The organism is Alkalihalobacillus sp. MEB130 (genome assembly GCF_032335535.1).
Taxonomy (GTDB): domain Bacteria; phylum Bacillota; class Bacilli; order Bacillales; family Bacillaceae_D; genus Halalkalibacter.
Genome location: NZ_JAOANA010000007.1, coordinates 1 through 57,671, shown reverse-complemented (window position 1 = coordinate 57,671; position 57,671 = coordinate 1). Strand labels below are relative to the sequence as shown.

Genomic DNA, 57,671 nt, shown 5'->3' with positions numbered 1-57,671 from the left:
TTTGCAGAATACGTAGCTGTGCCGGCGTCCGCTGTTCATGTTATTTCTGAAACGCTTGACCCTTTCACCGCTTCCTTAGCAGAACCGTTAGCATGCTGTTTGCGAGCTGCTAGAAGAGCTATGGCAATCCAACCATTTGCGAATGTCCTTATTTATGGAGCGGGAACGATTGGATTGTTAAGTGGATTTGTTTCTCAAATTTTAGGTGCGAATAAAGTCATAATGGTTGATATTAATGATGAACGTCTTAAAACTGTTCAAGGTTCAGGAATCGACTATGTCATAAATTCGAAAACAGAAGATGTTGAAGGGAAGCTTAAGAAGATTGTAGGGGAAAAAGGGATAGATATCATCATTGATGCAGCTGGATTTCTTCCAACACGAACCCAAGCGATGCAACTCGTAAATTCAGGTGGTGTCATCATGAACGTTGGGCTGGGTATTGATGAGACGCCGATTCCTGTCAATCAGCAAATTCGTAGCGAAACGACTCTACTAGGATCATTTTGTTACACAAAGCAAGATTTCTATGATGCTGTTCAACTGCTAGAAGAAGGAAAAATCTCTCATGAAGGATGGTCAGAGGTTCGGCCTCTTGAAGAAGGGCAGGAAGCATTTACTGACTTAGTAAATGGAGAGGTAATCAATAGCAAGATTTTTCTTTCATTAAAATAGGGGAGGTAGGAATATGAGTCGAACTGGTCAAAAGATTGTAGCTATTAGGGCGTATGTTGTTGAAGGGGGAGGAGCTGACTATCACGATCAAGGAAAGGAACACTGGATCGTGCAGCAAATCTCTACACCGATGAGTATTTACCCTGAATATAAAGAAACGCGCACAAGCTTTGGAATCAATGCACTGAAAACGATCGTTGTTGAAGTAGAATCAGAGAACGGAGAAGTAGGATTTGGAATTTCAACGGGTGGATACCCAGCTGCATGGTTGATTATGAATCATCTAGATCGATTTATTGTAGGGCAACCGGTAGAAAACGTTGAGAAAATGTGGGATCAAATGTACCGGGCTTCTATGTATTATGGCCGAAAAGGAATCGTCATGAATGCCATTTCCGCAGTTGACCTGGCTTTGTGGGATTTACTAGGAAGAGTACGTCAGGAACCTGTCTATGCAATGATAGGTGGAAAGGTACGTGAAGAACTTGTTTTCTATGCAACCGGACCTCGACCAGATTTAGCAAAAGAAATGGGATTCATTGGAGGGAAGCTTCCTTTAACATATGGCCCGGCAGATGGAGAAGAAGGTTTAAGAAAAAATATAGAGCAAGCCGCAGAAATGAGAAAGCGTGTCGGAGATGAATTTTGGCTCATGTGGGATTGCTGGATGTCACTCGACTTGCCTTATGCTCAGAAATTAATGCAAAAATCGGATGAGTTAGGCTTTAAATGGGTAGAAGAATGCTTTAACCCAGATGACTACTGGAGTTACCGAGATCTCAAGAAGCGCGCTGGTAACAACATTATGGTAACTGGCGGAGAGCATGAAGCCACGCGTTATGGATTCCGCTTATTGCTGGAAATGTGCGATCTCGATATTATTCAACCAGATGTTGGATGGTGTGGAGGTCTAACCGAATTGATTAAAATTGGAAATCTTGCAGAGAGCTACAACAAATTAGTCATTCCACACGGCAGTGGTGTTTATAGTTATCATTATGTAACGACTAAGAATAACAGTCCGTTTACAGAATACTTGGTCATGAGCCCTGAAGCAGACCATGTAGTCCCGCAATATTATCCATTAATTAAAGATGAACCAATACCAATCAATGGGAAACTGAAAGTTGGAGACGAACCAGGATTTGGTGTGGAGTTGAATAGAGAAGCAGGATTAGTGGAAGTTAAGAAGGGTACATCTCTCTAAGTGCGAGATAATAAGGAGAAGTAGCGTCGAAAAGAAGCTGCTTCTTCTTTGTGTTGCCGCGGTTAGGGAAGGGAAATTGGTGTAAGCCTAATAAAAAAGTACGCCTAAACAAAAAGAGAACCACGCTACCTAACAAGGATGTGGTTCTCATAATCAAGCTATTTTCTTTCCTTCTCACCTTTCAACTCCGCCACCAACACATACCGCTCAGGCGCAGCACCAACAAAGTTAAACGGATAACAAGTTGAAACCGTCAACGTTGCCCTCGGCCTCGGTACAATCACAGTCCGGTCATCCTCATCAACAATCCGAACCCTTCGCACTTTATACTCAAATACACCTTTGCCAGTCGTTACAATGAGCAGGTCATTTTCCCTAACTTCACCTAGCTTGCGAAAAACAGTATCGCGATGTCCGGCTAGAACAGAGTTGTCATTCTCCCCAGGAAGAACACTACCAGCAAAATGCCCAACGCCTTTTTCCAACTCATCCTCATCAGTTCCGTGATAAATCGGCAACGTTGCATCTAGCTTCGGGATATAGAGCTCACCCATTAATTCGCCGATTTGAGGCTCAAGAGGGAAGCTAGAGGGATCAGCATCTTCTTCAACCACTTCAACATCAGCAACAGCATCTTCGTCAACAATAGGCTCCGTATTCTCGCCCGACACTTCAACAACTTCTGTCTGAGCACTTCCTGTTTTAAACAGAAAGTACCCTTGTAAAAATTTGAACGCATTGGTCGTAGAAAACCAAAGTCCACCTACGACGAGAGCACCACACAAAATGAGCACAATGTTTCGCTTCATCGTAGAATTACGCACCTTTAACTTTAAAACGGCGATAAAGGAGAATACCTGCAAGTGCAACAACTAAGCCACCTGCTGTATTGGCAACGTAATCCGAGGCAGTCTTAGGAAGCTTTGCTCCTCTTTCTGTTTTCGTCACAGGTTTCTTCTTTTCGCTAGTTTTTTGTTCTTTCTTCTCAACTTGCTTCACAATTACTTCTTCAGTCTTTTTCAAATCTTTCCCTGTCTCAGTAATGATCTCAGAGCCAAACATATCAGCAGTAAAAACTAAATCAGCTAGCAATTCACCTTGCTTGTTATACAATTCAATCAAAAGGTCATAACCATCCGTGCTTGTCATTGTCATTAACGTAGCTAGAGAAACAGACTGTTTTTCATCACCTTTCACAAGGTAGAACTTCACATCCATTTCAAACAAATCAAGTAATTGCGTGAAAATATCAAGCAGCTCAGCAATTTGCTCAGGAGTCACATCAGAAGCCTCATCGAAATCTTCAAACGCCATCATTCGTTCAGATAGTTTATCTAATCGATCCAAAAACGCAGGGTTTTCTAAATCAAGAGTAAGAAAATGTTTAAATAATCTTTCTAACTCATCGTACGTTAAGCCTAATTGCTCAAACAAATCATCAATATCGGAAAAGACAATGTCTTCGTCATAATAATCCTCATCGTAATAATAAAGATAGTATTCAATCGCCCAATCTAAGTCTTCTACATGTTCATAGTATTCAAGGGAGTCACCATGTTCCTCTAATAGAGAAAGCAATTCATCCATTGTTAGCTCATACTTCTCAAGTAATTCTTCTAAGTTCTCATCTGTCAGAGGAGTTAAATTGTAAAAATAAAGATCAATATCTAGATCGTCCACAAACGTATACACATCTAAAATAGCTTGTCCTTCTTCCAACTCACCATTTTCGATCAATAAAGCAGTTGCCTCCTCAAGAGTAAGCCCATATTCATCGAGTAACGCCATAAGTGACTCTTCTGTAAGAACTTCCCCTAAAAAGTACGTCAAATCTTCCAAATCATAAAAGTCTTCAAGAGTGAGGTCATAAAAATCTAGATACTCTTCCAGCTCTTCTACAGACCAACCAATGCCGCTCACATATTCCTCAACCTCAGCTTCAGTAGGAGCAGCAAGCGCATTAAAAGGCAATGCTAAAAGACCTAAGACAACCACCAACGACATGAACAACCGTTTCACATAACATTCCTCCATAAGATAAATTGTAAATTTCTAGATAATTATAATCCCAGAAACTGAAAAATGGTATAAATATTTTATGGAAAGGGGTCAGACCCCTCTCTATTACTTCACAGCAATAAAGAGGGGTCTGACCCCATACCTATATAAAGAACATTTGAACCCATTTCATCCATCCATACAAAGAGAGCCATAAAGGAATACTTAATAGAGTTCCCCAGAACAAACCTATAAAAACACCACCATTATAGTTCATAATAACGCCTCGTCTCTATGTGATAGTATAAGGACTTTCTACTATTATACATGAAATGGTTCTTAATAAAGGTCCTAATCGTCCAACAAATTGCTTCAAAAATCTCTTCTTTCCAACTTGCCAGTATATCATTTTTGCAAATGCCATAGGTCTAAAGAATCAAATCTATTAAAATAAGCTAAATAGCATCTAGTCAGAATAGCTTAATAGAGGTAAAATTAACTAAAATATAGATTAATTATGGCGAATGAGGAGGTCTTATGTAGATGAAGGAATCATCAACACTTCGTAAAGTGGTTATTTCTTCTACATTTGCGACAGGTTTGTTTCTAGCAACCCCGCAAATGGCAGACGCGGCTCTCGGTGATCAGACATTGCGTCAAGGGATGGATCACCCGGATGTTAAAGAATTACAAGATGCACTTAAGAAAAAAGGTTTTTTTAGTTTTGACCGTTCTACAGGTTTTTACGGAACCATTACAGCAGATGCGGTACGTGACTTTCAAAGAAAACATAATTTGCAAGTAGATGGTATCGCCGGCCCACAAACATTAGGAAAGCTACTATCGGAGATGGGCGGACAAGCTCCTGTTCAAACGTCAACTCCTTCCACATCTAAGACTACATCCACCACGAGCAACTTAAGCAGCGTTTCTAGTTTAATTCGCTTCGGTTCTAACGGATCTCAAGTTGAACAACTTCAGCAAAAGTTGAAAGAACAAGGTTATTACAAGCATTCCATTACAGGTCAATTTGGTCGTGTAACAGAAGCGGCTGTTCGTGATTTCCAACGAGCAAATAACTTAGTAGTTGATGGAATTGTTGGACCAAAGACATTATCACAACTAATTAACGAACCATTACCAGCACAACAAACAACGTACCAAGAGCCAAAGGTAACTGAAGAGCGAAACCAACAAACAAGCAATGAAACGGTCACAAATGCTGCTCCTACCCAAACAACAACGACTTTACGAGTAGGTAGCAGTGGTTCGTCCGTAACTAACCTACAAGCACAACTTCGCTCAGTCGGTGTATTTAACCAAGAGCCAACAGGTTATTACGGAGAAATCACAGCAACAGCGGTTCGCAACTTTCAAAGAGTACATAACTTAACTGCTGATGGAATTGCAGGACCGAAAACGATTAGCAAACTTAACGAAGTGGCGACAAACAAACCAGCTCAAACGACAACTCAAGCGCCTACGACCACAAATACAACAAATACAACACAACAAGTATCAAGGTCAAATAGCAACCCAGCGGCACTGGTAACCAATTTAGTTGCAGAAGCAGCGAACCACATTGGTACTCCATACCTTTGGGGAGGTACGACAACAAGAGGATTTGACTGTAGTGGGTTTACTCAATTCGTATTCAATCAACAAGGGATCTCATTGCCAAGAACGGTTGCTCAACAGTGGAACGCAGGGAAATCCGTTTCACAACCATCGGTAGGAGATATGGTTTTCTTTGAAACATATCAAAAAGGTCCATCACATAACGGGATCTATATTGGGAACAATCAATTTGTACATAGTGGCTCTTCTACTGGAGTAACCATTACAAGTATGAATAATCCTTATTGGAAGCAGCGTTATTTAGGAGCGAAAAGAATGTATTAATAGAAAAGACTTGATTTCTGATGTGAACAGAAACCAAGTCTTTTTGTCATGTCATTAAGCAAACAACGACTTAACCTTCTTCGTTCCACGTACCATATACACGATGGATTTAATATGTAACGGATACCCTTGTGTGTTAGTAATCGCATCGTCTACGTCAATTAGAGCAGGGACCAATACTTTCTTACCTACTTTCACTTCTTCCCCTACTAAATCAATACGGAACTTAAATTGCTCTGTTAGTTTTTCGTAATGGCGTTTCTCTAAATAACTTAAATAAAAACGTACCTTTTTTTCTTTAGCATGAGTGGCAGCAAGTTTCAATAAGTCTAATAGAACCTTTTTAGAGGTGGATTCTTTGCTAATTCCCATTTTACGAACTTGGTAGGAATAAGCTAGATTTTCTAAAATAATAGGCTGGTCACTAATATCTATTAGGTCAATATCCTGCTCGGAACTTGAACACGGAACAAACTCAAGTGTTCCAACATCTCTTCCGTCTTTATCCTGGAGTATAAAAGCCTCAGAATCATCGTGGAGAGATGAGATAGGGAGTTGTCTTGACTTGGCTATTTTTTGCCATGTAGCCATAAATTTTTCTCTGTGTTTTTCAGTATTTGCAATTATGTACATGATCATTCACCTTTCAAATTAAACTCGTTTATATATTCCACAATTTTTCATTTAATTACATTATAAGACGAAAAACGTCTAATTTAGTAGAAAAAACTCAAACAACGGTAAAAAATGACAAGTTCTCATTGTTATTCGTGTGTCAAGATATGTTATAATGCACACTAGTTATTTGTAAATCTCTTGAGATATGCATCTATAAGAGAATACTAGTAAGATATTTTACTAATTTTGATGCAAATAATGCAGAATTTTATTACACTATATCCAATTAATTCTACATCTGTCATCTGATTACTTCTAGTTTCGACATAAATTGTTATGATAGACTGATAGTACAAATTAACAGCTAATAAAAGGAGCGATACTTTTTATGAGAGTAAGAAAAGCAATTATTCCAGCAGCTGGACTTGGTACAAGGTTCTTGCCTGCAACAAAGGCTCAACCAAAAGAAATGTTACCTATAGTAGACAAGCCAACTATTCAATACATTGTAGAAGAAGCAATTGCTTCTGGAATTGAAGACATTATTATTGTAAGTGGACGTGGAAAACGTGCAATTGAGGATCACTTTGATAAGTCTTATGAATTAGAAGAAACATTATTGAAAAAAGGTAAAATGAACCAATTAGATGAAATTCAAGCAATTTCAAATATGGCTAACATCCACTATATTCGACAAAAGGAACCTAGAGGATTGGGGCATGCTATAGCTTGTGCAAGTCGTTTTATTGGAGATGAGCCATTCGCCGTTTTACTAGGCGATGACATAGTAAAATCAGATACACCTGTGTTAAAACAATTAATTGAAGTGTATGATCGGTATAATTCCTCTGTAGTGGGGGTACAAGAAGTACCAGATGAAGATGTTTCTAAGTATGGAGTGATTCAACCAAAAGGTCAAGAACTTGAACCTGGTGTAATTAGTGTCGCTGATTTTGTGGAAAAGCCTGCTCTTGAGGTGGCGCCTTCAAATTATGCGATTATGGGGCGTTATGTACTTAGACCGGAAATCTTTGATATTTTAGAAAACCTTGAGCCTGGTGCTGGTGGGGAGATCCAGTTAACGGATGCTATTAAAAAGTTAAATGAGCAACAAGCTGTTCTTGCAAATGATTTCTCAGGTATTCGTTATGATGTTGGAGATAAATTTGGCTTTGTTCAAGCGACAGTTGATTTTGCGCTACAACGTGAAGACTTAAAAGATGATGTATATAAATACCTAGAATCAGTTTTGAAATCACAACTTTTAGTAAAGTAAGGGGACTATCTAATATGAAAATTGCTGTTGTTGGTACGGGGTATGTAGGTCTTGTAACAGGTGTCGCTTTGTCTGATATTGGCCATGATGTGACTTGTATTGATTTAGATTCTGCTAAAGTTGAAATGATGCGTGGTGGCATTTCTCCTATTTATGAGCCAGGATTAGAAGAACTAATGAGAAAAAACCACAGTGCTGGCAGACTACATTTTACTTCGAAGCATCAAGAAGGTTTTGATGGGGCAGATGCTATCTATATTGCTGTTGGTACTCCGCAAAAAGAAGACGGGACAGCTGATCTGCGTTTTATTGAAGCTGTTGCGAAAGATATTGCAGCTAATATTACAAAAGAAGCTGTTGTTGTTACAAAGAGTACTGTTCCAATTGGTACGAATGAACTTGTTAAAAAAATCATCACTGAAAATACCGATACACCAGTAGAGGTTGTCTCAAATCCGGAATTTTTACGTGAAGGTTCAGCCGTACATGACACATTTAACGGCGACCGTATTGTTATCGGTGCTGAATCAGAAAAAGCAGCATCATTAATAGAAGAAATTAATAAGCCATTTGGCATTCCTGTGTACAAGACAGATATCAGAAGTGCAGAAATGATTAAATATGCGTCTAATGCTTTTTTAGCAGTGAAGATTTCTTTCGTTAATGAAATTGCTAACCTTTGTGACAAACTTGGAGCGAACGTAGAAGACGTAGCTCAAGGAATGGGTCAAGATAAGCGTATCGGAAGCATGTTCTTAAATGCCGGAATTGGGTATGGTGGCTCTTGTTTCCCTAAAGATACAAGCGCGTTAGTACAGATTGCAGATCAAGTTGGAATGGACTTTGCCTTATTAAGGGAAGTAATGAATGTTAATACGAAACAGCAAGAGTTACTTGTGAATCTTGCAAAAGAACGCTTCGGCAGTTTGAAAGGTAAACGTGTAGCTATGCTTGGGCTTGCATTTAAACCTAACACAGATGATATGCGTGAAGCAGCTTCTATTGTTGTTGCTCGTGAACTTGTGTTGGCGGGGGCAACGGTTGTTGCTTACGATCCGATTGCAACGGACAATGCTAAACCTTTGCTACCTGAAGCAGTTGAGTATGTTGATTCACCTGAAGCTGCGTTGAGTGGTTCTGATTTTGCTCTTGTTCTTACAGAGTGGGATCAAGTTAAGAATGTGGAGTTATCGAGCTATGCACAACTCTTAAATGAGCCGATCGTATTTGATGGTCGTAATTGCTATAATTTAGAAGAAGCGAAAGAAGCCGGTTTGGAGTACTATTCAGTTGGAAGACCATCTGTTCAACAACAACCGAGTTTAGTTTAATAGTGATCCCTTCTCCCCTATTGGGGAGAGGGGTAATAAGAAAATGGAAAGTCGTATGTATACGACTTTTTGTATGTAAAGAACTTAAGTTTAAACGATAGAATGTGACATCAAAAAGGGTGATGTTTCTGGGAAGGGTTGAAAGCGTGATGTTAAGTGAAATCATTAAACGAACAAGCAAAAATAAGCTATCACGTAAGTTTGTTAAAAAAACAAAAAAACGGATAGATAAGGTGATGACTCATCAACAAAAGGTATTTATAAAGGGTTTGTTTTCACCAAAACAACAAGAAATGATTAAGAAGCTCTTTAACCCAGAAGTGAATCATCACCAAAAGAGAGTCGATCGTTTAAGACGGAAATTATTAAATTTGGGCTTTACTGAACGAGCATATGCTGATTTACAAGATATTTTAGAGAGAAGTTCTAACACATATTTGAAGAAGTTAGCAGCCTGGGAGTTACTAATGTGGCATGCTAATCAATACACTGAGGAAGATGCACGTGAGTGTTTGCGACTAATTGAATTAGCGGTACGTAATGAAAACGATCCTGTGTATCTTCGTCGGGCCGTGATTATGAAAGCGGAGAGTCATCAACAATTAGGAGAAGTAGAGGTAGCAAAGAATTTGGTGAGTGACGCGTTAAAGGAAGGTGCACACGCTGATCTCTATCTTGCACGAGCCAACTTAGAAACCACTCTAGAAGAGCGAATAAAGTGGATTAATAAAACACTTGAACTTTATGCTACTTCTGATGTTTCATACGAGCGGTCAACTACTTTACACCCATATGATGGACTTACGTCTCTCGTAAATATGAAAAAAAGTATTGAATTTTCTCAACCGAAAGTGACAGTAATTATGCCAGTTTACAACGCAGAAGATGTTATAACAACTTCGATAAAGTCGATATTGTCTCAGACATGGACTAACTTGGAAATCATTGTTGCTGATGACTGTAGTACAGATGCAACTGTAGATAAGGTTGAAGAATTTGTAAAGCTGGACTCTAGAGTGAAAATAGTAAAAGCAAGTTCCAACGGTGGTCCATATGTTGCTCGTAACTTGGCATTGCAAGTTGCAACAGGTGAGTTTGTAACATGTCAAGATGCGGATGACTGGTCACACCCGGAAAAGATCGAAAAGCAAGTGAAGCATTTAATGGAAAACCAAGCTGTTATCGGCAATACTTCTCAACAGACAAGGGCTACAAATGATTTGATCTTCTACAGAAGAGGCAATCCAGGGTTTTATATCTTTAATAATATGTCTTCTTTCATGTTTAGAAGGAAGCAAGTAATGGAGTCAATTGGTTATTGGGATTGTGTCCGTTTCGGAGCAGATTCCGAATTAATTAAGAGAATCAAAACACAATTTGGGGTAGAATCTGTTGTTGAATTAAAAACAGGCCCGCTGGCGTTTCAAAGACAGTCTGAGGGTTCTCTTACCGCAAGTAGTGCATTTGGTTACCATGGTTTTTTTATGGGAGCAAGAAAAGAATACTTTGAGGTATATAATCAATACCATGCTATTGCAAATTCACTTAAATACGACTTTCCACAAGAAAGTAGGCCATTTCCAGTGCCTGAACCAATGTGGCCCACTCGAGAAAAGGAAAAAGGGGCACGCAGAAAGTTTGATGTTATTATTATTTCAGACTTCAGACTCGATGGCGGATCTACCTTATCTAGTGTAGAAGAGATAAAAGCACAAAAACGAATGGGGCTAAGAACGGGCCTCGTACAAATGGCACGTTATGATTATAATCCAAGAAAAAAAGTCAATCCGAAAATTAGAGAGTTAATAGATGGCGAGCAAGTCCAGATGTTGGTTTATGGTGAGGAAGTCTCTTGTGACTTATTACTTGTTAGATACCCACCTTTATTGCAAGTTAAACAAATTTATTTACCTGATATAGAAGCAAAAGAATTGAAAGTAATTGTAAATCAAACTCCTTTAAGGGATTATGGCTCTGAAGTGGTTGTACGATTTGACATTGAACAGAGTCAAGAAAATCTAAAAGAATACTTTGGCAAGAGTGGAACTTGGTATCCAATTGGTCCGCTAGTTCGAGAAAAGCTAATTACTTATCATGCTGAAGAAATAAAGGCTATAAACCTTTCAGATGACGATTGGTCTAATATTATTGACGTAGGTGAATGGCGGCAATCTGATCGATCAAAGTTTAACGTAAAACCAAGAATAGGTAGACATTCAAGGGACCATGATGTTAAATGGCCAGATGACCCAGCTTTATTATCTACTATCTATCCTTCAAGTCCGAAATATGAAATTTATGTTCTAGGCGGAGCGAAAACACCGGAAAAGACTCTTGGTAAACTACCGAAAAACTGGAAGGTTTATGAGTTTGGTGAGGTAAGTCCAAGAGAGTTTCTTGCTAGTATTGATGTCTTCGTTTACTACACGCATCAGGATTGGGTTGAATCTTTTGGTAGAGTTATTATAGAGGCCATGGCAGTTGGGATTCCTGTTATCTTACCTCCGTCTTACAAGGATTTATTTAAAGAAGCTGCTATTTACGCAGACCCTTATGAAGTACAAGATACCATAGAGCAGTTAATTCAAGATCGTTATTATTATCAGAAACAAGTGGAGATAGCGTTGGCATATATTGATATAAACTTTGGATATAAAAAACATGCACTAAGGTTGGGTTTTAGTAAGTCTGATTAGAGCAAAGGGGTAAGGAAATGAAAGATATTAAGAACGGTAATAGAGCATCTTTAAGTGCTAACTCACATCTGGAGGTTGAAGAAAATACTTTGATCAAAGGTAAGATAGAAAGTTACTTTAGATCCGATTTAATTGAACTTAAAGAAAAATATGAACAGGAGTTGACCTTGAATAGAAAGTTTTCTGCTAATATGGCAGACTTGAAAGTTGAGATAGCGACTATACAAGGTAAGTTACTATTGGAACAGGAAAAGAATTTAAATTTTCAAACTGAAAACACATTTTTAAAAGAAGAAAATAGTAAGCTTGGAAACAAAGTAGATAGTTTTGAGAAAATGTTGGCTGATAAAGTTAGAACTATTGAAAAGTTAGATGAAAACAACAAAAGTAATTTTATAAGTCAAATTGATTTAAAAGAAAAGTTGGATGCTCAGTATAATCGAAATAAGGAGCTATCTGAAAGTTTTACAGATCTTCAAAAGTCTTACTCTCAAATTGAGGGAGAGCTCAATAGGGAGCGAGAGAAAAATTCAGATTTACTTCACGAGGAACTTCTGTTAAAAGAAGAACTTGTTTATGCTATTAAGCAGTTAAAGGTAGAAAATGAAAACAGCCAACAAGATTTAGAAAAACAAAATCAATTATTATCTGAATTGAAGTCAGTGTACTCTAAGCTCAGACAAGAAATTGAGAGAGTTGAGTCTTTAAAATCTGAACTAGATGAAGTAAAAAAAGTCCAAAGTGTAAAGGTTAATCAAAGTGAAAGAAAACTTAAGATCGATATGGAAAAGTTAAATGATAAAAAAGAAGTTAATTTGAAGCTACAAGCTAAGATAAAAAAAATGAACGTGGAAATAAAAGAGGTAAAAAGGAAAATCAGTGTTGCTAATAAGCAAAAAGTTAAGGCGAAGAAAATGTATGAGCGAATTAAGGGGAGTCGTACTTGGCGCTATACAGCTCCACTAAGAAGTATGTTGGATAAGATCAAATAAAAGATTTCGCAAGTTTTTTTCACATAATTGAAAGGTGATTCTAAAAGAATAACTTAAAGGAGTACTACGTATGGATAAAAAACAAAGCAAAAAAACGAGTAGCTTTGGAGTTGCCAAGCTTTTCGAAAAAGAAAAAGAAATAGAAAAAGAGATTAAAAATGTTCAGGCTGGTATAAAAAAAGAAGTAACAAGAGAGAAAGAGTTATTATCAACTCTAAAGGAATTAGAAGAAGAGCTAGCAAAAAGTAAAGCAGATTACAGAAAAGTAGAAAAGGAAACAAGACGATACAGAAATCAATTTAAGACAATAGAGGAAAGCCGAATTTGGAATTTATTATCCCCGGCAAGAAAGATTGGTTTAAAACTAAAAGGGGATAATAAGACAGAAATTAAATCGACAACTAATAAAGTAACTAATCAAGTATCAACTGAAGGATCAGCTATATCTCCTATCAAAGCTCCTGAAAAACAACCACTAAAAGACTGGCAAAAAAGAGCTAAAAGAAAAGTACAATGGGCTAGAAGAAGATTATTAAATTTAGGTTTTACGGAACGTGGGTATGAAGAACTTCATGGGATGGTTGAAGATTCATCAAAGCCGTATATCAGGAATTTAGCTGCTAGAGAACTAGCTTTGTGGCACGCTAATCAAAGATCAGAAGAAGATGCGAAAAAATGCCTAGAGTATCTCGAAATTGTTAAGCAAATTAAAGATGATCCAGACGTAGTTCGTCAGACTGCAATTATGGAAGCAGAATGTCACGACTTAGTAGGAAATATGAAGGCAGCGAGAGAAGCTATTACTGAAGCTTTAAAGTTAGTGCCACACCCTGATTTATATCTTGCTGCTGCTAATCTAGAATATAACGTATCATCTAGGGTCGATCTTATTAATAAGTCAATGGAATTATTTGATGCAGCACCTATATATTTGAACGATTCTAAGAACGGTTTTGAGTATGATAAACTAGATGCGAGAGCTAGTTCAATTAAATTAACTAGTGATGCTCCAAAAGTTACTGTAATTATGCCTGTATACAATGCAGAGGAATTTATTCGAACTGCAATTGAATCAGTATTAGTCCAGACTTGGACCAATTTAGAAATATTAATTGTCGATGATTGTGGGACTGATGGTACGGAGGAGATTATTCAAGAGTATATAGAAAAAGATCACAGAGTGAAGTATCACAAGATGGAAAATAACGGTGGACCATATGTTGCTAGAAACTGGGCTATGCAAAACGCTACAGGTGACTTCATTACTTGTAATGACTCAGATGATTGGTCTCATCCAGAAAAAATAGAAAAGCAAGTATTACATCTAATTGAAAACCCAGAAGTTATGGCTAATACTTCACAACAAGCTCGAGCTACTTCAGATCTGAAATTTTATAGACGTGGAAATTTTGGGGCGTTTATTATTCCAAATATGTCTTCTGTAATGTTTAGGAGAGAAAAGGTGCTAGCTGAGCTAGGGGTTCTTGATCCTGTGAGATTTGGAGCTGATTCAGAGTTTGTGAAAAGGATGAAAAAGATCTTTGGAGATAATAGAGTTGTTGATTTACCAACAGGGCCGATGTCATTTCAAAGACAAACGGAAGGTTCTTTAACAGGGAACTCGGCGTTTGGTTATCATGGGTTCTTTATGGGGGCAAGAAAAGAGTACAATGAAAGTCAGTTATATTTCTATTCAAAAGAAGAAAATTTAAAATATGATTCAAAACAAGAACGCCCCTTCGCTATTCCTGAGCCAATGTGGCCTACAAGGGAAAGTAAATCTCCAACTGGTAGAAGGCATTTTGATGTGATTATAGCATCTGAGTTTCGAATGACAGGTGGATCAAACATCTCAAATATGGAAGAGATAAAGGCACAAAAACGTATGGGGCTACGTACAGGTTTAATTCAGATGTCTAGATATGATTTGAATCCAAATAATAAAGTTCGACCAGAAATTCGAGATTTAATTGATGGGGATCAAGTACAAATGATCGTTTATGGGGAAAAGGTATCATGTGATTTATTGATACTAAGATACCCACCGATCCTCCAAGACAAGCAACGTTATATACCGGATGTAGAGGCAAAAAACATTCGTGTGGTCGTAAATCAACCTCCAATGAGCGATTATAGTGAAAATGGGGTAGTACGTTACGATTTAGAACGTAGTAGTAGACATTTGAGAGAGTATTTTGGTGAAGGTGGTATTTGGAGCCCGATTGGACCTTTAGTCAGAAACGCATTATATGATAACCATAATGACGAACTCTCGGCAATTACATTATCTAAAGATGATTGGACCAATATTATAGATGTGGATGAATGGAAGCGAGAATCCCGTCCAATTTATGAAGGTAGGCCTAAAATTGGAAGAGTTTCAAGAGATCATTATGTTAAGTGGCCGGCTGATCCTGAAGAATTAATATCGATTTACCCAACTAACAATGATTATGAAGTTCATGTTTTAGGAGGAGGAAAAACTCCAGAGAAGATATTGGGTGAGATTCCTTCAAATTGGAACGTTTTAAAATATGGTGAATTAGACCCGAAAGAGTTTTTAGCTGGTCTGGATGTTTTTGTTTACTTCACTCACCCAGATTGGGTTGAGGCATTTGGTCGAGTTATTATCGAAGCTATGGCAGTAGGAGTCCCTGTTATCCTTCCTCCTCAGTATAAGGAGTTATTTGGGAATGCAGCAATTTATGCTTCGCCAGATACTGTTCAAATCGAGGTAGATCGTTTAATGTCTGATGATAAATATTACAATCTGCAAGTTAAGTTAGCTCATGATTATGTAGAAAACCAATTTGGTTATACTAAACATGCAATTAGATTAAGTAGGTATTTAGAGAATGGAAAAATTGAGATACCCAATATGGAAGTCTTGATTTAAGAATAGATTATATATTCGTTTAGGATAGTATTTAGACTAAACGAAGAATATTACAAAATGGTTATTCGGTAGTTATTTAACTACCGGGTAACTTTTATAAATAACTAGTAGTACTAAGGGCTCGTTACTTTTGTTTGGTACTATTTGAAATTTGGGGGACTTCTAATGGAGAGTTCTAAAACTTCAAGTGAAAAAGAGAATGATAACCTTCAAAAGCTCGATGGTTATAAAGATGTATTGCTTGAAATAAAAAATATAATTAAATCATTTGAAGAAAAAAATGCTTCTATTGACGTGAAGAAAGAGTCTCAATTAAATGTACTTAGAGGAAAGATTAATAGTGCAATAGAAGATGATCGATTATTAAATTGTTTAGATGAGATAATAAAAGATAGAAAAAATAAGGATAAATTATATGTAAATGCATTAAAGCATGCATATGATAAAATTAATAAATCAAATAAGAATGCCGAAGAGAAAAGAAAGGTTTTCACTAAAATTCTTACAGGACTTAAGTTAGATGAAATAGGTGAACCTTTTACAAGAAATGCTCAACGAGTTAAGGTCTCATTTGAATCACAGGATTCCTTTAGAGCAAATATGGTTCGTTATACAAGGAAAAGACAACTTGGTAATTATAGCCCTGAATGGTTTCTAGATAAAAAGTCAAATGGGTTTGCATTTATTGATGAATTAGGTGTCGAAAGACCGTGGGCTTCTAATAAGGAATATAAACTTACTGAAATCCCAATGAAAAAGGGGATTGTTGTTAAGCCGACAAATGGATCAGGATCTAATGGCGTCTATTTAGTTATTGATTTAGATAATATACGAGATGTAAAAAGAAAAAAGGTACTAACTAGTTGGGATGCTTTTAAAGAGAGCATGAAAGAGGATATTTCTTCCGGTAAAGTCAAAAGGGATGTGTGGAATGTTGAAGAATTAATTTTTGAAGATGAAGATCAGACGGAACCTTCTAGAGACTTGAAGTTCTTTTGCTTCTATGGTCAACCGGCACTGATTTTAGAAGTTTGTAGATATCCAGAGACTAGGTATTGTTGGTGGGACATAAATGGAAATAATATACTAACAGGGAAATATGAAGACCGACTTTTTCAAGGACAGGGAATAAATGATGAGATGATTAATCTTGCTTCGTTTGTTAGTTCAGAAATACCATCTGCCTTTTTAAGGATTGATTTTTTGAAAACTCCAAACGGAATGAAATTTGGAGAGTTTACACTTAGACCCGGTCTATTTGAACAGTTTAATAAGAAGACTGACCGTTTACTAGGAACTCACTATTTAGATGCAGAAGGACGTCTAGTTGCAGACTTACTTTCGGGAAAAGAATTTAGAGCTTTCTCTAAAATTAAATCAACACTTACTTAATAAAACAGAGAGAAGTAAGGATACTGAAAATATGGAAATCAAACAAACCGATGTACACTTTATAATATCTCCATCACCTTGGGAGCAAGATCCATTACAATATCGTCGACATCGTTTGGCAAATTATCTAATAAAAGAATCTAATACAAAAGCGGTATATTGGATTGCGCCTAAACCGTCTTCAATTAAGAGTTTGTTCCTAGAGCCAGAAGTCAAAGTTTTAAATAATGGCATCATTCAAATTCTTGTTCGGGATTTCAAAAGTTTTATAAGGTATGTTGAACCTTTTCAGTCAAGAGTAAAGAAAAAGATTATAAAGACTGAGCGAAAATCAAGTAATCTTTATTTATGGTATACGTACCCTGCCTTTTCATCTCTTACGAACCTAAACATGTGGCAAAAAATTATTTATGATTGCAGTGACTATTGGAGAGAAGCCGAACAAGTTGATAATAATTGGATGAATACAGTTAAACGTGAAATGATTATCCAAAGTGAAAAACGGATAGTAAAGGCATCAGATATATGTTTTGCTTCCTCAAAACACTTGTCTGATCATCTTTACAAGTTAAAACATAAGAATATATTCCTTCTTGAAAATGGTGTTGATTTTGAACTTTTTCAGAAAAGGAAGAAGAAGCCGATAAACGCTAAGCCAATACTAGGGTTTGTTGGTGGTCTAAAACCGTGGAAAATTGATTTTTCTTTATTATTAGAAGTTGCAAGAAAGCAGCAGGATTGGGAAATCGTTTTAATTGGAAGTTCATATGGACAAGCAGGGAAGGCCTTTAAAGATTTACTAGCTCAAAGAAATGTAACTATTTATGATTCTGTTCCCTTTTCTGATATTCCGGAATACCTAAGTACTTTTGATGTTGGACTACTGCCATATTTAGATAATGAGTATAATCAGGGTGTATTTCCTCTGAAATTCTTTGAATACTTAGCGAGTGATTTACCTATTGTTGGCTGTGGAATACCTTCAACCAAACATTACGAGGAAGAAGGAATTTACGAACAAACAAAAAATAATTCTAATTATTTTATTGATGCCTGTTTGCAGGCATTAAAAAATCGGGATATTAATAAAGAAAAGAGATTAACATTAGCTAAGTCTTCTGATTGGAATGAAAAAATTGAACGAATGTTAAAAGAACTCAGAAGGTAAGAATTTAGGAGAAAATTATGGGATTAGAACGAAGCGGATTGGTAAGTGTCATAATGCCTGTATATAATCGGGAAGCAACAGTAAGAGATGCCGTTCAAAGTATACTTGAACAAACATATGAATACTTTGAATTAATAATTGTTGATGATGCATCAACAGATTGTAGCGCTTCTATTATTCAGGGAATTGAAGACCGTCGAATCCGCTTCTATTCTCATGAGACCAATAAAGGCGGATCAGCTGCTAGAAATACTGGAATCCTAATGGCGCAGGGAAAATGGATTGCTTTTCAAGATAGTGATGATATTTGGAAAAGAGATAAACTAGAAAAACAAATGAACTATGTTAGCGAAATGGATCAGGTCTCTCCGTCTATAATTTATACAAGCTTCATCCGCCATAAAGATGGAAAGCAAGAGCTTATCCCACAGGCGGATCATCGAAAGAAACAAGGTGATATTCATAAAGAGTTGATTGAAGAAAATTTTATATCAACTCAAACCGTACTATTACCGAAAGAGTGTTTTAATCATAATGAAATGTTTGCTGAAGATCTTCCTCGCTTTCAAGATTGGGAGCTTTGGCTTAGGCTTTCATTATCATATCGTTTTGTTTGGATCGAAGAGCCCCTTGTCGATGTTTTTTATACGGAAGAAAGTATATCTTCTAACCACAAGAAACTCGTCCTTGCTTATGAAAAAATTCTAGACAAACACCAACATCTTTTTGAGCAAGCGGGGTCATACTATTTAGCTAGTTATTTATGCTCCTATGGCCATAATCTTTGTTTGGCTGGTGATACTAAGCGCGGAAGAAAAGTCTTGTTTCAAGCATATCGCGAAAATAAAAAGTCACTAAAGTGTTTCCTGAGCATGATAAGCTGTATTTTTGGAACAAGGTTTTATAAGAAGTTGTACTCATACTATAATCGATGATGGGAGATTGTTATGAAAGGAATAGTCCTAGCAGGTGGAAGTGGGAGCAGATTGTATCCTTTAACACGTGCTGTTTCGAAGCAATTATTACCAGTCTATGATAAACCTATGATTTATTATCCACTCTCTATCCTTATGTTAGCAGGAATTCGAGAGATCATGATTATTTCTACACCACAAGATACTCCGAGGTTTGAGCAACTACTTGGCAATGGAGACGATCTTGGAATTTCTCTTACTTATACGGTGCAAACGGAACCACGAGGAATTGGAGAAGCATTTTTGCTTGCGGAGTCCTTTATTGGAGATGATCAAGTTGCATTGATTCTTGGTGATAATATTTTCTACGGACATGGATTTACTCGCTTACTTGAAAAGGTTGCAAGCAGGGAGACCGGTGCAACGATTTTTGGTTATCCTGTAAAACAACCACAGAGATATGGTGTCATTGGGTTTGATGATGAAAATCGAGTTACATCTATAGAAGAAAAGCCTTCTAAGCCATTATCCGATTATGCTGTTACAGGTCTGTATTTTTATGATAACGAAGTAGTTCAAATGGCAAAAACGATTACACCTTCTGCAAGAGGAGAGTTAGAAATAACTGATATTAATAATCTGTACCTTCAACGAAAAGAGCTACGAGTAGAATTGTTAGGTCGGGGATTTACATGGCTTGATACTGGTACTCATGAATCGTTGTTAGAAGCATCATTATTTATTGAGACGGTTGAAAAGAGACAGAACTTAAAGATTGCATGTTTAGAAGAAGTAGCATATCGGAAAGGCTATATTGACAAGGAACAACTTAAGAAGTTAGCCAATAATCTTCTTACTAATGAATATGGAACATATCTGCTATCAATGATAGAGCGTCGGTTTTAAAGGGGATAGAAAGTAAGATGATCATTGAATTTGTCGGGATGTCCGGAGTGGGAAAGAGTACGCTTATCTCCAAGTTGAAGCCAATGTTGTTACAAAAAAGTAAACGAAAAGTAAGTAGTAATCAGACGCTATCTCTACTCATTTTCTCTATGAAGTTGCTTCTGTTTCTAATAAAAGCCAATTTTATTCTTAATCCAATCAATGGAAAGGCACGTTTGAAAGTTACTGAACGATTATTGCTATCTTGTTTAAAGCATTACAAAAATCAACGAAAAAATGATTCCTATAAAATAGTTGATGAAGGGATCATCCACGCCATACTTTTTTCCATCGATAATAGAGTTGTGGGTAAAGAGGTCGACTATATGAGGTTAATAAGAGCAACTCGCTTTCTGCTAGAACTTGAAGAGGTTGTTGTTGTTTTTGTTGACGCTCATGAGAAGGATATTGTAAAAAATCGTCAGAAGCGTAATAGATCTTATAACGAGAAAACAATAAGCTTATCGTTGGTAGAGGAAGAACGTAATAGAAATGCACGTAAATTGGCTATATTGACAGAGAGCAAAGATCAACTTAGTTATACGTACATAAATTATTCTGGTGATCTAAGTGAAGAGGATACTGTATTAGCTATTGTTAATACAGTTATGGAAAAGGAACTAGCAGAGGTGTAGAAAATAGAACAAGGCGGTACTTGGCATGAAGGTCATTGAAACGAATTTTTATGATGCTAAAATAATTGAGCCGATGGTGTTTCAAGATAATCGAGGCTTTTTTACTGAAAGCTATAATAAGCAGAAGTTAATAGAAAGTGATATAATATTGGATTTTGTTCAAGACAATCACTCTTTATCAAAAGAAGCTGGGGTGTTAAGGGGACTTCATTATCAGCTCAAGCCTCGAGCTCAATCCAAACTTGTTCGAGTTCTTTCAGGAGCTATTTACGATGTGATTGTAGACATTCGAAAGAGTTCACCTACCTATGGGAAGTGGCAAGGGTTTATTTTAAGTGCAGACAACAAGAGGCAATTACTTGTGCCAAAAGGCTTTGCGCATGGTTTTTGTACACTTGTTCCAGATACTCAAGTGTTTTACAAGGTAGATGAATATTATTCACCTGAACATGATTGTGGAATTATATGGAATGACCCTACATTACAAATTAATTGGCCGGTGTCTGAACCTATTCTTTCTGCTAAAGACACGCTGTTAAAACCTTTTTTAGATGCAGAAAATAACTTTGACTAATAGGCGAAAGAGGATTGGAAACTATGAGACTTTTAGTAACAGGTGGAGCTGGATTCATCGGTAGTAACTTTATCCGTTATATGTTAAATCGATACCCAGAAGATCAAATTACGAACATTGATTTGTTAACTTATGCTGGGAATTTAGAGAATCTAAAAGGAATAGAGGAACGTAACAATTATACGTTTGTCAAAGGTGATATTACAGACCGATCTCTCATCTCCTCCTTATTTGAAAAAGGTGTAGATGCGGTTATAAATTTTGCGGCAGAGTCTCATGTTGATCGTAGCATAGTAAGCCCTGATATATTTGTAAGAACGAACATACTAGGAACTCAAGTGTTACTCGATGTGGCGAAAGAGTTTGGGGTAGAGAAGTTTGTACAAGTCTCTACAGACGAAGTATATGGTTCTCTCGGAGAAACAGGTCTTTTCCATGAAACAACCTCCTTGGCCCCAAACAGTCCTTACAGTGCAAGTAAGGCAGGAGCGGATTTACTTGTAAGATCTTATTATGAGACATTTGATATGCCCGTTACTATTACGCGTTGCTCCAATAATTACGGACCATATCAATTTCCTGAGAAATTAATCCCGCTTATGATTATGAATGCGTTGCAAGATAAACCGCTTCCGGTATATGGAGATGGCTTAAATGTAAGAGATTGGCTACATGTAGAAGATCACTGTCAAGCCATTGACCTTGTCCTCAGAAAAGGGAAGACTGGAGAGGTTTATAATATTGGTGGGAATAATGAACGGACTAATATAGAGATTGTCTCAACCATTTTAGAACGGTTGGAGAAACCTACATCTCTTATTAAGTATGTAGAAGATCGTCTTGGTCACGATCGGAGATATGCCATTGATGCCTCGAAGATCAAGAATGAGCTCGGTTGGAAGCCAGAATACACATTTGAAAAAGGAATCGAACAAACTATTACTTGGTATCTGGATAACTTGGAGTGGGGACAACGAATAATTAATGGTGATTACCAAGAGTATTACGCTAATCAATACAACAATCGATTAGGTGATAGAAGATGAACATACTTGTAACAGGCGCCAATGGTCAATTGGGACAAGAGTTGTGTGAACAGTTAGAAGCTCAAGGTATATCTTACGTAGGATGCTCTAAGAGGAAATTAGATGTTACTTCTTACGAACAAGTGAAGAAGGCTTTTACTAATTATAATCCAGATGTAATTATTCACACGGCTGCTTACACCAATGTTGATCGAGCAGAACAAGAAGAAGAATTAGCTTATGAGGTTAACGCATTAGGAGCTAAAAATGTAGCTAATGTGGCAAAGGAGATTGGTGCGAAGCTTTGCTACATTAGTACAGATTATGTTTTTAATGGAGAGGGGTTCGTCCCATACGGAGAAACAGATGAGGTAAGTCCACTAGGTGTCTACGGTAAAACAAAGTTTGCAGGTGAGCAATTTGTAAGAGAGAATGGTGACCAGTATTTTATTGTTAGAACGTCATGGGTATTTGGCAAACATGGTCAAAATTTTGTGAAAACCATGCTGAGATTAGCTGAAGAAAGAGAAGAGTTAGGAGTTGTTCATGATCAAGTAGGGTCCCCTACATACACTCATGATTTAGCTCTTTTTCTAATTGAACTCATTCAGACAAATCATTTCGGGACGTATCATGCATCAAACAATGGAAGTTGTTCATGGTACGAGTTTGCCTGTACAATTTTTGACTCAGTACATAAAAATATTAAGGTCAACCCTCTCACAACGAAGGAATTCCCCAGACCTGCACCAAGACCACACTATTCGGTGTTAGGTCATGAAGCTATTAAAGATAAAGGATTGAGAGACTTCCGTCATTGGAAGGAAGCGTTGCAAGACTTTCTAGTAGAGATAGGAGCTAAATAATGTCTAGTGTTTCAGTCCAAATTGTAACATTTAATAGCGCTGATGATATACAGTCTTGTTTAGAAGCGGTGAAGAACCAGGTCAACCCGGTTCAAAATATTGTAATTATTGATAATCACTCAAAGGATCAAACGGTTGCTAAAATAAAGGAATGGCAAAGTGCGAATAGAGACTTTCCGTTACAGCTTATTGAGAACAAACAGAATACAGGTTTTGCTCCAGCTCATAATCAAGCTATGCAATTAACAGAAACGTCCTTTGTTGTTGTGCTAAATCCAGATGTTATACTAGATCCCCACTACATAAAGACCATCATCACTTTACTTGAGTCAGATAGAGGCATAGGAAGTGCTACTGGAAAGTTATATCGAGATTCTTCTAAAAAGACCCTTGATAGTACAGGTATTTCGATTAAATTAAATCGGAGAGCTTACGACCGAGGGGCTAACGAGGATGATCTTGGTCAGTGGGATGGTTTAACGAATGTATTCGGAGTGTCTGGTGCAGCGGCTGTTTACAGACGTAAAATGATTGATGAAATCTCTATTGATGGAGAGTTTTACGACGAAGTGTTTTTTGCTTATAAGGAAGATGTGGATGTTGCCTGGAGGGCACGTTTGCTAGGATGGGAAGCGCGCTTTGTTCCCCAAGCTGTTGCGACACATAAACGGGGGTGGAAAGAAGAGAAAAAGCGTAGCGATGTCCCACTCTTCATTCGACATCACTCCTATATTAATCGTTACTATACGATTTTAAAGAACGACCAATGGTTTTTCCTTATTTTACATCTACCATTTATCATTTTTTATGAATTGGTAGCGTTTTTGTATGCTATTATGTCAGAGAGAGAATTATTAAAAGCATGGAAGGCTTTTTCTTATCAATATCAAGCGATGATGTTAAAAAGAAAGAAGATACAAGCTAAGAAAAAAGAATCTTCAAGAACACTATACCGCTTATTTAAGGGTATATGGTAGAGAAGGGTGTCATATGGACGTTAGTATTATTATAGTCAATTACAATACATGCAAATTAACGCTACAAGCAATAGATTCAGTCTATCAATCTATTACAAAATTTAAGTATGAGATCTTTGTAGTAGATAACGCTTCAACAGATTCAACCGTTGAAGAGCTAGTGCAAGGATATCCAAATGTGAAAGTAATTGCGAACCAAGAAAACGTTGGCTTCTCAAAGGCAAATAATCAAGCTATGAAAGAAGCAGCTGGTCGCTACGTTTTATTACTAAATTCAGATACGGTTGTTGAAAAAGATACATTAGATACAATGATTACATTCATGGATAAAGAAAAACAGGTTGGAGCTAGTGGCTGCAAAGTAGTACTGCCAGATGGGTCCTTAGATAAGGCTTGTCGTAGAGGTTTTCCTACTCCAGCTGCATCTTTTTATTATATGAGTGGTTTATCAAAGCTGTTTCCAAAAAGTGCATACTTCAATCAATATCATCAAGGTCATTTAGATGTAGATAAGGATTATTCAATAGATTGCTTAGTAGGAGCTTTTATGCTTGTTCGTAAAGAAGTAGTTGAACAAGTAGGGATGTTAGATGAAGAATTCTTTATGTATGGGGAAGATATTGATTGGTGCTATCGAATTAAAGAAGCTGGTTGGGATATTTATTATTATCCACATACATCAATTATTCATTATAAAGGGGCAAGTAGTAAAAAGAAGAAGCCAGTGAAGATTATTTATGAGTTCCACAGGGCTATGTACCTATTTCACAGAAAGCATTATCAAAAAAAGTATTTTTTTGCAATTAATTTTGTAATTTATCTAGGCATTTGGACTAAATTTTTAGTAGAATATATGAGGAACAACTTTCGATATTCTAACTAAGTGAGGATAAAAAAGATGATTAGAGGAAATGAACGTTTCTTAACACAAATCTATACATTGTGTGATATTTTAGCTATTCAACTAGCGTTTGTTGTTGCTTGGTGGCTAAAGTTTAACTCGGTCTTTGCTTCAGGTGTCCCACGTTTATCAACATCCACCTATTATTTGTGGGGTGTTATTTTTACGATTATCGCTATTATACTAGGGTATATCATGACATTGTACCAACCAAAGCGTAAGAAGAGATTTACTTATGAATTATTTAGAGTGAGTCAAGTTCAAGTATTCAGCATGTTTGTTTTATTAAGTTTGTTGTTTGTTTTTAATGCCGTTCATGTTTCTAGATCATTTCTATTTATCTTTTTACTTACTAGTATTGTGATTGTAGGGATCTACCGTTACTTTGTTAAAGTGGGATTAAGATATTTCAGGAAGAAGGGTTTCAATAAACAGTTTGTTCTCATTCTTGGTGCAGGCAGTGTGGGAAGATATTTTTCCGATAACTTACAACATCAGCCAGAAATGGGGTTAGAAGTGATTGGCTTCCTTGATGACAATATTTCTGAACATCAACCGGAGTTTAGTCATTATAAGCCAATTCGAGGGAAACTAGACGATTTAGAAGAAATTTTAAATAACAAGTTAATAGACGAAGTTGTTCTGGCGTTGCCACTAAGTGCACATGAAAAATATAAAGAGATTATTAATATATGCGATAAAGCAGGAGTAAGACTGTTAATTATTCCAGATTACTATGATGTGTTACCGGCCAAATTCACAGTTGACCAACTTGCTGATATCCCATTAATTAATGTTAGGGATGTGCCGTTAGACGAGCTTCGTAATCAAATAGCAAAAAGAGCATTTGATATTGTCTTTTCAATAATGGCTATCATTATTACTTCACCAATTCTAATAGGAATTGCTTTTACTATTAAGTTAACATCGAAGGGACCAATCATATTTAAACAAGAGCGTGTAGGGTTAAATAGAAGAACGTTTATTATGTACAAGTTCCGCAGTATGATTGATATGCCTCAAAATGTGTCGAATTCAAAGTGGACGACGGAGAATGACCCACGTAAGACTAAATTTGGTACATTTCTTAGAAAGACAAGTTTAGACGAACTGCCTCAATTTTTTAATGTACTAAAAGGGGACATGAGTGTAGTTGGTCCAAGACCTGAAAGAGTATATTTTGTTGAACAGTTTAAAGAGGAAATTCCAAAGTATATGGTTAAACATCACGTTCGTCCTGGTATCACAGGGTGGGCTCAGGTAAATGGTTTACGAGGAGATACGTCTATCTTCAAGCGAGTTCAATTAGACTTATTTTATATCGAAAACTGGACGTTCTTACTAGATATAAAAATTGTATGTAAAACGGTAATTAATGGCTTTATAAATAAAAATGCATATTAATCAATACGAAGAGGATGTAATCTGCAAATAGATAACATCCTTTTCGTATTTTAATATTTCTAAGTACTAATGTTCGATAAAAAAAGAGCGACTTCGTAACAAGCCACTCTTTAAATCTATAGTTCCATTTCTAAATGGGATCTAAGTATTGCACTTACACGAGTGATTTCGTCAGAAGGAACCTGGAGATAGTATATACCATTAATTGTTGTTCCATTTCCTTTAAGTTCTAATTGCTCAATCGAGTGTCTAGCATTTCGATAATTATTTTGAATTGACCACATATCATCAAGTGTTAAATCAGTACGAACAGATCTTCCGACGGTATTCAGCATGTCACCCGCTCTAGTAATAGAACTAATTTGAGCTGCTTCCTCTATGACAGCCTCTACTATTTGTCGTTGGCGATCATTTCGTCCGAAGTCTCCACGAGGATCGTCTTTTCTCATTCGGGAGTAGGCAAGAGCATCAGCACCGTCTAGATAAATTTCACCAACAGGAAAATAGTGACTGCTTCCGTAATCGAATTCTAGTTCGTTTTCAACGGAAATCCCACCAAGGGCATCAATTATTCCAACAAATCCTTTCATGTTAATACTAACGTAGTGATCAATTGGGATATTTAGTAGGTTTTCAATCGTATTTATGGTCATTTCTACACCACCATAAGAGAATGCGTGATTAACTTTATCTTGCACACCTCTACCAGCTATCTCGGTCCTTGTATCCCGAGGAATACTAACCATTTTGATGGTTTCATCATTTGGATTAATTGTCATGATTATAAGTGCATCAGAACGGCCTTTATGATTGTCACCACGTGCATCTACTCCTGCGATTAAAAAAGATAAAGGATCTTCTTTCTTAACTGTTACTTGTTCAATACGCTTACTAGATTGTTCTCTCTCTAATGGTTCATGAATTTCGAACGCAGTTTCGGTAACTGAGTTATATAAATAAAAACCAAAAGCAGTGGTTGATAAAAGTAAAACAATAAAGACTAAGCCAAGGCTAACTAGTATTTTCTTTTTCATAGAGACGCCTCTTTCTACTAAATAAAAAATATTTACAATCGTTGATTCTTACGCTATTATAATTAATTTAGTAGAAATCAGCAATACAATATCCGACACGCTATTTGTCGTTTTTTGGAATAGGATTTTTAAAGATATAATGATCTATAATTTTGGTATATTAAAAAGATGAGTTCTAAGGTTAGAAATAGGAGGGCTTCTAGTGAACAGAAGGAACTTTTTAGTTAATTTTTTGTTTTGGATCTTGTCATTTTTTGTGGGATATAAGGTGGCAAATATAGAAATTAAAAGTGAGGATGCGTCACTTTCAGATAATATGACCGTTCAAGATAAAGTAGACACATTAAATCAACAAATAAATGATACTACTAGGAAGCTTGACTATATAATTAACGTCAAACAACCTCCTTATAATGTTAGGGGAGATGCAGAAGATGATACAGAGGCAATACAACAGGCAATGTATGATGCCAAGGGGAAAGAACTGGTTATACCCGATGGAGAATATGCCATATCAAGTTCTTTAGAAATTCCAGATGACATTATTATTACAATGGGTTCAAATGCTAGGTTATTTACAGTTGGGAAATTAACAAATATTTTTAAGTGTGAAGGCAAAGTAACAGGATCTTATAAAGTAAAAAGAAACCTTTCCGTGGGAGAGCGAACCATTCCGGTTTCCAACGCTTCGGCTTTTTCAAAAGGTGATTTAATTATGGTAAGAGATGATTATAAGCCGGATGATATTCAGCCACAAAAAGGAGAATGTCATTATATCCACAGTGTAAATAAGAATAATAAAACTATAGAACTAACAGAATCTCTATGGGATAGTTATAGTACTGATTTTAATGCTTCAGTTGATATAATCAACCCTATAAAAAATATAAGAATAACTGGTGGAATAATTGAGGGGGCAGGAGTAGATGCTGGCCAAAACTCAGGTATGTTATTTAAATATGTTACTAACTTAGAAATTAGTCATACTACAGTAAGAAACTGGGCAAGACGAGGTATTATGATATCTACGGTAGTATATGGAAAAGTAGAAAAGTGTACATTTGAGAACATTTACGATACTGGTGATAGACCTGGAACTGGCTATAGTATAGAATTATCGAATGCTACTCAATGGTTTGATACAATGCACTGTTTTGCAAAAGATGTATCTAAACTGTGGGATGTCTCCGGGTTTAGCACGGACTATGGTCATACAAGGTTTTGCAAAGTTGCTTTTAATAAAATATATGGAGCTAATAGAGGTTGTATTAGTACTCATGCTGCCGGTGAGCATTTTAGTGTATTTGAAAATGATATTTATGGTTCAAGGTTATCCGAAAAGGGACAAGGACATGGTATGATGTTTCGAACCCCAAATATGAAAATTTATAATAACAGAATATGGGATTCAGTTAGGCATGGAATTGAATGTAGAAGTGAAGGGAAAGCTGGTAGTTACGAAATTTATAATAATACTATTCATTTTGCTCAGGAACATGCGATTAGAGTAGGAATGCAGGAATCCCCTGCTAAAAATGGAAAAAGCTATGTGCTTGATCAGGTAGTAATAGACGGTAATAATATTATTGATTCTGGTGGTTATGGAATTTATATTTATACCTTTACTGAGGCTTATGGAAAGCTGTCTAAATTGTCCATAACTAATAATATGATCAGTTATCTTGGTACTGCTGGGATTATTCTTGCAGGAGAAGCTTCTGGTATTAATCATGGGCTCATTTCGGGTAATACAGCTATTAATAATGGCAGTATTGAGGGGAAAGTAGGGATCTTAATTAGACCTGAAAGCGAAATGAGAGGGCTATTAATTTCCAATAATAGTTGCCATGGTGGAGAATATGGTATTCAAACAACAAGTCAAGAATTAACAATTGATTGCTTTGTTAATGGAAATTTAGTAGAAGGAACAAATGTAGGAGTAGATGGGTTTGCTAATGAGCAAATGGGACTAAATAAGCAAATTAATTAAGAAATTCAAGGCTTTTGTTTCTAATAATACCTACATATATTTACATATGATAAAAATGTATGTAACATATATATGGGTTAAATATTTGACGTATGTTTGAAATCTATTCCAACTTTTGAAGAAAATTATTATGGTTATCGTTTTAATAAACTTGTAAAATAGACAAAGTAAAATATATTTAAGGTGCTGCTAATTGTGAAATCATTATCAACAATTTTAGAACATAAAGACTTTATTTTAACTCTTGCAAAAAGAGACATCATAGCCAAATATAAACAATCTCTTTTAGGTATTCTTTGGATAATCTTGCAACCGTTAGGATTGATGGTTGTTTTAACAGTAGTTTTTTCTTTGTTTGTGAGATTACCAAGTGAAGGGTTGCCTTATGCCCCGTTTCTTTTTGTTGCTTTACTGCCTTATATGTATATTAATAGTACTGTGAATACGTCTACAAAATTAATCAATAGCTATGCGGGGTTAATTAGACAAAGGAACTTTTTTCGGCCATCCTTAGTTTTCATTAAATTTTTATCCGAGACAGTGAATTTTGGTTTTGCACTCATTGGATTGGTTATTGTACTCTTATTTTATAAGATTGTTCCTGGTTTTTATGCGTTGTACGCTATCCCTATCTTAGCAATACAAATGATTTTAATGTTGGGTATCATGTTTTTCTTATCTGCTACTAATGTTTATGTGCGTGATATTGGTATGATTGTGCCGTTAGGAGTTAGAATGTTACGCTATTTATCTCCTATTATGTATTCATATCATTCATTACCATTACAATATCAGCCTTACTTAGCGCTTAACCCACTCACAGGCATCTTTGATGGTTATAGACAAACCATTCTGCATAATCAACCGCCTGACATGACATTATTGCTTTATTCGCTTATTTTTAGTTTGTTTATATTCTTTGTTGGCTGGTTTACGTTTATGAAGCTGGAAAAGAACTTTGCTGACGTAGTATAGAAAGAGTGGTCTCGTATGAATGAATGTGTGATTCGATTAGAAAATATAGGTAAACTTTATCCGCAACAAGTAACGAAACTGCATTCCTTCAAGGATAGACTAATAAAAAAAAGTAATAATCTTGAAGGTCAGTGGTCTTTAAAAGATGTCTCATTTGATATTAATGCTGGTGAATCAGTTGCGATTTTAGGTGGGAATGGTTCAGGTAAAAGTACTTTATTAAAAGTAATCCTTGGTGTAACAGCACCAACGACCGGGTCAATTATGATAGATGGTAAGATTGGTGGCTTAATAGAGCTAGGAGCCGGGTTCCACAAAGAATTATCAGGCAGAGAAAATATCTATATGAACGGAGTCGTTTTAGGTCTAAAGGAAAAGGAAATTGATCTAATAATAGATGATATTATTGAATTTGCGGAGTTAGAAGATCATGTCGATAAGCCGATAAAACAATTCTCATCAGGTATGAAAGTTCGATTAGGTTTCTCAATCGCGATACATGTTGATGCTGACATCATTTTATTAGATGAAGTCTTAGCCGTAGGCGATAAACGGTTTAGAAAAAAAGCTATGAGTGCCATTAAAAGTTATATGAAAGGCAAAACGATTATCTTTGTTTCCCATAACGCCTCTCAAGTAAAGCAATTATGTGATAGAGCGATTGTCTTAGATCAAGGTCAAGTTGTTTATATGGGCGATACAGAATCCTCGTTAGATTATTATGAAAATGAAATTGTTAATGAGATTGTAAAATAAAAAGGAGGCCAATTGGCGCTCCTTTTTTAGTTGTATTATTATTGAGGATCATTGTTCTCATTATTAGTCGTATTTTCTGAAGGCTTCTCAGCAAATACGGCTGTAATGCTTCTGTTATTATTCATAGTTACTGTGAGACTCGTACTACGACCAGAAGCGTCCCCTTCCCAACGAACAAACTCCCACCCTTCTGCTGGTGTAGCTGTTAATGTTACACTTGTTCCTTCTCCAAAGGTAGATCCACTTCGGTTTGTACTAACTGTTCCTTCACCTACTTTCGCAGTAGACAAAGTTAGTTGTTTTGGTTCAGGTTCTGGTTTTGGTATTGGTTCTTCCTTAGAAAAGACTGCTCTAACCGATTTGTTGGAGTCCATAGAAACAGACGTATTTCGAGAGGTACCAGTTGCAGCCCCTTCCCAACGAACAAACTTCCAACCTGAATTAGGAACAGCGGTTAGGGCAACCCTTGTCCCATTTTGGAACTGGTTACCGGAACGATCTTTTTGGATTTGTCCCCCTTCACCAGCATTTAAGGATAACGTGTAAGTAGGTGTCGGTGGTGCTTGCTGTACTTCAGGTTCAGGTCTTGGTTGAGGCTCAGGTTCATTTTTAGTAAATACCGCTCTGATGGACTTATCACTATCCATTACGACATGAATTCGAGCATCCGTTGAAGAGATAGAACCTGTCCACTCTTTGAATGACCAGCCTTCACTAGGGCGAGCTGTTAACTGAACTGAATCCATATTTGAAAACGTAGAACTTAAAGAGCTTCTTATAATTTCCCCTTCACCAGTCTTAGCGAGCGATAAAGAATGGGCCTCTTCTTCTTCAAAGATTGCTTGAATGTTTAAACTGGTTTTAATTGTTAGGTTTACAGGGTTTTCGTTCCCTTCCAAATCTCCTTCCCACCTTACGAATCTCCATCCGGTCTGGGGTTTTGCTTCAATTGAAACTGAAGTATTTGGTGTGTAAGAATCCTGTTCAGGAGAAACGACAACTTCTCCTTGTCCAAGAGATTTATGGGAAATAACTTTATTATCCCCTTCAATTACAAGCTCAATTCTTTCAACAAAATCTTCATAATTTACAACTAAATGTGTTGTTCCTTCCTTTAAAGCTTTAAAAGTAGTTTCATAACCTATAGGTTCGATAAACTCACCGAGGTCTTCATCATCAAGTCTCCACCTTGGTGTGAATTCCATATGCTCCCCTTCTGCATCAAAACCAACAACAGAGACAGGTAAAGTTTGTCCAATTGCTAAGACTCCAAATTCCTCAGGGGTGACTGCTACACTCTGTAAAACTTGTTCTTTTACTTCTAGAGTTCTTGTAAAGGTATATTCGCCGAATTTCGCTATAATTTCTGTTTCTCCGAGTTCTTCACCGGTGAATATTACTTCATCAATTTCATTACTATCACTTAGGACTCCAATGTGCTCGTTAACCACTTGCCATTCGGCAGGAAGGCGGATAGATTCTTGATCATCGTTCTCCTTCCAAATCAATGACACTTTTCTGCTATGCCCTTGTTGAACAAGTCTTCTTGAGGAAATTCTAATAGTGTCATGAAGGGTTTCAAATTCATCAATTAATTCGGTTGAGTTTGTTTCATTAGCTCCTTGGTCTAAAATCTCTAATGCATTTAGTATCTGTAATTGATCGATATGAAACGCAGATAAGAAAGAATAGAAGCTTTCTTCTTTAGGGAGAAGCTCAATTCCTGTCAAAAGAGTCTCCTCCGCTTCATCAAATCTAGATAAGGCAACATAACTTTCAGCAAGTCCAAGCCGTGCATCAATATTTAACGGATCTAACTCGAGGACACTTTCAAAAGCTTTAATACTTTCTTCATAATCTGCGCTCTCAAAATGATTTTTAGCGATTTGAAGCTGCTTCGCTAAATTATCAGATTGAATAGCAGACACAGTAAAAATACCCATTAAGGAAACAGCAATGATACCAGAAACAACGAACAATATAAATTTCTTATCCATTTACCAAATAACACCTCTCTTTTATTGTAGATTCTAGCAATAATTATAATGAAAATAAGAAATGAAAGAAAGAAGATTTGTAGATTCTGTCGGAAAATATATGAAATTGTCATCTTTATTATATATTGCCAACAAAAATGTAAAAAAGCACTCTCATAAATTTGAGAATGCTTTTCCCATATTAGCTATTATTCAAGTCCTAAATGTCCTCGTAACTCACTACTTACACGATTCACTTCTTCATTAGGGATTTCTAAGTAATACACTCCATTAATTCTTGTTCCATTCCCTTTGATCTCCATTTGTTCAACATTATGACGTGCGTCACGATACTTTGATTGAATCTTCCACATGCCATCCAAATCTAAATCAGTACGAACAGACTTACCAACTTCACTTAAAATACTACCTACTCTAGTAATAGAGCTAATTTGTGCAGCTTCTTGTATAACAGCATCAACAATGTCTCGCTGTCTATCATTACGACCGAAATCACCACGCGGATCGTCATAACGCATTCTAGAATAAGCTAAAGCTTCTTCTCCATTTAAGAAAAGTTCGCCTTCAGGAAAATTAAATCTACTACCGTAACTAAAGGCAAAATCATTATTTACAGGAACCCCACCTAAAGCATCAACTAAACCAGTGAAGCCTTCCATGTTAATACTTACATAATGATCAATAGGAATATTTAAAAAGTTCTCAACCGTATTCATTGTCATCTCAACGCCACCAAAAGCATAGGCATGATTGATTTTATCAAGCTGACCTCGTCCTGCAATCTCAGTACGTGTATCTCGTGGGATGCTAAGCATCTTAATCGATTGATCTTCTGGATTTACGGTCATGACGATGATCGTATCAGAACGGCCAGAGTGATGATCTCCCCTAGAGTCTACCCCTGCAATTAGAAAAGAAATGGGCTCACTACTTTCCACATCCACTTCTTTTTCTCGTTTTTCAGTTACTCGCTCGATTGGCTCATGAATTTCTTGAACCGTATCAGTTACGGATTTATATAAATAGAATCCATATGCAGCAACAGCTAAAAAGACAACACCAAACATAATTCCAAGTGTAACGAGCAGTTTTTTCTTCATAATTTTATGCCTCTTTCACTTTTATTTGAAATTAATTGTTCATAAGATAGATTACCTATGCAATTATATTCAAATAGTAGACAAGGATCAATCTTTTCTGACAAAATTACGTCGGATTTAGTAGAATAGTGTTTGGAAGAGATGGGAATAGGTGGTGAAAAAAAGGAGGAATTTGTTTGTGTGTTAGTAAATACGACAATGGTTTCTTTTTTTCTGTCAAAAGTAGGGTTTACAAATTTGTGAAGATTTATGAATAACTCGCGTGAATAGGGTTTACCTCACCAAGTCGAATAAGAGACCTGGCGGGATAAACCTGCTGTCCCTTATAAACTACCAAGCAAGGAAGCTGCTACAGCAACCCCTACGCCCAATATCGACATGGATCCGATTATAACAGCTCGCTTCACTTTCTTTTTGCGATGAAGTTCTTCTGGTGTGTAAAACATTGTCATTCCTCCTCTAAAAAATGTTCATACAGAGGACAGGTTGGTAACTGGCTGGCATAATGGAAGAACCATTTTAGCCCCTCTAGCTTTGCGTCATCAGCTTTCGCTGATTTTGCCCTTTAACGTATGACCTATCTTTTATCGGAGACTTGAATTAAAGTTTTAACTTTTTTTTGAAAATCTTTTCGAAGAAGTTAAATAGTAAATAAATTACCAAATTTGTTCTATAGATTTTAATATGAAATCTATAGTTAAATAGAACTAAGTGATTAACAAAAAATTCAACAGCATCTGACAATCTATGATATAATGCTTTTTGTTGTATTGTTCGATGTTACTAAATTTAGGAGGTTTTCAAGAAGAATGGAAGAAACAATAAGTCTAAAAGATATCTTTCAAACGCTAAAACACCGTTTGAAATTAATTATTATCATCCCCATCTTTGCGGTATTGGTAAGTGCATTGGTGAGTTACTTTCTTTTAACTCCAATCTATCAAAGTTCGACACAGATCTTAGTGAACCAAACACAAAGCGACCAAGCATTTAGCCAGTCTGATATTCGTACAAATATTGAATTAATCAATACGTATAACGTTATTATTAAAAGTCCTATTATTTTAGAAAAAGTAATTGAAGAAGCAAACCTTTCAGAATCCGTGAGCTCGTTAAATAGCAAAGTAAGTGTAGGGGCTCAAAACAACTCACAAGTTGTGAATATAACCGTGGAACATGAACAGCCTTCTACAGCTGCGCATATTGCAAATACGATTGCTACTGTTTTTCAACGTGAGATTGTATCGATCATGAGTGTAGACAACGTAAGTATCCTTTCTCAAGCACAGGTTAGCGACTCTCCATCACCTATTAAACCTAACCCAATCTTAAATATGGCGATTGCCTTTGTAGTTGGGTTAATGGCTGCGGTTGGACTTGCATTTTTACTGGAGTACTTAGATACAACGATGAAGACAGAAAAAGATATTGAAGATATATTAGAACTTCCTATTTTAGGGGTAGTAGCCTCAATGGACAACGAAAAAGGCGGAAGAAAAGGTAAGAGAGGTGAAGAAAAAAGTGTCTCGTAAAGGAAAACAAACGCAAGCAAGACAGCGTCGAAACTTAATAACAGAATCATGGAAGAACTCTCCTATTTCAGAACAATATCGTACGATACGTACAAATATTGAATTCTCCTCTATCGATCGTGACATTCGTACCATTCTTGTTACTTCTGCTGGTCCTGGAGAAGGGAAATCAACAACAGCTGCCAACTTAGCCGTTGTCATGGCACAAAATGGAAACTCTGTTTTATTAGTAGATGCTGATTTACGTAAGCCAACTGCGCATTACACATTTGGTACATCTAATATGACAGGCTTAACAAATGTGTTAACGAAACAAGTAGGTTTGGAAGAAGCTGTTCAATCAACAAAAACGGAAAATCTATCACTCTTAACATGTGGTCCAATCCCACCTAATCCTGCTGAACTTCTAAACTCTAGAAGAATGGGACTTGTACTAGAACGTGCTCAAGAACTATTTGATACCATTATCCTTGATACGCCACCTGTTATGGCTGTAGCGGATGCGCAAATTCTTGCTAGTAAATGTGATGGAACGGTTCTCGTTGTATCTAGTGGGAAAACAGAGCGTGAAGAAGTGAAAAAAGCAAAAGAACAGTTATTAAATGCGAAAGCCAATATTCTTGGTGCTGTATTAAATAATAAAAAGATTGAATCAGGGAGTTACTATTATTATAGCAACAACTAATTGTTGATATAAAAGAGGAGTGTTTTAGATGATTGATATTCATTGTCATATATTACCTTGTGTGGATGATGGCCCTAAGACATTAGCTGAAAGTTTAGATTTAGCTAGACTTGCCGAAACAGAAGGAATAACAAAAATCATTGCAACACCTCATCATCAACATCCCTCTTTTATGAATAGTGGATATGAAGTAGTAAGAAAGGTAGAGGAGTTGAATGATGCCTTTAAGCAAGATGGGATAGGTGTCACAGTTATTCCATCTCAAGAAGTTCGCTTGCATGGTGAAATTATTCAGCACTTAGAATTAGGTGATGTGCTGCCGTTGACTCCGGAAGGTTCTTATATTTTGATAGAATTTCCGACAAATAGTATACCCCGGTATGCAACGAGGCTGTTTTATGAATTAAAGTTAAAAGGTTTGACACCTATTATTGCTCATCCAGAGCGAAATAAAGTCATTGTTGAAGATCCAGATATTCTCTATGACTTTGTTAAAGATGGCGTATTGACGCAAGTAACTGCTGCAAGTGTAACAGGTCACTTAGGGAAAAAGCTTATGAAGTTTACAGACCAATTGATAGAAGCTAACCTTACTCATTTTATAGCTTCAGATGCACATAATGGCACAGAAAGGCCATTTCGTTTGCGTGAGGCATACTCGGCAGTAGAAGGTCGATTTGGCATTGAAATGGTTTATCAATTACAAGAAAATGCCGAACTCCTTATTAATCAACAACATGTTCAAGTATGGCCACCGGAACCAATTAGGAGGAAGAAACGTTTTTTTGGTTTGCTATAGAACATTTATTGTTTTTTTAAAAGCCATTTTTTGGCTTTTTTTTATGACCTTTTTCACAACGCTTACATTATGTAATTGCGAAATGTGTCGAATGATAGGGTACGTTATATGTTGAATTATGTAGGAGAACGAACTAAAATAGTATGGGGTGAAAATTATAAATGTCTTGATTTTAAAGGTGTTTTTGTGATTTTCATAACCTGAATTTGGAACAGTTTATTCGACAAAAACTATGTTATGATACTTTAAGATGAGATTCTACTAAGAAATTTTTAAATGGGTCTTTAGTCTTGGTTAAGCAATTGAAACAGGGACAAGAGGAACACGATTTACTCTTGTTTCTTTTATTATGATTACTAAAAAAGTTTATATATATCTATTTAATCGAATGAAAACTAGGCAATGTCTCCTTGCCGTTATCGCTGGAGGCACTCGATTACGCTGTGGGTTCTATATATTGAACCTTAGACGCAATTGTCGTCATTGGTGTAATGTGAGGAGGGGTTAGATGCCTCTTATCTTTATTATGAAATTAGGTAGAGTCTTAAGTTATTAATCTTCTAAAAAGGCTAATAACTTAAGACTTTCTTGTGATACTTACTTAAAATTGTGTAGGGGGGTTTTTACATTGATTAAAAAAGTAAAAAAAGCAATTATTCCAGCTGCAGGGTTAGGAACTAGATTTTTACCTGCGACAAAAGCAATGCCAAAAGAGATGCTTCCGATCGTTGATAAACCGACCATTCAATATATTATCGAAGAAGCTGTTGAGTCCGGAATAGAAGATATTATTATTGTAACGGGTAAAGGGAAGCGTGCCATTGAAGATCACTTTGATCATGCGTTTGAATTAGAACAAAACTTAATTGAAAAAGAAAAATTTGCTCTTCTTGATAAAGTACAAGCTGCATCAAGAGTAGATATTCATTATATTCGTCAAAAAGAACCTAAAGGATTAGGACATGCTGTTTGGTGTGCGCGTAAGTTTATTGGTGATGAGCCGTTTGCCGTTTTACTTGGGGATGATATTGTACAAGCTGATACGCCTTGTACAAAGCAGTTAATTGATGTTTATAACGAGACTGGTTCATCGGTAATTGGGGTTCAGACAGTTCCTAACGATCAAACCCATCGATATGGAATTATTGATCCGACGACTCAAAATGGTAGAACATATCAGGTGAGTAATTTTGTTGAAAAGCCTGCTCAAGGGCTAGCACCGTCTAACTTAGCCATTATGGGGAGATACCTGCTAACACCTGAAATTTTTGGTCTTTTAGAAAGTCAGGAGACAGGTGCAGGTGGAGAAATTCAATTAACGGATGCGATTCAACGTTTGAATGAGCTACAGTCTGTTTATGCGTATGATTTTGAAGGGGAACGTTTTGATGTTGGGGAGAAGTTTGGTTTTGTTTTGACAACATTGAAATTTGCATTAAGAAATGAAGAGCTAAGAGGACCACTTCTTCAAGAAATGGAAGAGCTTTTAAAGCAAAATAACCTAGTAAAAAACTAAAGTCTATAAAAGGGGGAGTTTAATCTCCCTTTTATAATGCTGCTAAGGTATAAATAAAGCCTTAACCTATGATTCTTCATAGGCTATCAGAGGGATGATAGTTTAGGGTTTTACACGATACTTATGTTATTAGAAAGGGGAACTCACATGTCGTATCGAAAAAGAATAGCTGCGTTAATGATGGTTGACTCAGTTATTGTATTAACGGCCATATTTATTAGTAATTTTTTATTAATCCCATTAGAGAATCCTTTTACTTTAATGTTACTTGTTAGTGCAATTACATTGCTTATTAGCCACCATCTATTTGCAGCTAAGTACAAGCTGTATAAAAAAGTTTGGCAATATGCGAGTATGTCAGAGCTTACAGGAATCTTTAAAGCTGTGACAATCTCAGTAGTTGTAACAGGTGCTGTCCAACTCATCTTTTTCCAAGATATCGCTCTACGAACATTAGCAATTACGTGGATGATGCATATTCTTTTTATTGGCGGTTCGCGTTTTTCTTGGAGATTATACCGAGACCACTTTATTCAACCAGCAAAAGGGAAAAACAATACATTGATTATTGGCGCCGGCGCAGCAGGTACGATGGTTGCAAGACAGCTTCAGCAAAGTCAAGAATCTGATTTGACTCCCGTTGCGTTTATTGACGATGATATCAATAAGCAACATTTAGAAGTATTAAACCTACCAGTTGTCGGCGGGATCCAAGAAATTGTAACAACAGTAGAAAAATTAAAAGTTAGACATATCATTATAGCTATCCCTTCCCTTAGTAGAAAAGAATTAAACACGATTTTTGAAGAGTGTTCAAAAACAAAAGCAAAAACTCAAATTCTCCCTCGTATTGAAGACATTATGTCTGGAAAAGTATCAGTCAATCAGTTCCGTGATGTGGAAGTAGAGGACTTACTTGGACGCGAACCTGTTGAACTTGATGTTGCCGGTATTGAGAAGTATGTAAAAGGAAAGACCGTACTTGTTACGGGAGCAGGCGGATCAATTGGATCGGAGATTTGCCGTCAGCTTTCGATTTTTGAACCAAAAGAGCTCGTTTTATTAGGACATGGAGAAAACAGCATTTATTCGATTGAGATGGAATTACGGAGAACAGTACCTGAGTTAAATATCTCGACTGAAATTGCTGATGTACAGGACCGTGATAAAATGTTTTCGATCATGGCGAAGAGAAAGCCACATGTTGTTTATCATGCTGCAGCTCATAAGCATGTACCGTTGATGGAGCGTAATCCAGAGGAAGCAGTTAAGAACAATGTGATTGGAACGAGAAACGTAGCTGAAGCATCTAGTGAAGCTGGCGTAAATACATTTGTGATGGTTTCCACAGATAAGGCAGTTAACCCAACAAGTGTCATGGGAGCGACGAAGCGGATTGCTGAAATGGTTGTACAGCATATGGATATGATTAGTGATACTAGATTCGTAGCTGTTCGCTTTGGGAATGTGCTTGGAAGTCGTGGAAGTGTGATTCCATTATTTAAGCAGCAAATTCAAAATGGTGGACCGGTGACGGTGACACATCCAGATATGGTTCGTTACTTTATGACGATTCCTGAGGCTTCTCGATTAGTCCTTCAAGCTGGGGCGCTTGCTGAAGGTGGAGAAGTGTTTGTACTTGATATGGGAGAGCCGGTGAAGATTGTTGATTTGGCTCATAACCTAATTAAGTTGTCTGGTTATACGGAGGAAGAGATTCCGATTGTATTCTCTGGGATGAGGCCTGGGGAGAAGATGTTTGAGGAACTGCTTGGTGCGGATGAGGTGCATAGTGAGCAGGTTTATCCGAAGATTTATCGTGGGAAGACACCGGAGGTTAATATTAATGTGACGTATGAGTTGGTTGAGAGGTTTGAAGGGGTTAGCAAGGAACAGTTGAGGGAAGAGTTGTTGGATATTGCTAACTTCCGGGTTGGTGAGTTGAGGGTTTTGAGTGGTGTGAAGTAGATGTAAGCATCAAAGCCATTTTCAAATTTATGAGAATGGCTTTGATGCTTTTACAGATTAAACGGTGAATAACAACCATTTGCGACGCGGATATTCGAAGTGAATTGATGTTTAGTGGGTTAGTAGTTGGTTGGAATAAGAAATTCAAAATTCTATGAAGGCCTAATCTACTAAGGAAAGACTTAACCCAATAGAGGAAGGAAGACAAAAGATGGAGACAATAAAAGTGAACGAAAGAATTTTCCTTTCATCGCCACATATGAGTGATGAAGGTTATGAAATGGAATACGTAAAGGAAGCTTTTGATACAAATTGGATTGCCCCTCTTGGAGAAAACGTAAATGGGTTTGAAAGAGAACTAGCGGAAAAAGTTGGCTCTAAAGCTGCTGCAGCATTATCATCTGGAACGGCTGCGATACACTTAGCTTTAAAAGCTGCAGGTGTTGGTGAAGGAGACATCGTGTTTTGTTCGACTCTGACATTTTCAGCTACAGCTAATCCAATTATCTATCAAAATGCAATTCCTGTATTTATTGATAGTGATTATGAAACGTGGAATATGTGTCCCGATGCTTTGGAAGAAGCATTTCAAAAGTATCCTGAAGTAAAAGCAGTAGTTCTGGTACACTTATATGGTTTGTCTGCTGATATGGATAAAATCGTAGAACTATGTAAGAAGAATAATGTTGTATTAATAGAAGATGCTGCTGAAAGTTTAGGAACTTACTACAAAGGTAAGCATACTGGAACGTTTGGCGATTATGGCATCTTCTCTTTTAATGGAAACAAAATCATCACTACTTCCGGTGGTGGTATGCTTGTTTCTAATAATGAAGAGAGAATTGCTAAGGCTAGGTTTTGGGCTACTCAATCTAGGGATCAAGCAAGGCACTATCAGCATAGCGAATTAGGGTTTAATTATCGTATGAGTAATGTTGTTGCTGGGATTGGTAGAGGTCAGCTTAAGGTTTTAGATCAGAGAGTTGAGAAGAAGAGATATATTTATGAGTATTATAAGAGGGCACTTGGTGGGCTTGAAGGTGTTGAGTTTATGCCTAGTAATGAGTGGGATGAACCGAATTATTGGTTAAGTTCGATGGCATTGACTGGTAAAGTGAGACCGATCGATATATTTGAAGCGTTGGAAGATGAGAATATTGAATCAAGGCCGATATGGAAGCCAATGCATATGCAGCCGTTTTTTGAGAAGTATGATTTTGTAGGGACGAATGTATCGGAGATGTTGTTTGAGGATGGTGTATGCTTGCCGTCTGATACGAAGATGACGGATGTACAGTTGGCGAAAATTGTTGAAATTATAAAAGGATTGTGGTTAATAAAATGAGAGTTTTAAATTTATTTTTTAAACGTTTGATCGATTTTTTCGGAAGCTTGATCGGGGTAATTTTTTTTTTCCCAATTCTTGTCATTATCGCACTATCTATTAAGTTAACTTCAAAAGGCCCTGTGTTTTTTAAACAAGAACGATTGGGGATGAATGGTAAAGTTTTTAAGATTATTAAATTTAGAACAATGGTTGTTAATGCTGAAAAAATTGGTGATGGATTAACAGTAAAAAATAATAATGATAATCGGATAACTAAGGTAGGTAAGACCCTCCGTGCAACAAGTCTTGACGAGCTACCCCAATTATTTAATGTAATAGCAGGACAAATGAGCCTAGTAGGCCCACGTCCACCGGTAACGTACTATCCTTACGATGGATTTGAAAATTATCCTGATTGGGCCAAAAAACGTTTTACAGTGCGCCCTGGGGTAACAGGATTAACGCAAGTAACTGTTAGAAACTCAGTAAGTTGGGATGACCGTATTACTGTAGATAATAAATACATTGATGCATTTAATGTATGGTTCGATATTAAAATAATATTTCAAACAGTAATTAAACTTTTAAAGTCTGAAAATATTTATATGGAATCGGATAAAAAATCTACAAAAAGGTCTATATAAAGGCTGCAGTATTACAAGTGAAAGTGGTGAGAATGTGATTAAAGGAGAAAAAATATATCTTAGGCCGATTCTTAAGCAAGATATAATGTTTTTAAATGAGTGGAAAAATGATGAAGAAACCTATCAATATTTAGGTGGAGGGTTTATGCCAACATCTATAGATCAACACGAAAAGTGGATGGACTCATTGATAGATACTACAGGTAATAATAAGCGATTTATTATTTGTGATAATGAAAACCTACCAATTGGAATGGTAGGTTTATATAGTATTAATTGGATTCATCGTACCTGTGAAATAGGCCTTTACATTGGAAACAAAAGCACCCAGGGTAGAGGATACGGAAAAGAATCATGTAGATTAATCGAGCAGTTTGCGAAAGAGTATTTAAACTTAAGGAAAATAAAATTAAATGTTGTATTTGATAATAAATCAGCTACACATATGTGGCACTCCCTAGGTTATGAAAAAGTAGGAATATTTAAAGATGAACGATTTATTAAAGGTGAATATAAGGATTTAGTATTAATGGAAAAATTCATTTGATTATAACGATGTAGCTAATTAAATCAGTTGAATTTTATAACATTTGGGAGGATCTAACGAATGGGAAACGATTTAAATATACTAATATTAAGCTGCGGGACAAGAAATAAAATTGTACAGTACTTTAAAAAGGAACTAGGCAGCAATGGGCTTGTTATTGCTACTGATTGTAGCGATTTGGCACCGGCTTTATATGAAGCAGACAAACATTTTATTGTCCCAAGAATGGGAGATGAGGGATACCTAGATGTTATTCTTTCTATTTGCAAGGAGAATAATATTAAAGCCGTCTTATCATTGATAGATCCTGAACTTAGTCTTCTCGCAGAACACAAGCAAGCATTTCTAGATATTGGTACGATGCCTATTATCTCAGATTCGGATGTAGTTGATATGTGTTTTGACAAGTACAAAATGTTTGAGTTTTTGGTTCAGAATGGTTTCCAAACTGTTAAAAGTTATGTAGACAAAGAGCAGTTTTATATGGATGTGGAAGCCGGAATTATTAACTATCCAGTATTTGTAAAGCCTGTGCAAGGGAGCGCAAGTATCAATATAAGTAAGGTTACCTCCAAAGAAGAAATTGAACTATTATTTAGTAGATTTGATAATTTAATGATTCAAGAGTTTATGGACGGAACTGAATACGGAGCAGATGTTTATATCGACATGATTTCTGGTGAACCGGTATCGATATTTACAAAGGTGAAATTAAAAATGAGGGCCGGTGAAACTGATAAGTCTGTCTCGATTAAAGATAAACAGTTGTTCGAACTAATTAAGAAGTTCGTAAAGGTGATTGGATTTAAAGGTATTATTGATATAGATATTTTTAAAATTAAAGGTGAATATTATATCTCTGAAGTTAACCCACGTTTTGGTGGAGGTTACCCACATGCTTATGAAAGTGGGATAAACATGCCAGAAATGATTATTAATAATATAAACGGAAATATGAATGTAAATGTAATTGGCGAATATGAAGAAGGAATTAATATGATGAAGTTTAATGAAATAAAAGTCATGAGGAATAAAGTAATTGCCTTCAGATAATGCTGAAACTAGGGTGAAAAAATGAATATTTTATTTTTATCAATTGGTCGTTTAAATGATTTGGAATTCAGAGGAATATATACTGATTTGCTAAGACAGTTTAGAGATAAAGGGCATAAGGTGTATGCTGTTAGTCCAATAGAAAAAAGGTTGAAAAAACCGACAGAGTATGTAAATGAAAATGGAGTACAGTTTCTTAGAGTTAGAATTGGAAATATAACCAAAACTAATGTCATTGAAAAAGGTATTTCAACTATAATGATTGAAAATCTATTCTTAAAAGCAATTAAAAAATATATGAGAGATATAAAGTTTGATTTAGTAATCTATTCAACTCCACCGATAACATTTGGAAAAGTGATTAGCTATGTAAAAAAAAGGGATAATGCAAAATCATACCTTTTGTTAAAAGATATTTTCCCTCAAAATGCTGTTGATTTAAATATGTTTAGCAAAACTAGTCTGATATATAAATATTTCAGGCTTAAAGAAAAACAGCTGTATGCTCACTCAGACTTTATTGGATGTATGTCACAGGCAAATGTGGATTTTGTCTTGAATAATAATACTGAAGTTCCTATTGATACAGTTGAGGTTTGCCCGAATAGTATAGAGCCTTTAACGATAGAAAAGGATGAAACCAAGATTAGAAGAATCAGGCAAAAATACAATATACCTATTGACAAAACTGTATTTGTATATGGAGGAAATCTTGGAAAACCTCAAGGTATTGATTTCTTAATTGAGTGTTTAAAGGATAATAAAGATAATAATCAAGTTTATTTTGTTATTGCTGGGTCAGGTACAGAGTTTAATAAACTTAAAAGCTTTTTTAATAGTAAAAAGCTGACTAATGCACAGTTATTTGCTCAACTACCAAAAGATGAATATGAAGTTCTAGTAAATTCATGTGATGTAGGATTGATTTTTCTAGACAAACGCTTTACTATACCAAATTTCCCATCGAGACTCTTATCTTATATGCAGGCTTCAATGCCAGTGCTTGCAACTACAGATCCTAACACTGATATCGGGGAAGTAATTGAGGATGGCCATTTTGGGTATTGGTGTGAAAGTAGTGATGTAGAAGAGTTTAACAGAAAACTAAATAGGTTATGTGACCCAGAATTAAGAAGTACTATGGGAGAAAATGCAAGGAAGTATTTAGAGAATAATTATACAGCAAAGCACTCATATGAAATTATAATGAAACATTTTAAATAAACTGAAAGAGGTTATATTATATGTTTGAAAATAAAACACTATTAATTACAGGTGGTACAGGTTCTTTTGGGAATGCTGTAATGAATAGATTTTTAGATACCGATATAAAAGAAATACGAATATTCTCTCGTGACGAAAAGAAACAAGATGACATGAGAAAGTTATACAAAAATGATAAGCTCAAATTTTATTTAGGTGACGTAAGAGATTTAAGTAGTGTGAAAAACGCTATGTATGGCGTCGATTACGTTTTTCATGCAGCTGCTCTTAAACAAGTTCCATCTTGTGAATTTTTCCCATTAGAAGCTGTAAAAACAAATGTAATCGGGACGGAAAACGTTCTTACAGCTTCTATTGAAAGTGGTGTTAAGAAAGTGATTTGCTTGTCTACAGATAAAGCAGCTTATCCTATTAATGCTATGGGTATCTCAAAAGCAATGATGGAAAAAGTGTTTGTAGCTAAGGCAAAGACAGTTGATCCAGAAAAAACACTTATTTGTGGAACACGCTACGGAAATGTTATGGCATCTAGAGGTTCTGTAATTCCTCTATTTATCGAACAAATTAAAAATGGTCACCCAATTACCATTACAGACCCTAGTATGACTAGATTTCTAATGAGTCTTGAAGAAGCAGTCGAATTAGTAGTGTTTGCATTCCAAAATGCTCAAGCAGGAGATATTATGGTTCAAAAGTCTCCAGCTTCTACTATCGGTGATCTAGCAATAGCACTTAAAGAATTATTCAATGCAGATAATGAAATAAAAATTATTGGTACACGTCATGGAGAAAAGTTATATGAAACTCTACTTACTAGAGAAGAACACGTAGTTGCACAGGATTTAGGTGGATTTTACCGTGTTCCTGCTGATACAAGAGATCTGAACTATGACAAGTATTTTGTAGAAGGTGATCAGAAATTATCTATGGAAGAGGAATACAATTCTCATAATACAGATCGATTAATTATCGAACAAATTAAAGAAAAGTTATTAGAACTTGACTATGTTCAAAATGAGCTGAAAGGTTTGGTTTATTCATGAAGATTCTAGTTACAGGTGCAAAAGGTTTCATCGGTAAGAACCTAATAGCAGAATTAAGAAATCAAAACTACACTGACATCTTTGAATATTGTAAGGAAACAAATCCTGAGCAACTCGACCAATATTGTAGAGAAGCAGACTTTGTTTTTCACCTTGCAGGAGTTAACCGTCCAAAGGATCAATCCGAGTTCATGGATGGTAACTATGGATTGACATCAACTCTATTAGAAACGTTGAAAAAATACCAAAATACTTGTCCTGTCATGATTTCTTCATCTATCCAAGCTAATCTAGAAAATCCTTATGGTATTAGCAAAAAAGCTGGTGAAGACTTACTTTTTCAATACAGTAAAGAAACTCGAGCTAAAGTACTTGTCTATCGTTTTCCAAATGTATTCGGTAAATGGTGTAAACCAAATTACAACAGTGCTGTAGTGACATTCTGTCATAACATTGCTCGTGAATTGCCGATTACTGTGAACGATCCTAGTGTTGTAATGAACCTAGTTTATATAGATGATGTAGTTGAAGAATTGATAAGAGCATTAAACGGTAATGAAAACAAAGTTGGCGGTTTCTGTGAAGTACCAGTTGTTCACACTATTACTCTTGGTGAAATTGTTGATTTAATGAAATCATTCAAAAATAGCCGTGAAGAGCGATCTATTCCAGACATGTCTAATTCATTTACGAAAAAATTATATAGTACGTATTTGAGTTACTTACCAGAAGATAAATTCAGTTATGACCTTAAGATGAATGTCGACCAAAGAGGTTCTTTTACAGAGTTTATTAAGACAGCAGAAAGAGGGCAAGTTTCTGTTAATATATCTAAACCCGGTATAACGAAAGGAAACCATTGGCATCATACAAAGAATGAGAAGTTTCTTGTGGTAAGTGGAAAAGGAGTAATTCGGTTTAGAAAAATTGGCTCAGATAAAGTCATCGAATATTTTGTCAGTGGAGAAAGATTAGAAGTAGTTGATATACCTACTGGCTATACACATAATATTGAAAACCTAGGAGATAACGATATGGTTACAATTATGTGGGCAAATGAATTTTTTGATCCTGAAAAGCCAGATACCTATTTCTTGGAGGTTTAAATTAATGGAAAAGTTAAAAGTTATGACAGTAGTAGGTACGAGACCAGAAATTATTAGACTATCAGCTGTTATAAATAAATTAGAAGAATCGAATGCAATTGAACATACTCTTGTCCATACAGGGCAAAATTACGATTATGAATTAAATGAAGTATTTTTTAATGATTTTAATTTAAAAAAACCAGATTATTTTCTTAATGCAGCTACTGGAACAGCAGTAGAAACGATAGGGAATATCCTAGTTAAGATTGATCCTATTATGGAAGAGGTAAAACCTGATGCTTTTCTAGTACTCGGAGATACAAATAGTTGCCTATGTGCCATAGCTGCTAAGAGAAGACACATTCCAATTTTCCATATGGAAGCTGGAAATAGATGCTTTGATCAAAGAGTACCTGAAGAAACAAACAGAAAAATTGTTGATCATACAGCTGACATTAATTTAACGTATAGTGATATTGCTAGAGAATACCTTCTCAGAGAAGGATTCCCGTCAGATAGAATCATTAAGACTGGAAGCCCTATGTTTGAAGTTCTTAACTCAAGAAAAGTTGATATAGAGAAATCTGATGTACTAGAGAGATTGGAACTTACAGAAGGAGAATATTTTGTAGTATCAGCTCATAGAGAAGAGAATATTAATTCGGAAACTAATTTCCTAGACCTAGTTGATAGTTTAAACGCGATTGCAGAAACGTATAAATTGCCTGTCATAGTAAGTGCACACCCTAGAACTAGAAATATGATTAATTCAAAAGGAATTAAGTTTGACCCATTAGTAAAAACAATGAAGCCCTTAGGGTTTAATGATTACGTAAAGCTTCAAGTCAAAGCAAAAGCGGTACTTAGTGATAGTGGAACTATTAGTGAGGAATCGTCTATTCTTGGATTTAGAGGGCTTAATATCAGACAAGCTCATGAAAGACCAGAAGCGATGGAAGAAGCCTCAGTGATGATGGTGGGACTTAAGAAAGAAAGAATCCTTCAAGGATTAGAGGTTTTAGAAACACAAGAAAAAACTACGTTGAGGCTTGTTGGAGATTATAGTATGCCAAATGTGTCTGATAAGGTACTAAGAATAATTTTGTCTTACACCGATTACGTTAATAGGGTTGTTTGGGGGAAATAGCATGAAAAAGAAGGTATTAATCATGGCTGGCTATTATGTCCCAAGTATAAAAGGTGGTGGACCTATACAGTCTATTAAAAATTTGGTAGATAGTCTATCAGATAAAATTGATTTTTATATAGTTGCTGCTGATCGGGACCTAGGTGATAGTGAACCATTTAGCGATATAAAAATTGATGAGTGGGTAGAATTTGGTAAGGCGAAGGTTTTTTATACTAACCCATCAGAGTTAACGTGGCAGAAAACTTCGAAAATTATTAAAAATGTGGATTGTGATGCTATTTATTTAAATAGCTTTTTCTCATTTAAATATAGCATTGTTCCAATGTTGTTAAAAAAGGCAAAGATCATACCTAGAATTCCTGTTGTTATTGCTCCAAGAGGGGAATTTTCTCCTGGAGCACTTGAATTAAAAAGTAAAAAAAAGACATTATATTTAAGTATAGCTAAAGCGTTGAGGATATATAACGATGTAGTTTGGCACGGAACAGCTGAAATAGAAAGGACTCATATTAAACAGGCGTTTAGTAATGCTCCAAAGATTATTGTTGCAAATAATTTGACTCCAGACTATAGTATGCTTAACTATGAAAAGAAGGTTGAAAAGAAAACAGGTGAATTGGAGATTATATTTGTTTCTAGGATACATCCTAAAAAAAATCTAATAAAAGCTATTGAATTATTAAAAAAAACTGATGGAAAAATAAAATTTAATATATACGGACCTATAGAAGACAAAGCATATTGGGAAAAATGTGAAAAAGCAGTAGTAGAATTACCTCCAAATATTAAGGTTTTATATAAAGGAATATTAGGGCGCGATCAAATCAGGAACGCATTTATGGGAAATCACATTTTCCTTTTCCCTACTTTAGGTGAAAATTTTGGACACGTAATTTCTGAAGCACTAATAGGTGGTTGTCCAGTAATAATAAGTGATCAAACCCCATGGACTAATCTAGAAAAAAAGAGTATTGGTTGGGACATACCCCTTAAAAATGATGATAAGTTTATTGAAGCATTAAATTATTGTGTCGGTCTAGATCAAGATGAATATGAAACTCTTGCAAAGAGAGCTTTTACTTATGGAAAAGAAGGTTCTGAAAACTTGAATGATAAAAAAGATACGATGAAACTGTTTAACATAAAATTTTAGCTCGATTTACTAGGATATTCAATTAGAAGTATTTTTGTAATAAAAGATTTATAATGATTTAGTGGCCATTAAAAATCAATACTATTAGTTATAAAGATCGATTTTAAGGTAAGGTTTCCGATTTCAAATAATAAAGGTGAAACTTAATGAAGAATAGATATAATATTTTATCATTCAAAGAGAACTTTTCATGGTCTCTTTTATCTAGTTTTATTTTTGCATTTAGTCAGTGGCTAATCATATCAATATTGGCCAAGTTTGGTAGTGTAGAAATGGTGGGGCTTTACTCTTTAGGATTAGCAATTACAGCACCCATTTTTTTGTTCTTATTAATGAATTTAAGAGTTGTTGTAGCTACTGATGCATCAGAAGCAAGAGATTTTAGTAATTATTTAAAGTTTAGAGTAGTTACTACTTCTATAGCTTTCTTCATGGTCTTTTTAATTACTTTATTATTTAATTTTAGTTGGGAATACAAAATAATAATTAATTTAATTGCCCTCGTTAAATTAGTAGAATCACTAAGTGATGTGTGCTATGGGAAATTCCAACAAGTAGAGAATATTCGATTAATTGCTATCTCTAAACTTTGGAGAGCACTTTTCTCAATACTTGCTTTCTTCACCGGTCTACTTTTGTTTAATAGTTTAGTGTTTGCTTTGATCGGGCAATTATTGTTATGGATTATTGTATTAATATTCCATGATCTAAAGGTAATTATTGAAAACTCCGATATCAATGTATTTAAAGGAAGAATTTCTAAAAATGAGTTAAAGTCTCTTGCAATCGTTGCTCTTCCTCTCGGGATAACTGCTACTTTAGATTCATTGAATACAAACGTTCCAAGATATTTCATCTCATATTTTCAAGACGAAGAAGCACTAGGGATTTTTGCAGGTATAACATATATTATGATAGTCGGACAGACACTAGTTACTGCCCTTTCGCAGGTAACAATTCCTAGATTTGCTAAGTATTATATTAATGATAAAAAAAACTTCAAAAAACTTCTATATAAATTATTAATGGCTTCAACAATAATTGGATTTATTGGAGTAATATTTGCTCTCTTTTTAGGAGATTTTATTTTATTAGTTTTATATAGTAATGAGTTTGTTGGTTACTCAGATATATTTATACTATCTATGATTGCTGCTGTTTTTTGGTATTCGTCAGGCTTTTTAAATGCTGCTATAATGTCCACTAGAAAATTTAAAGTGCAGGTGCCAATTTTTATATGTACAGTTATAATGACTACTTTTGCATCTTTATTACTGATACCTCATCTAGGTTTAACTGGAGCAGCAATAGCATTAATAATTGGTCATTTTACTAGGTTTGTAATTGCAGCTATTACATTAAAAAGGATACTATAGCATTTAATAATATAAAGACGGTGAATTTTATGTATTTAATTTTGGCAATGGCTTTTTTAGTAGTATTTTTAAGCCCATTAGCTCTGGTGAAGAAAGGTAATGGAGATATTTTTAATCCATTAAAAATAAATGCAATGCTTCACATTTTAACAGTGGTACCCTATCTTTTAATATTTCAATTTAATCAAGAGATACTTGGTGAAGGTTTATTAACGCGTTTTGCAGATATTGATGTTCTTTTTTTAAAATACTTTATCTTACAGAGTCTTAGTTATTACTTTATTGTAGGGGGTATTTTTAACAAACAGTCAATACAATTCGCAAAAAAAATACCGAGCTTTAATTATGAGATATCTCCTAATAGGTATACACTAACTGTTATTATATCTTTTACTATAGGACTAGCTTCATACTTTTATCTTATGTCACAAATAGGTGGTATGTCTTTTTTCTTAGATAATATTCAAGCACGAGCATCACTAACGCAAGGGCTGGGTTATCACTCCCTTCTTATACAATTTATGACCTTTGGAGCTTTGTTATTATTGTATACATTTAGGTTTAAAGTTGGATTTTTTAAAGTCTTAATAGTATTTATACTACTAAGTCTAACGATTGTACTTGAATCAATGTTTGGAGGTAGAAAGGATAGTGTTTATCTAATCTTTTTTGCTGTTTTAATATATCATTATACTTATAAAAGGATTAAAGTGATAAACTGGAAACTTGTAATTCCAATTTCTATCGTTACATTATACTTTATTACAATGCCTTTACTTAGAGTTGATGGAGCAATTGAGTATTATTCTTCCAATCCAACAGAATTAATAAGTGATGCATTTGAAAGTCCAGTTGATCAAATTAATAGTTTTAGTTATGTACGACATTACTTGCTAGTAATTGATGAGTTTGATTACAATAATATTTGGCTCGGTAGAACCTATTTAGATATGCTTTATACCCCGATACCAAGAACATATTTTCAAGCTAAACCACCTATTGATGATGGAGTATATTTAAGATCAATAGTTGCAGGATATGATGTTTATCCTAATGCTCCATATGATCAGTTATTTCAATCTTCTTGGCCTCCTGAAAGCTTTGGAGCATTGTATATGAACTTTTGGATACCAGGCTTACTCATAGGAATGTATTTACTAGGATTTATTTATCGTACTTTATATGAATTTATGGTTAAGTCGAAATACGATTTTTTTTCCACAATGCTTTATGGATTCATGGTGATTAATTTCCAGTTAAGTAATTTGCGCATAGTGCAAGCAATAACATTTATAATGATACTATTATTGTTTAGTATTATTTTCCTGCAGATTAGGAAATCCACAAAAAAACTAGCTAGTATATAAGCCTACTTTCCATAGAACCCTCTTGTAAAAGAGGGTTTGTTGTTGATTTAAATAAGTAGTTTTTGATTATTAATATTAATTCAAGTAAAGGTGAATTTCTGATTATATGTTTTAATAATGAAAATAACAATTGCAGGTACAGGCTATGTTGGTCTTTCTAATGCGGTATTATTATTGGCTCAGCATAATGAAGTCATAGCTTAGGAAGCATGGGGGCGGTTCGAGACCGGTGAAAAACTACCGTTTATAGTTAGCCATTTTCTCCTTCAATTAAAAAATTAAGTTCAAAACTTAAAATCCAATAAGTTTTTAGTCATTTTAACTTTGAAGGGGGAAAACCTTACGGTTTTCTCCTTTCTCCTAAGATATCATCGCTGCTATTCTTTTTAAATTGACCGCTATTGCGGCCAATTTAGATTGTTTAGACACACCTAATAGACCATACTCCCTAGCTAGCACGAGATAGGCCATGAAATCTTTTGAGCTCCGCGTTCTTTCCTTCAATTGAAGCTCTTTTTTTATATACTTTTCTAGAAACTCCTCGGTTTTTTGATACTGAGAAATTTCATAAAACTCTGTTGAGTTTTTACCTACTGTAAGGATTCTTCTTGCCCTTTTTGGGTACACTCGTCCCTTAGTGGCATTCCTTACACTGCTTTAGTTCAAAATAATATTTATAACCTTCTCTTACACCATCCGTGCGATTAGTTTTATAATAGTTCTTGTCCACAGTGGTGTTTCCTTGAATACATTGCCACTCATCTGAATCTTTGTTATATGTATACTGACTCTCATCTATTCAATACAATAATGAACTAACTGGTATAAAGGCTTTTGCTTCTGTTTCTTTTATATCATCTAATATAGACTTCCTAAAATAAGCCTTATCACCATAAACTTCGTCAATCTTAATCCCGGTCTTCTTTGCTTCTGCAAGCATTTCCTTAGCATAGTTTCCATCCATATAAGAGCCACTAGCAGTTCTAACAGAAGTAATAATGCGTTCTTCAGTTGTCATGACAATTTCGGTTTTAAATCCAAAGAAATCTTGCGATTTACATTTGCGTCCAACTCTAGCATTCTCATCTCTAATGGAACGAATTCCTTTTTGATTTATAAACTTCGGATCCTTTAAAATTTGTTTAGCTTTTGCGACTGCTTTATTAGTTTTATCATCTTTATTGTTTGATGCGTCAATTTTTTTGTGTTAGATACATCAAATCGGAGAAACACATAGACGTTATGAGATTGGCCGCCTTTTTTTCGATTGGTGTTATAGGTAGTGAAAAGGCTGAGTGCATTTCCTATACGTAGCATACGTTCAAACGTTGATAGATTCCCCCTTTTATAGATGTTGTTGATTGAACGAGTACAGGGATTGTCGCATGCAGATGCCAGGAACTTTGGCCACTGTTTGGATGCTTGTCTACTTTTTATTCGAAGTGAGAGGAACGGACGAGAGAAACGAACGATGCAGTAGGACGCACGTTGAAGTTGTTTTTCGAGTGTTTTGTATTGGTTGAATGTAATGATTGATCTGATGTGGTGATAGAAAGACCAGCAGCATTCGTGGAGCTGGGGTGAATGGGTTGGGAAGGCATAAATATACTCGTTTGGATTGATTGGCATCGGGATTTTGCTCTGTTGCCAGAAGAATCTGTTGTCGTTGAAGAAGAATTAGAAGAGGTAGGTACGAAGAGTTCTATTGCTGAAACATCTTTCAGTTATAAGGATTAGGTAATAGATACAAATCGACTACCAAATACAGCCTACTGAAATGTTTAATATGATTGCTTAGGCTTGATGCTACTAGTTTTAGGGTTTGTTTTGCTACAATATATTAGACGTTATTACAGTTAATAAATCTATTGCGAGGAGTCCACTTTAGTAGTGGCTCTTTGTCTTTTTGACAAGGTAAGAGAAATTTAAGTGTGCTTTGTAAATGAAACCATTCGAAATTTGTCGAAGGATTAAAGGGGAATTACCATGTACTACATGGTAAAATTAGTAGGACAAAAGTAATGGTGATATCTTTAGAAAGTGAGAAAATGATGAAAGTAATGAAAGAGTTAGATACGTTAACCCAACAACGGTTAGTAGAAATCTTAGAGAATGCGTATAGAAGAGGGATGGAAGAAACAGATGCTAAGCAGTTAGTTGAGGAAATTGCAGCATCTTTAAAGCCCTATGTGAGTAAGGAAAATAAGTAAAGAAAGGCCTAAGCAAGCGATCTTGTAAGCAGGATCTGTTGCTTAGGCTTTTAGTTATAGCTAGATTAGATGAAGAGAGTTGAAGAAAGTCCGTTTTCCCAATGAGTTAGATGTGGCTGAGGTTAGGTGCCTGTGATCAAGCCCTATAAATGGATACTTAAAAAATTCGTTTAATATATAGTATTAATATCGATAGTTAGGTAACGCAAGAGAAGTTTGGATTCCATAAATATTTAAATGCGAAACTGAACGTTTTCTGATGCTCATAACAATAAATTTTACCATTAAATTTTTCACTCGATAAACAATACGCTCTAACTTTATCTGAAACAGGTTTAGTACAAACTGAACAGCTAGATTTTGGGCTAGTCTTTTCTTCATATGTTTTTAATGCATGCTTATGTTCTTCTCTAACTTTTGGGTCAGCAATATTGGCTTTTGAGAAGGCGTGATACATAAATAAAATGTCGCCTTCAGATAGAAGAGGATCCTCGTGATGAATCTTCAATACCGAGACCTTCCGATGGATGAACTCTGACAACTCGATGTCATAAACGATTAGTTCGTTGGAGGCAATTTTACGGTAATCTAGATCTACTTTAAATGTACAACGTTTTGTAAAAGAAACCATGGAGATAAATAGATCATGATACTTTTCATCAATAATAGAAGAGAGTGCTTGTATATGTCCGTAGTTTTGTACGAAAGGATTCATCATTTTAAACTTCCCATTAACCAACCATGTTTTTCGATCTTTTCCGCCATAAATGGTCCCTTGATAGTTTTTCGTTTCAATGACAAAGATACCGTATGGAGTTACGACTATATGGTCAATTTGTGAATATCCTGATCTTGCTTTTGGGTTTGGTACTAGGAGATCGCTTAAATAGCGACAATCCTTAGGTAATTGATCGAGTTGTAGGTCTATTTTATATTCCCCTAACTCACCTTTCCGAGTAGCCGCTTATTCATTGGTTCTTTTAGGTTTTTGAGAACTTGTCTTTTTATTAACTTTTCTAGGTTCTTCTTTTTCCTTTTTCTTTTTAAGGAAACTTAGAAATAATAACATGATCTTCTCCTTAGTAGTTTGTGTCTATTCTTATTGTACATTTTGTAGGTATTATTGACCATATTTAACTGATATGTAATATTATAGGAGGTAAATAAATTAGGAGAAAGGTTGGAAGGGATGAATCAAAAACAGAGAAAGGCTATCTCTAATGGAGTTGCTGTAATATATCTATTAACTGGCTTATTTTTTTATTGGGTTGTTTTTAGTAGTAATAATATTTACATATTTTTTGGGATAGTATTAGCTACACCAGTTGTGGAAGTGCTAGTAAGCTCAATTCTTCCAGGTGGAAAAAATAGCAGAAAGCCAAAAACGAACAAGGTATCGAATAGATTGAGGACTGATGAAGCTATTATCAAAAGTAGGTTAGAAGATTTATCTTGGCGTGAGTTTGAGAGATTATGTTTCCTCTACTATAAGGCTAAGGGATATAAACCGAGGGAAACTGGAGAGGGGGCAGACGGTGGTGTCGACCTTATTATCTACAATCGTTACCACAAAGCTGATGAAGCTATTCAAATTAAACATTACTTAGGTTCAGGTAACCAAATTACTGTAAAACAAATACGGGAACTTAATTCTGCAAAACGCAATCATAAATGTACATTATCAAGGTTTATTACATCGTCTGGTTACACAAGAGATGCGTTAAGGCAAGCTGATGACTATAAGATGGTCTGCCATGATTTGAATTGGGTAAAAAGCAAGATTGTAAAATGGCAGGAGCAGGAACGTAGAAAAGTAGGGTGAAGATGGGGCCGGTTTAATATGCTTCCGCAAGATTAGACAAAGCAGTAGTATGGATAATTTTATTTGAAGAGAGTGGATAGCAAGAATGGAACTTCTAGTTGACTTATGGGAAACAAGTTGGTTTTGGAAATCGGTCATTATATTATCAACCATAACAGTAATCGGCTTACTGGCGTTTCTCTTAACTCTGTCACCTTATTCTTACGTGAAAGATTTAATAGCAATGGAACATAAGGTGCTTTTATCAGGAAAATGGTTTATTTGGGTGAGAAAAGGTAAACAAGAGGAATTATATCAGAGAGCAAAGCGGAAAGTGAGTAGTAAGTATCCAACTGCTTATAACTGGTATATAGTTAGCTCGATTGCTTTGTTCTTATTTAATTTTAGTTTCGGCTGCTTGGTTCTGTTAGGGATTGGCGGTGCCGTTGATAAATATGTGTTTACACCTAATAGTCCAAGTAATGAAATAAATACGAAATACGACGACTACGAAGATGTTTATTACTATGAAAATGATTATGTTGAAGTTCATTACGACGATCACACCCCTGGAATTCACCACGTTCAACCTCATTGGGTAAATGGTTACGAAAGGTCCGATGGTACAATGGTAGATGGATATTGGAGAGGTGGAGAAGACGGTTATTATCGAAGTAACCCTGATGGAAACCCGGATAATAATATTGGGAGTTTTATTAATAGCTTTTTTGATTAGAGGGATTGGAATTAAAGTCGGCTAGGGGTTGGAAGCACGGGGATGATTTGAGGCTGTGAAAACGTCTCGAATCGTCCCCGTTGAATACAGCCAAGGGATTTTACCACCCTTGCCATCTTTTTTACCACTCTCCGCCAGGGAATTTACCACGCTACGCCAACATGTTTACCAAAAAAGCCCTACAGATTAACATTCTAGTAACCTGATA

The 57,671-nt window shown here is 35.7% G+C and carries 50 protein-coding genes, 2 pseudogenes and 1 riboswitch (1 of these 53 running past the window's edge); of the genes and pseudogenes, 42 read left to right on the top strand and 10 right to left on the bottom strand.

The window, feature by feature from the left end; translation table 11 throughout:
• Positions 1-675, top strand: partial view of an alcohol dehydrogenase catalytic domain-containing protein gene (locus N0O92_RS08890; protein WP_315614320.1) — the 3' portion only. It extends 348 nt beyond the left edge of the window; the window shows 675 of its 1,023 coding nt (coding positions 349-1,023); its start codon lies beyond the left edge, outside the window; its stop codon occupies positions 673-675.
• 13 nt (positions 676-688) lie between these two features.
• Positions 689-1,882, top strand: coding sequence for an L-rhamnonate dehydratase (rhmD, locus tag N0O92_RS08885; RefSeq protein ID WP_315614319.1), 1,194 nt, complete (start codon positions 689-691; stop codon positions 1,880-1,882).
• A 158-nt stretch (positions 1,883-2,040) separates the two neighbouring features.
• On the opposite strand, the gene N0O92_RS08880 is transcribed toward rhmD, so the two are convergent.
• Both N0O92_RS08880 and N0O92_RS08875 read right to left on the bottom strand, forming a co-directional pair.
• A complete protein-coding gene (locus tag N0O92_RS08880; protein WP_315614318.1) occupies positions 2,041-2,691 on the bottom strand; it encodes a class D sortase in 651 nt (216 codons plus the stop codon).
• Between the two features lie 7 nt (positions 2,692-2,698).
• Positions 2,699-3,901, bottom strand: coding sequence for a processed acidic surface protein (locus N0O92_RS08875; RefSeq protein WP_315614317.1), 1,203 nt, complete (start codon positions 3,899-3,901; stop codon positions 2,699-2,701).
• 522 nt (positions 3,902-4,423) lie between these two features.
• Here N0O92_RS08875 and N0O92_RS08870 point away from each other — a divergent pair.
• On the top strand, positions 4,424-5,782 hold the full coding sequence (locus tag N0O92_RS08870; RefSeq protein ID WP_315614316.1) for a C40 family peptidase: 1,359 nt from the start codon (positions 4,424-4,426) through the stop codon (positions 5,780-5,782).
• Between the two features lie 54 nt (positions 5,783-5,836).
• Here N0O92_RS08870 and N0O92_RS08865 read toward each other — a convergent pair whose 3' ends face one another.
• Entirely contained in the window at positions 5,837-6,415 is a 579-nt protein-coding gene (locus N0O92_RS08865) for a hypothetical protein (RefSeq protein WP_315614315.1), read from the bottom strand.
• 373 nt (positions 6,416-6,788) lie between these two features.
• Here N0O92_RS08865 and galU (N0O92_RS08860) point away from each other — a divergent pair, with 373 nt between their 5' ends.
• The 16 genes from galU (N0O92_RS08860) (at position 6,789) to N0O92_RS08785 (ending at position 26,392) form a co-directional block, all read left to right on the top strand.
• Entirely contained in the window at positions 6,789-7,676 is an 888-nt protein-coding gene (gene galU / locus N0O92_RS08860) for a UTP--glucose-1-phosphate uridylyltransferase GalU (RefSeq protein WP_315614314.1), read from the top strand.
• Between the two features lie 14 nt (positions 7,677-7,690).
• The gene (locus N0O92_RS08855) at positions 7,691-9,007 is read left to right on the top strand and encodes a UDP-glucose dehydrogenase family protein (protein WP_315614313.1); all 1,317 of its coding nucleotides are present in this window, start codon (positions 7,691-7,693) and stop codon (positions 9,005-9,007) included.
• Positions 9,008-9,156: 149 nt separating this feature from the next.
• Complete coding sequence (locus N0O92_RS08850) at positions 9,157-11,703, top strand: glycosyltransferase (RefSeq protein WP_315614459.1); 2,547 nt, start codon at positions 9,157-9,159, stop codon at positions 11,701-11,703.
• A 17-nt stretch (positions 11,704-11,720) separates the two neighbouring features.
• Positions 11,721-12,695: a hypothetical protein gene (locus tag N0O92_RS08845; RefSeq protein ID WP_315614312.1), complete on the top strand. Its 975-nt coding sequence runs from the start codon at positions 11,721-11,723 to the stop codon at positions 12,693-12,695.
• 70 nt (positions 12,696-12,765) lie between these two features.
• Positions 12,766-15,591 carry a glycosyltransferase gene (locus N0O92_RS08840; RefSeq protein WP_315614311.1) on the top strand — a complete coding sequence of 942 codons (2,826 nt, stop codon included), beginning with the start codon at positions 12,766-12,768 and terminating at the stop codon, positions 15,589-15,591.
• A 165-nt stretch (positions 15,592-15,756) separates the two neighbouring features.
• Complete coding sequence (locus N0O92_RS08835; RefSeq protein WP_315614310.1) at positions 15,757-16,983, top strand: ATP-grasp fold amidoligase family protein; 1,227 nt, start codon at positions 15,757-15,759, stop codon at positions 16,981-16,983.
• Positions 16,919-18,151 (top strand): glycosyltransferase, encoded by a 1,233-nt coding sequence (locus N0O92_RS08830; protein ID WP_315614309.1) that lies wholly within the window; start codon positions 16,919-16,921, stop codon positions 18,149-18,151. The genes N0O92_RS08835 and N0O92_RS08830 overlap by 65 nt, the downstream gene beginning before the upstream one ends.
• A 17-nt stretch (positions 18,152-18,168) precedes the next feature.
• Complete coding sequence (locus tag N0O92_RS08825) at positions 18,169-19,086, top strand: glycosyltransferase family 2 protein (RefSeq protein WP_315614308.1); 918 nt, start codon at positions 18,169-18,171, stop codon at positions 19,084-19,086.
• Between the two features lie 12 nt (positions 19,087-19,098).
• Positions 19,099-19,971: a glucose-1-phosphate thymidylyltransferase RfbA gene (gene rfbA, locus N0O92_RS08820; protein WP_315614307.1), complete on the top strand. Its 873-nt coding sequence runs from the start codon at positions 19,099-19,101 to the stop codon at positions 19,969-19,971.
• A 17-nt stretch (positions 19,972-19,988) separates the two neighbouring features.
• Entirely contained in the window at positions 19,989-20,645 is a 657-nt protein-coding gene (locus N0O92_RS08815) for a hypothetical protein (RefSeq protein WP_315614306.1), read from the top strand.
• Positions 20,646-20,670: 25 nt separating this feature from the next.
• Positions 20,671-21,219 carry a dTDP-4-dehydrorhamnose 3,5-epimerase gene (gene rfbC / locus N0O92_RS08810; RefSeq protein ID WP_315614305.1) on the top strand — a complete coding sequence of 183 codons (549 nt, stop codon included), beginning with the start codon at positions 20,671-20,673 and terminating at the stop codon, positions 21,217-21,219.
• Between the two features lie 23 nt (positions 21,220-21,242).
• Positions 21,243-22,265: a dTDP-glucose 4,6-dehydratase gene (rfbB, locus tag N0O92_RS08805; RefSeq protein WP_315614304.1), complete on the top strand. Its 1,023-nt coding sequence runs from the start codon at positions 21,243-21,245 to the stop codon at positions 22,263-22,265.
• A complete protein-coding gene (gene rfbD / locus N0O92_RS08800) occupies positions 22,262-23,110 on the top strand; it encodes a dTDP-4-dehydrorhamnose reductase (protein ID WP_315614303.1) in 849 nt (282 codons plus the stop codon). The genes rfbB and rfbD overlap by 4 nt, the downstream gene beginning before the upstream one ends.
• A complete protein-coding gene (locus N0O92_RS08795) occupies positions 23,110-24,087 on the top strand; it encodes a glycosyltransferase family 2 protein (protein WP_315614302.1) in 978 nt (325 codons plus the stop codon). Before rfbD ends, N0O92_RS08795 begins: the two co-directional genes overlap by 1 nt.
• 13 nt (positions 24,088-24,100) lie before the next feature.
• Positions 24,101-24,970: a glycosyltransferase family 2 protein gene (locus N0O92_RS08790; protein ID WP_315614301.1), complete on the top strand. Its 870-nt coding sequence runs from the start codon at positions 24,101-24,103 to the stop codon at positions 24,968-24,970.
• Between the two features lie 15 nt (positions 24,971-24,985).
• Entirely contained in the window at positions 24,986-26,392 is a 1,407-nt protein-coding gene (locus N0O92_RS08785; RefSeq protein WP_315614300.1) for an undecaprenyl-phosphate glucose phosphotransferase, read from the top strand.
• A gap of 116 nt (positions 26,393-26,508) precedes the next feature.
• On the opposite strand, the gene N0O92_RS08780 is transcribed toward N0O92_RS08785, so the two are convergent.
• Positions 26,509-27,426, bottom strand: coding sequence for an LCP family glycopolymer transferase (locus N0O92_RS08780; protein WP_315614299.1), 918 nt, complete (start codon positions 27,424-27,426; stop codon positions 26,509-26,511).
• 202 nt (positions 27,427-27,628) lie between these two features.
• Here N0O92_RS08780 and N0O92_RS08775 point away from each other — a divergent pair, with 202 nt between their 5' ends.
• From N0O92_RS08775 to N0O92_RS08765, 3 genes are all read left to right on the top strand, one after another.
• Entirely contained in the window at positions 27,629-29,416 is a 1,788-nt protein-coding gene (locus N0O92_RS08775; protein WP_315614298.1) for a right-handed parallel beta-helix repeat-containing protein, read from the top strand.
• A gap of 195 nt (positions 29,417-29,611) precedes the next feature.
• Positions 29,612-30,391 carry an ABC transporter permease gene (locus tag N0O92_RS08770; protein WP_315614297.1) on the top strand — a complete coding sequence of 260 codons (780 nt, stop codon included), beginning with the start codon at positions 29,612-29,614 and terminating at the stop codon, positions 30,389-30,391.
• A gap of 15 nt (positions 30,392-30,406) precedes the next feature.
• Positions 30,407-31,147 carry an ABC transporter ATP-binding protein gene (locus tag N0O92_RS08765; protein ID WP_315614296.1) on the top strand — a complete coding sequence of 247 codons (741 nt, stop codon included), beginning with the start codon at positions 30,407-30,409 and terminating at the stop codon, positions 31,145-31,147.
• A gap of 38 nt (positions 31,148-31,185) precedes the next feature.
• Here the strand turns inward: N0O92_RS08765 and N0O92_RS08760 are convergent, their stop codons facing one another.
• The 3 genes from N0O92_RS08760 to N0O92_RS08750 all read right to left on the bottom strand — a co-directional run bounded on the left by N0O92_RS08760 (position 31,186) and on the right by N0O92_RS08750 (position 34,690).
• Positions 31,186-33,144, bottom strand: coding sequence for an InlB B-repeat-containing protein (locus N0O92_RS08760; RefSeq protein WP_315614295.1), 1,959 nt, complete (start codon positions 33,142-33,144; stop codon positions 31,186-31,188).
• 188 nt (positions 33,145-33,332) lie between these two features.
• A complete protein-coding gene (locus N0O92_RS08755) occupies positions 33,333-34,244 on the bottom strand; it encodes an LCP family glycopolymer transferase (RefSeq protein ID WP_315614294.1) in 912 nt (303 codons plus the stop codon).
• Between the two features lie 323 nt (positions 34,245-34,567).
• Complete coding sequence (locus N0O92_RS08750; protein ID WP_315614293.1) at positions 34,568-34,690, bottom strand: hypothetical protein; 123 nt, start codon at positions 34,688-34,690, stop codon at positions 34,568-34,570.
• Positions 34,691-34,729: 39 nt separating this feature from the next.
• Positions 34,730-34,817: riboswitch (cyclic di-GMP riboswitch) on the bottom strand.
• A gap of 236 nt (positions 34,818-35,053) precedes the next feature.
• Between N0O92_RS08750 and N0O92_RS08745 the strand changes: the two genes are divergently transcribed.
• From N0O92_RS08745 to N0O92_RS08670, 16 genes are all read left to right on the top strand, one after another.
• Complete coding sequence (locus tag N0O92_RS08745; protein ID WP_315614292.1) at positions 35,054-35,776, top strand: YveK family protein; 723 nt, start codon at positions 35,054-35,056, stop codon at positions 35,774-35,776.
• Entirely contained in the window at positions 35,766-36,461 is a 696-nt protein-coding gene (locus tag N0O92_RS08740) for a CpsD/CapB family tyrosine-protein kinase (RefSeq protein ID WP_315614291.1), read from the top strand. Before N0O92_RS08745 ends, N0O92_RS08740 begins: the two co-directional genes overlap by 11 nt.
• Before the next feature lie 28 nt (positions 36,462-36,489).
• Positions 36,490-37,260 (top strand): tyrosine-protein phosphatase, encoded by a 771-nt coding sequence (locus N0O92_RS08735; protein WP_315614290.1) that lies wholly within the window; start codon positions 36,490-36,492, stop codon positions 37,258-37,260.
• 631 nt (positions 37,261-37,891) lie between these two features.
• Positions 37,892-38,776, top strand: coding sequence for a UTP--glucose-1-phosphate uridylyltransferase GalU (galU, locus tag N0O92_RS08730; RefSeq protein ID WP_315614458.1), 885 nt, complete (start codon positions 37,892-37,894; stop codon positions 38,774-38,776).
• Between the two features lie 147 nt (positions 38,777-38,923).
• Positions 38,924-40,744 (top strand): polysaccharide biosynthesis protein, encoded by a 1,821-nt coding sequence (locus tag N0O92_RS08725; protein WP_315614289.1) that lies wholly within the window; start codon positions 38,924-38,926, stop codon positions 40,742-40,744.
• A 226-nt stretch (positions 40,745-40,970) separates the two neighbouring features.
• Positions 40,971-42,089, top strand: coding sequence for a DegT/DnrJ/EryC1/StrS family aminotransferase (locus tag N0O92_RS08720; RefSeq protein ID WP_315614457.1), 1,119 nt, complete (start codon positions 40,971-40,973; stop codon positions 42,087-42,089).
• The gene (locus N0O92_RS08715) at positions 42,086-42,715 is read left to right on the top strand and encodes a sugar transferase (protein WP_315614288.1); all 630 of its coding nucleotides are present in this window, start codon (positions 42,086-42,088) and stop codon (positions 42,713-42,715) included. Before N0O92_RS08720 ends, N0O92_RS08715 begins: the two co-directional genes overlap by 4 nt.
• Positions 42,716-42,749: 34 nt before the next feature.
• Complete coding sequence (locus tag N0O92_RS08710; protein ID WP_315614287.1) at positions 42,750-43,262, top strand: GNAT family N-acetyltransferase; 513 nt, start codon at positions 42,750-42,752, stop codon at positions 43,260-43,262.
• Between the two features lie 60 nt (positions 43,263-43,322).
• Positions 43,323-44,315 (top strand): ATP-grasp domain-containing protein, encoded by a 993-nt coding sequence (locus tag N0O92_RS08705; protein ID WP_315614286.1) that lies wholly within the window; start codon positions 43,323-43,325, stop codon positions 44,313-44,315.
• A gap of 21 nt (positions 44,316-44,336) precedes the next feature.
• Positions 44,337-45,539, top strand: a complete 1,203-nt coding sequence (locus tag N0O92_RS08700; RefSeq protein ID WP_315614285.1) for a glycosyltransferase family 4 protein — start codon at positions 44,337-44,339, stop codon at positions 45,537-45,539.
• A gap of 20 nt (positions 45,540-45,559) precedes the next feature.
• Entirely contained in the window at positions 45,560-46,582 is a 1,023-nt protein-coding gene (locus N0O92_RS08695) for a polysaccharide biosynthesis protein (RefSeq protein WP_315614284.1), read from the top strand.
• Positions 46,579-47,688, top strand: coding sequence for a capsular polysaccharide biosynthesis protein CapF (locus N0O92_RS08690; RefSeq protein ID WP_315614283.1), 1,110 nt, complete (start codon positions 46,579-46,581; stop codon positions 47,686-47,688). Before N0O92_RS08695 ends, N0O92_RS08690 begins: the two co-directional genes overlap by 4 nt.
• Before the next feature lie 4 nt (positions 47,689-47,692).
• Positions 47,693-48,817, top strand: coding sequence for a non-hydrolyzing UDP-N-acetylglucosamine 2-epimerase (wecB, locus tag N0O92_RS08685; RefSeq protein ID WP_315614282.1), 1,125 nt, complete (start codon positions 47,693-47,695; stop codon positions 48,815-48,817).
• Between the two features lies 1 nt (position 48,818).
• A complete protein-coding gene (locus N0O92_RS08680) occupies positions 48,819-49,973 on the top strand; it encodes a glycosyltransferase family 4 protein (protein WP_315614281.1) in 1,155 nt (384 codons plus the stop codon).
• Positions 49,974-50,119: 146 nt separating this feature from the next.
• Complete coding sequence (locus tag N0O92_RS08675) at positions 50,120-51,349, top strand: oligosaccharide flippase family protein (RefSeq protein ID WP_315614280.1); 1,230 nt, start codon at positions 50,120-50,122, stop codon at positions 51,347-51,349.
• A 29-nt stretch (positions 51,350-51,378) separates the two neighbouring features.
• Positions 51,379-52,716 carry an O-antigen polymerase gene (locus N0O92_RS08670; protein ID WP_315614279.1) on the top strand — a complete coding sequence of 446 codons (1,338 nt, stop codon included), beginning with the start codon at positions 51,379-51,381 and terminating at the stop codon, positions 52,714-52,716.
• 363 nt (positions 52,717-53,079) lie between these two features.
• On the opposite strand, the pseudogene N0O92_RS08665 reads toward N0O92_RS08670, so the two are convergent.
• Positions 53,080-53,863 (bottom strand): annotated as a pseudogene (locus N0O92_RS08665) (transposase); the annotation flags it as partial.
• A complete protein-coding gene (locus tag N0O92_RS08660) occupies positions 53,848-54,345 on the bottom strand; it encodes a competence protein ComK (protein ID WP_315614278.1) in 498 nt (165 codons plus the stop codon). The gene N0O92_RS08660 and the pseudogene N0O92_RS08665, both read right to left, overlap by 16 nt.
• On the opposite strand from N0O92_RS08660, the gene N0O92_RS08655 reads away from it, so the two are divergent.
• Together N0O92_RS08655 and N0O92_RS08650 are read left to right on the top strand one after the other, a co-directional pair.
• Positions 54,301-54,453, top strand: coding sequence for a hypothetical protein (locus N0O92_RS08655; protein ID WP_315614461.1), 153 nt, complete (start codon positions 54,301-54,303; stop codon positions 54,451-54,453). The genes N0O92_RS08660 and N0O92_RS08655 overlap by 45 nt on opposite strands.
• Before the next feature lie 284 nt (positions 54,454-54,737).
• On the top strand, positions 54,738-54,926 hold the full coding sequence (locus N0O92_RS08650) for a YwzD family small protein (protein WP_315614277.1): 189 nt from the start codon (positions 54,738-54,740) through the stop codon (positions 54,924-54,926).
• Between the two features lie 196 nt (positions 54,927-55,122).
• Here the strand turns inward: N0O92_RS08650 and N0O92_RS08645 are convergent.
• Positions 55,123-55,866, bottom strand: a pseudogene (locus N0O92_RS08645) (nuclease-related domain-containing protein); the annotation flags it as partial.
• A 249-nt stretch (positions 55,867-56,115) separates the two neighbouring features.
• Here N0O92_RS08645 and N0O92_RS08640 point away from each other — a divergent pair.
• Both N0O92_RS08640 and N0O92_RS08635 read left to right on the top strand, forming a co-directional pair.
• Positions 56,116-56,748, top strand: a complete 633-nt coding sequence (locus tag N0O92_RS08640) for a restriction endonuclease (protein ID WP_315614276.1) — start codon at positions 56,116-56,118, stop codon at positions 56,746-56,748.
• 85 nt (positions 56,749-56,833) lie between these two features.
• The gene (locus N0O92_RS08635; RefSeq protein WP_315614275.1) at positions 56,834-57,463 is read left to right on the top strand and encodes a hypothetical protein; all 630 of its coding nucleotides are present in this window, start codon (positions 56,834-56,836) and stop codon (positions 57,461-57,463) included.
• Positions 57,464-57,671: the final 208 nt, after the last annotated feature.

Coding starts and splice junctions, on each gene's coding strand:
- rhmD (WP_315614319.1), top strand. CDS start 689: ATGAGTCGAACTGGTCAAAAGATTGTAGCTATTAGGGCGTATGTTGTT.
- N0O92_RS08880 (WP_315614318.1), bottom strand. CDS start 2,691: ATGAAGCGAAACATTGTGCTCATTTTGTGTGGTGCTCTCGTCGTAGGT.
- N0O92_RS08870 (WP_315614316.1), top strand. CDS start 4,424: ATGAAGGAATCATCAACACTTCGTAAAGTGGTTATTTCTTCTACATTT.
- N0O92_RS08865 (WP_315614315.1), bottom strand. CDS start 6,415: ATGTACATAATTGCAAATACTGAAAAACACAGAGAAAAATTTATGGCT.
- galU (WP_315614314.1), top strand. CDS start 6,789: ATGAGAGTAAGAAAAGCAATTATTCCAGCAGCTGGACTTGGTACAAGG.
- N0O92_RS08855 (WP_315614313.1), top strand. CDS start 7,691: ATGAAAATTGCTGTTGTTGGTACGGGGTATGTAGGTCTTGTAACAGGT.
- N0O92_RS08850 (WP_315614459.1), top strand. CDS start 9,157: ATGTTAAGTGAAATCATTAAACGAACAAGCAAAAATAAGCTATCACGT.
- N0O92_RS08845 (WP_315614312.1), top strand. CDS start 11,721: ATGAAAGATATTAAGAACGGTAATAGAGCATCTTTAAGTGCTAACTCA.
- N0O92_RS08840 (WP_315614311.1), top strand. CDS start 12,766: ATGGATAAAAAACAAAGCAAAAAAACGAGTAGCTTTGGAGTTGCCAAG.
- N0O92_RS08835 (WP_315614310.1), top strand. CDS start 15,757: ATGGAGAGTTCTAAAACTTCAAGTGAAAAAGAGAATGATAACCTTCAA.
- N0O92_RS08825 (WP_315614308.1), top strand. CDS start 18,169: ATGGGATTAGAACGAAGCGGATTGGTAAGTGTCATAATGCCTGTATAT.
- rfbA (WP_315614307.1), top strand. CDS start 19,099: ATGAAAGGAATAGTCCTAGCAGGTGGAAGTGGGAGCAGATTGTATCCT.
- N0O92_RS08815 (WP_315614306.1), top strand. CDS start 19,989: ATGATCATTGAATTTGTCGGGATGTCCGGAGTGGGAAAGAGTACGCTT.
- rfbC (WP_315614305.1), top strand. CDS start 20,671: ATGAAGGTCATTGAAACGAATTTTTATGATGCTAAAATAATTGAGCCG.
- rfbB (WP_315614304.1), top strand. CDS start 21,243: ATGAGACTTTTAGTAACAGGTGGAGCTGGATTCATCGGTAGTAACTTT.
- rfbD (WP_315614303.1), top strand. CDS start 22,262: ATGAACATACTTGTAACAGGCGCCAATGGTCAATTGGGACAAGAGTTG.
- N0O92_RS08795 (WP_315614302.1), top strand. CDS start 23,110: ATGTCTAGTGTTTCAGTCCAAATTGTAACATTTAATAGCGCTGATGAT.
- N0O92_RS08790 (WP_315614301.1), top strand. CDS start 24,101: ATGGACGTTAGTATTATTATAGTCAATTACAATACATGCAAATTAACG.
- N0O92_RS08785 (WP_315614300.1), top strand. CDS start 24,986: ATGATTAGAGGAAATGAACGTTTCTTAACACAAATCTATACATTGTGT.
- N0O92_RS08780 (WP_315614299.1), bottom strand. CDS start 27,426: ATGAAAAAGAAAATACTAGTTAGCCTTGGCTTAGTCTTTATTGTTTTA.
- N0O92_RS08765 (WP_315614296.1), top strand. CDS start 30,407: ATGAATGAATGTGTGATTCGATTAGAAAATATAGGTAAACTTTATCCG.
- N0O92_RS08760 (WP_315614295.1), bottom strand. CDS start 33,144: ATGGATAAGAAATTTATATTGTTCGTTGTTTCTGGTATCATTGCTGTT.
- N0O92_RS08755 (WP_315614294.1), bottom strand. CDS start 34,244: ATGAAGAAAAAACTGCTCGTTACACTTGGAATTATGTTTGGTGTTGTC.
- N0O92_RS08750 (WP_315614293.1), bottom strand. CDS start 34,690: ATGTTTTACACACCAGAAGAACTTCATCGCAAAAAGAAAGTGAAGCGA.
- N0O92_RS08745 (WP_315614292.1), top strand. CDS start 35,054: ATGGAAGAAACAATAAGTCTAAAAGATATCTTTCAAACGCTAAAACAC.
- N0O92_RS08735 (WP_315614290.1), top strand. CDS start 36,490: ATGATTGATATTCATTGTCATATATTACCTTGTGTGGATGATGGCCCT.
- N0O92_RS08725 (WP_315614289.1), top strand. CDS start 38,924: ATGTCGTATCGAAAAAGAATAGCTGCGTTAATGATGGTTGACTCAGTT.
- N0O92_RS08715 (WP_315614288.1), top strand. CDS start 42,086: ATGAGAGTTTTAAATTTATTTTTTAAACGTTTGATCGATTTTTTCGGA.
- N0O92_RS08705 (WP_315614286.1), top strand. CDS start 43,323: ATGGGAAACGATTTAAATATACTAATATTAAGCTGCGGGACAAGAAAT.
- N0O92_RS08700 (WP_315614285.1), top strand. CDS start 44,337: ATGAATATTTTATTTTTATCAATTGGTCGTTTAAATGATTTGGAATTC.
- N0O92_RS08695 (WP_315614284.1), top strand. CDS start 45,560: ATGTTTGAAAATAAAACACTATTAATTACAGGTGGTACAGGTTCTTTT.
- N0O92_RS08690 (WP_315614283.1), top strand. CDS start 46,579: ATGAAGATTCTAGTTACAGGTGCAAAAGGTTTCATCGGTAAGAACCTA.
- wecB (WP_315614282.1), top strand. CDS start 47,693: ATGGAAAAGTTAAAAGTTATGACAGTAGTAGGTACGAGACCAGAAATT.
- N0O92_RS08680 (WP_315614281.1), top strand. CDS start 48,819: ATGAAAAAGAAGGTATTAATCATGGCTGGCTATTATGTCCCAAGTATA.
- N0O92_RS08675 (WP_315614280.1), top strand. CDS start 50,120: ATGAAGAATAGATATAATATTTTATCATTCAAAGAGAACTTTTCATGG.
- N0O92_RS08670 (WP_315614279.1), top strand. CDS start 51,379: ATGTATTTAATTTTGGCAATGGCTTTTTTAGTAGTATTTTTAAGCCCA.
- N0O92_RS08655 (WP_315614461.1), top strand. CDS start 54,301: ATGGGTTGGGAAGGCATAAATATACTCGTTTGGATTGATTGGCATCGG.
- N0O92_RS08660 (WP_315614278.1), bottom strand. CDS start 54,345: ATGCCAATCAATCCAAACGAGTATATTTATGCCTTCCCAACCCATTCA.
- N0O92_RS08650 (WP_315614277.1), top strand. CDS start 54,738: ATGGTGATATCTTTAGAAAGTGAGAAAATGATGAAAGTAATGAAAGAG.
- N0O92_RS08640 (WP_315614276.1), top strand. CDS start 56,116: ATGAATCAAAAACAGAGAAAGGCTATCTCTAATGGAGTTGCTGTAATA.
- N0O92_RS08635 (WP_315614275.1), top strand. CDS start 56,834: ATGGAACTTCTAGTTGACTTATGGGAAACAAGTTGGTTTTGGAAATCG.